At 69.2% G+C, this 55,890-nt stretch carries 52 protein-coding genes (2 of these 52 running past the window's edge); 25 read left to right on the top strand and 27 right to left on the bottom strand.

The genetic code is table 11. The features are described from left to right. The 4 genes from DBV35_RS14205 to DBV35_RS14190 form a co-directional block, all read left to right on the top strand. Positions 1-336, top strand: partial view of an SDR family NAD(P)-dependent oxidoreductase gene (locus tag DBV35_RS14205; RefSeq protein ID WP_205648682.1) — the 3' end only. The gene continues 459 nt to the left of window position 1, outside the view; only the last 336 of its 795 coding nucleotides appear in the window; its start codon lies off the left edge, out of view; the stop codon is at positions 334-336. Positions 337-905: 569 nt separating this feature from the next. After that, complete coding sequence (locus tag DBV35_RS14200; protein ID WP_157961744.1) at positions 906-1,466, top strand: TRAP transporter small permease; 561 nt, start codon at positions 906-908, stop codon at positions 1,464-1,466. Next, entirely contained in the window at positions 1,463-2,785 is a 1,323-nt protein-coding gene (locus tag DBV35_RS14195; RefSeq protein WP_108660978.1) for a TRAP transporter large permease, read from the top strand. The genes DBV35_RS14200 and DBV35_RS14195 overlap by 4 nt, the downstream gene beginning before the upstream one ends. Positions 2,786-2,816: 31 nt before the next feature. Then, entirely contained in the window at positions 2,817-3,809 is a 993-nt protein-coding gene (locus DBV35_RS14190) for a TRAP transporter substrate-binding protein (RefSeq protein ID WP_157961743.1), read from the top strand. A 57-nt stretch (positions 3,810-3,866) separates the two neighbouring features. Here DBV35_RS14190 and DBV35_RS14185 read toward each other — a convergent pair whose 3' ends face one another. Together DBV35_RS14185 and DBV35_RS14180 are read right to left on the bottom strand one after the other, a co-directional pair. Then, positions 3,867-4,736 (bottom strand): amidohydrolase family protein, encoded by an 870-nt coding sequence (locus tag DBV35_RS14185; protein WP_157961742.1) that lies wholly within the window; start codon positions 4,734-4,736, stop codon positions 3,867-3,869. 43 nt (positions 4,737-4,779) lie between these two features. Continuing rightward, positions 4,780-5,703: a GntR family transcriptional regulator gene (locus DBV35_RS14180; RefSeq protein ID WP_108660975.1), complete on the bottom strand. Its 924-nt coding sequence runs from the start codon at positions 5,701-5,703 to the stop codon at positions 4,780-4,782. 314 nt (positions 5,704-6,017) lie between these two features. On the opposite strand from DBV35_RS14180, the gene DBV35_RS14175 reads away from it, so the two are divergent. The 6 genes from DBV35_RS14175 to DBV35_RS14150 all read left to right on the top strand — a co-directional run bounded on the left by DBV35_RS14175 (position 6,018) and on the right by DBV35_RS14150 (position 13,959). Beyond that, complete coding sequence (locus DBV35_RS14175; RefSeq protein WP_108660974.1) at positions 6,018-7,007, top strand: tripartite tricarboxylate transporter substrate binding protein; 990 nt, start codon at positions 6,018-6,020, stop codon at positions 7,005-7,007. Between the two features lie 60 nt (positions 7,008-7,067). Next, the gene (locus DBV35_RS14170) at positions 7,068-7,499 is read left to right on the top strand and encodes a tripartite tricarboxylate transporter TctB family protein (protein ID WP_108660973.1); all 432 of its coding nucleotides are present in this window, start codon (positions 7,068-7,070) and stop codon (positions 7,497-7,499) included. A 12-nt stretch (positions 7,500-7,511) separates the two neighbouring features. Further along, positions 7,512-9,056, top strand: a complete 1,545-nt coding sequence (locus DBV35_RS14165) for a tripartite tricarboxylate transporter permease (RefSeq protein ID WP_108660972.1) — start codon at positions 7,512-7,514, stop codon at positions 9,054-9,056. A gap of 81 nt (positions 9,057-9,137) precedes the next feature. Next, positions 9,138-10,229, top strand: coding sequence for an isocitrate/isopropylmalate dehydrogenase family protein (locus DBV35_RS14160; protein WP_108660971.1), 1,092 nt, complete (start codon positions 9,138-9,140; stop codon positions 10,227-10,229). Between the two features lie 74 nt (positions 10,230-10,303). Continuing rightward, on the top strand, positions 10,304-12,901 hold the full coding sequence (gene acnA, locus DBV35_RS14155) for an aconitate hydratase AcnA (protein WP_108661947.1): 2,598 nt from the start codon (positions 10,304-10,306) through the stop codon (positions 12,899-12,901). Beyond that, entirely contained in the window at positions 12,898-13,959 is a 1,062-nt protein-coding gene (locus tag DBV35_RS14150; protein WP_108660970.1) for an Ldh family oxidoreductase, read from the top strand. Before acnA ends, DBV35_RS14150 begins: the two co-directional genes overlap by 4 nt. An 11-nt stretch (positions 13,960-13,970) precedes the next feature. Here the strand turns inward: DBV35_RS14150 and DBV35_RS14145 are convergent, their stop codons facing one another. Further along, the gene (locus DBV35_RS14145; RefSeq protein ID WP_108660969.1) at positions 13,971-14,702 is read right to left on the bottom strand and encodes a transporter substrate-binding domain-containing protein; all 732 of its coding nucleotides are present in this window, start codon (positions 14,700-14,702) and stop codon (positions 13,971-13,973) included. A 206-nt stretch (positions 14,703-14,908) separates the two neighbouring features. On the opposite strand from DBV35_RS14145, the gene DBV35_RS14140 reads away from it, so the two are divergent. Continuing rightward, entirely contained in the window at positions 14,909-15,313 is a 405-nt protein-coding gene (locus DBV35_RS14140; RefSeq protein WP_425428474.1) for an acyl-CoA thioesterase, read from the top strand. A gap of 114 nt (positions 15,314-15,427) precedes the next feature. Here the strand turns inward: DBV35_RS14140 and DBV35_RS14135 are convergent, their stop codons facing one another. The 6 genes from DBV35_RS14135 to DBV35_RS14110 all read right to left on the bottom strand — a co-directional run bounded on the left by DBV35_RS14135 (position 15,428) and on the right by DBV35_RS14110 (position 21,973). Further along, positions 15,428-16,318 carry an NAD-dependent epimerase/dehydratase family protein gene (locus tag DBV35_RS14135; RefSeq protein ID WP_108660968.1) on the bottom strand — a complete coding sequence of 297 codons (891 nt, stop codon included), beginning with the start codon at positions 16,316-16,318 and terminating at the stop codon, positions 15,428-15,430. Between the two features lie 213 nt (positions 16,319-16,531). Continuing rightward, the gene (locus tag DBV35_RS14130) at positions 16,532-18,007 is read right to left on the bottom strand and encodes an ABC transporter ATP-binding protein (RefSeq protein ID WP_108661945.1); all 1,476 of its coding nucleotides are present in this window, start codon (positions 18,005-18,007) and stop codon (positions 16,532-16,534) included. Positions 18,008-18,096: 89 nt separating this feature from the next. Continuing rightward, the gene (biuH, locus tag DBV35_RS14125) at positions 18,097-18,816 is read right to left on the bottom strand and encodes a biuret amidohydrolase (RefSeq protein WP_108660967.1); all 720 of its coding nucleotides are present in this window, start codon (positions 18,814-18,816) and stop codon (positions 18,097-18,099) included. Between the two features lie 11 nt (positions 18,817-18,827). Beyond that, on the bottom strand, positions 18,828-19,742 hold the full coding sequence (locus tag DBV35_RS14120; protein ID WP_108660966.1) for an ABC transporter permease: 915 nt from the start codon (positions 19,740-19,742) through the stop codon (positions 18,828-18,830). Further along, positions 19,739-20,845 (bottom strand): ABC transporter permease, encoded by a 1,107-nt coding sequence (locus tag DBV35_RS14115; RefSeq protein ID WP_108660965.1) that lies wholly within the window; start codon positions 20,843-20,845, stop codon positions 19,739-19,741. The genes DBV35_RS14120 and DBV35_RS14115 overlap by 4 nt, the downstream gene beginning before the upstream one ends. A 9-nt stretch (positions 20,846-20,854) precedes the next feature. Then, entirely contained in the window at positions 20,855-21,973 is a 1,119-nt protein-coding gene (locus tag DBV35_RS14110) for a BMP family ABC transporter substrate-binding protein (RefSeq protein ID WP_108660964.1), read from the bottom strand. A gap of 403 nt (positions 21,974-22,376) precedes the next feature. Here DBV35_RS14110 and DBV35_RS14105 point away from each other — a divergent pair, with 403 nt between their 5' ends. Together DBV35_RS14105 and DBV35_RS14100 are read left to right on the top strand one after the other, a co-directional pair. After that, entirely contained in the window at positions 22,377-23,168 is a 792-nt protein-coding gene (locus tag DBV35_RS14105) for a DUF2092 domain-containing protein (RefSeq protein ID WP_108660963.1), read from the top strand. Next, on the top strand, positions 23,168-23,392 hold the full coding sequence (locus DBV35_RS14100; RefSeq protein ID WP_108660962.1) for a hypothetical protein: 225 nt from the start codon (positions 23,168-23,170) through the stop codon (positions 23,390-23,392). Before DBV35_RS14105 ends, DBV35_RS14100 begins: the two co-directional genes overlap by 1 nt. Positions 23,393-23,436: 44 nt before the next feature. On the opposite strand, the gene DBV35_RS14095 is transcribed toward DBV35_RS14100, so the two are convergent. The 4 genes from DBV35_RS14095 to DBV35_RS14080 are packed head-to-tail and all read right to left on the bottom strand — an operon-like array spanning position 23,437 to position 26,465. Continuing rightward, the gene (locus DBV35_RS14095) at positions 23,437-23,937 is read right to left on the bottom strand and encodes a hypothetical protein (protein WP_157961741.1); all 501 of its coding nucleotides are present in this window, start codon (positions 23,935-23,937) and stop codon (positions 23,437-23,439) included. After that, positions 23,934-24,458, bottom strand: coding sequence for a permease (locus DBV35_RS14090; RefSeq protein ID WP_108660960.1), 525 nt, complete (start codon positions 24,456-24,458; stop codon positions 23,934-23,936). The genes DBV35_RS14095 and DBV35_RS14090 overlap by 4 nt, the downstream gene beginning before the upstream one ends. Positions 24,459-24,462: 4 nt before the next feature. Further along, positions 24,463-25,971 carry a tripartite tricarboxylate transporter permease gene (locus tag DBV35_RS14085; protein WP_108660959.1) on the bottom strand — a complete coding sequence of 503 codons (1,509 nt, stop codon included), beginning with the start codon at positions 25,969-25,971 and terminating at the stop codon, positions 24,463-24,465. Then, the gene (locus DBV35_RS14080) at positions 25,971-26,465 is read right to left on the bottom strand and encodes a tripartite tricarboxylate transporter TctB family protein (RefSeq protein ID WP_157961740.1); all 495 of its coding nucleotides are present in this window, start codon (positions 26,463-26,465) and stop codon (positions 25,971-25,973) included. The genes DBV35_RS14085 and DBV35_RS14080 overlap by 1 nt, the downstream gene beginning before the upstream one ends. A gap of 206 nt (positions 26,466-26,671) precedes the next feature. On the opposite strand from DBV35_RS14080, the gene DBV35_RS14075 reads away from it, so the two are divergent. Genes DBV35_RS14075 through DBV35_RS14065 form a run of 3 tightly spaced genes read left to right on the top strand, consistent with a single transcriptional unit; the run spans position 26,672 to position 29,211 of the window. Next, entirely contained in the window at positions 26,672-27,847 is a 1,176-nt protein-coding gene (locus tag DBV35_RS14075; protein ID WP_205648681.1) for a mandelate racemase/muconate lactonizing enzyme family protein, read from the top strand. Beyond that, a complete protein-coding gene (locus tag DBV35_RS14070; RefSeq protein WP_108660957.1) occupies positions 27,844-28,821 on the top strand; it encodes a substrate-binding domain-containing protein in 978 nt (325 codons plus the stop codon). The genes DBV35_RS14075 and DBV35_RS14070 overlap by 4 nt, the downstream gene beginning before the upstream one ends. An 18-nt stretch (positions 28,822-28,839) precedes the next feature. Then, complete coding sequence (locus tag DBV35_RS14065) at positions 28,840-29,211, top strand: cupin domain-containing protein (protein WP_108660956.1); 372 nt, start codon at positions 28,840-28,842, stop codon at positions 29,209-29,211. Positions 29,212-29,251: 40 nt separating this feature from the next. On the opposite strand, the gene DBV35_RS14060 is transcribed toward DBV35_RS14065, so the two are convergent. The 4 genes from DBV35_RS14060 to DBV35_RS14045 are packed head-to-tail and all read right to left on the bottom strand — an operon-like array spanning position 29,252 to position 33,269. Further along, positions 29,252-30,100, bottom strand: a complete 849-nt coding sequence (locus DBV35_RS14060; protein WP_108660955.1) for a fumarylacetoacetate hydrolase family protein — start codon at positions 30,098-30,100, stop codon at positions 29,252-29,254. Positions 30,101-30,105: 5 nt separating this feature from the next. After that, entirely contained in the window at positions 30,106-31,437 is a 1,332-nt protein-coding gene (locus tag DBV35_RS14055) for an MmgE/PrpD family protein (RefSeq protein WP_157961739.1), read from the bottom strand. A 2-nt stretch (positions 31,438-31,439) separates the two neighbouring features. Continuing rightward, positions 31,440-32,252 (bottom strand): SDR family NAD(P)-dependent oxidoreductase, encoded by an 813-nt coding sequence (locus DBV35_RS14050; protein WP_108660953.1) that lies wholly within the window; start codon positions 32,250-32,252, stop codon positions 31,440-31,442. Then, complete coding sequence (locus tag DBV35_RS14045) at positions 32,253-33,269, bottom strand: tripartite tricarboxylate transporter substrate binding protein (RefSeq protein WP_157961738.1); 1,017 nt, start codon at positions 33,267-33,269, stop codon at positions 32,253-32,255. 195 nt (positions 33,270-33,464) lie between these two features. On the opposite strand from DBV35_RS14045, the gene DBV35_RS14040 reads away from it, so the two are divergent. Next, the gene (locus DBV35_RS14040) at positions 33,465-34,211 is read left to right on the top strand and encodes a GntR family transcriptional regulator (protein ID WP_108660951.1); all 747 of its coding nucleotides are present in this window, start codon (positions 33,465-33,467) and stop codon (positions 34,209-34,211) included. A gap of 18 nt (positions 34,212-34,229) precedes the next feature. On the opposite strand, the gene DBV35_RS14035 is transcribed toward DBV35_RS14040, so the two are convergent. The 4 genes from DBV35_RS14035 to DBV35_RS14020 form a co-directional block, all read right to left on the bottom strand. Then, entirely contained in the window at positions 34,230-35,444 is a 1,215-nt protein-coding gene (locus tag DBV35_RS14035; protein ID WP_108660950.1) for a cytochrome P450, read from the bottom strand. 128 nt (positions 35,445-35,572) lie between these two features. Further along, entirely contained in the window at positions 35,573-37,396 is a 1,824-nt protein-coding gene (locus tag DBV35_RS14030; RefSeq protein ID WP_108661943.1) for a flavin-containing monooxygenase, read from the bottom strand. 81 nt (positions 37,397-37,477) lie between these two features. Beyond that, the gene (locus tag DBV35_RS14025; protein WP_211099984.1) at positions 37,478-38,278 is read right to left on the bottom strand and encodes a DUF2182 domain-containing protein; all 801 of its coding nucleotides are present in this window, start codon (positions 38,276-38,278) and stop codon (positions 37,478-37,480) included. Between the two features lie 23 nt (positions 38,279-38,301). After that, positions 38,302-38,943: a DUF1326 domain-containing protein gene (locus DBV35_RS14020; RefSeq protein WP_108660948.1), complete on the bottom strand. Its 642-nt coding sequence runs from the start codon at positions 38,941-38,943 to the stop codon at positions 38,302-38,304. Positions 38,944-39,358: 415 nt separating this feature from the next. Between DBV35_RS14020 and DBV35_RS14015 the strand changes: the two genes are divergently transcribed. Beyond that, positions 39,359-40,201 (top strand): PPC domain-containing DNA-binding protein, encoded by an 843-nt coding sequence (locus DBV35_RS14015; RefSeq protein ID WP_108660947.1) that lies wholly within the window; start codon positions 39,359-39,361, stop codon positions 40,199-40,201. 30 nt (positions 40,202-40,231) lie between these two features. Here DBV35_RS14015 and DBV35_RS14010 read toward each other — a convergent pair whose 3' ends face one another. Further along, positions 40,232-41,557, bottom strand: coding sequence for a hypothetical protein (locus DBV35_RS14010; protein WP_205648679.1), 1,326 nt, complete (start codon positions 41,555-41,557; stop codon positions 40,232-40,234). 425 nt (positions 41,558-41,982) lie between these two features. Between DBV35_RS14010 and DBV35_RS14005 the strand changes: the two genes are divergently transcribed. Then, the gene (locus DBV35_RS14005) at positions 41,983-43,173 is read left to right on the top strand and encodes a hypothetical protein (RefSeq protein ID WP_108660945.1); all 1,191 of its coding nucleotides are present in this window, start codon (positions 41,983-41,985) and stop codon (positions 43,171-43,173) included. 18 nt (positions 43,174-43,191) lie between these two features. Here DBV35_RS14005 and DBV35_RS14000 read toward each other — a convergent pair whose 3' ends face one another. After that, positions 43,192-44,388, bottom strand: coding sequence for a DUF3500 domain-containing protein (locus DBV35_RS14000; RefSeq protein ID WP_108660944.1), 1,197 nt, complete (start codon positions 44,386-44,388; stop codon positions 43,192-43,194). Positions 44,389-44,744: 356 nt separating this feature from the next. Here DBV35_RS14000 and DBV35_RS13995 point away from each other — a divergent pair, with 356 nt between their 5' ends. Continuing rightward, on the top strand, positions 44,745-47,354 hold the full coding sequence (locus tag DBV35_RS13995; protein ID WP_108660943.1) for a 5'-nucleotidase C-terminal domain-containing protein: 2,610 nt from the start codon (positions 44,745-44,747) through the stop codon (positions 47,352-47,354). Positions 47,355-47,405: 51 nt separating this feature from the next. On the opposite strand, the gene DBV35_RS13990 is transcribed toward DBV35_RS13995, so the two are convergent. The 4 genes from DBV35_RS13990 to DBV35_RS13975 are packed head-to-tail and all read right to left on the bottom strand — an operon-like array spanning position 47,406 to position 51,780. Further along, positions 47,406-48,404 carry an ABC transporter ATP-binding protein gene (locus DBV35_RS13990; protein WP_108660942.1) on the bottom strand — a complete coding sequence of 333 codons (999 nt, stop codon included), beginning with the start codon at positions 48,402-48,404 and terminating at the stop codon, positions 47,406-47,408. After that, on the bottom strand, positions 48,401-49,468 hold the full coding sequence (locus DBV35_RS13985) for an ABC transporter ATP-binding protein (RefSeq protein ID WP_108660941.1): 1,068 nt from the start codon (positions 49,466-49,468) through the stop codon (positions 48,401-48,403). Before DBV35_RS13985 ends, DBV35_RS13990 begins: the two co-directional genes overlap by 4 nt. Continuing rightward, positions 49,446-50,144: an RraA family protein gene (locus DBV35_RS13980; RefSeq protein ID WP_157961737.1), complete on the bottom strand. Its 699-nt coding sequence runs from the start codon at positions 50,142-50,144 to the stop codon at positions 49,446-49,448. The genes DBV35_RS13985 and DBV35_RS13980 overlap by 23 nt, the downstream gene beginning before the upstream one ends. Positions 50,145-50,196: 52 nt before the next feature. Next, complete coding sequence (locus tag DBV35_RS13975; RefSeq protein WP_108660939.1) at positions 50,197-51,780, bottom strand: ABC transporter substrate-binding protein; 1,584 nt, start codon at positions 51,778-51,780, stop codon at positions 50,197-50,199. 258 nt (positions 51,781-52,038) lie between these two features. On the opposite strand from DBV35_RS13975, the gene DBV35_RS13970 reads away from it, so the two are divergent. The 5 genes in view from DBV35_RS13970 to DBV35_RS13950 are tightly spaced (at most 46 nt apart) and all read left to right on the top strand, a layout consistent with a single transcriptional unit that may run on beyond the window. Next, positions 52,039-52,779 (top strand): FadR/GntR family transcriptional regulator, encoded by a 741-nt coding sequence (locus DBV35_RS13970; protein WP_108660938.1) that lies wholly within the window; start codon positions 52,039-52,041, stop codon positions 52,777-52,779. Next, positions 52,776-53,717 carry an ABC transporter permease gene (locus DBV35_RS13965; protein WP_108660937.1) on the top strand — a complete coding sequence of 314 codons (942 nt, stop codon included), beginning with the start codon at positions 52,776-52,778 and terminating at the stop codon, positions 53,715-53,717. The genes DBV35_RS13970 and DBV35_RS13965 overlap by 4 nt, the downstream gene beginning before the upstream one ends. Then, positions 53,714-54,604, top strand: a complete 891-nt coding sequence (locus tag DBV35_RS13960) for an ABC transporter permease (RefSeq protein WP_108660936.1) — start codon at positions 53,714-53,716, stop codon at positions 54,602-54,604. Before DBV35_RS13965 ends, DBV35_RS13960 begins: the two co-directional genes overlap by 4 nt. Next, the gene (locus DBV35_RS13955) at positions 54,594-55,367 is read left to right on the top strand and encodes an SDR family NAD(P)-dependent oxidoreductase (protein ID WP_108660935.1); all 774 of its coding nucleotides are present in this window, start codon (positions 54,594-54,596) and stop codon (positions 55,365-55,367) included. Before DBV35_RS13960 ends, DBV35_RS13955 begins: the two co-directional genes overlap by 11 nt. Before the next feature lie 46 nt (positions 55,368-55,413). Further along, positions 55,414-55,890: the 5' end (the start) of an enolase C-terminal domain-like protein gene (locus tag DBV35_RS13950; RefSeq protein ID WP_108660934.1), read on the top strand. The gene runs 714 nt beyond the window's last position; 477 of the gene's 1,191 nt are visible here — the first part of the coding sequence; its start codon is at positions 55,414-55,416; its stop codon lies off the right edge, out of view.

Genomic DNA, 55,890 nt, shown 5'->3' with positions numbered 1-55,890 from the left:
GGCTCCTCGAAGGCGGGGCTCGAGCTGCTCACCAAGGTCATGTCGGTCGAGCTCGCGGCGAAGGGGATCCTCGTCAACAACGTCGCGCCGGGCGCGATCGCGACGCAGATGGCGGTGGAGCAGCACGACGAGAAGACGCGCGAGGCCTACCATTATCTCATCCCGCAGCGCCGCTACGGGACGCCGGAGGAAGTCGCGAACATGGTCGCCTTCCTCGCCTCCGACGAGGCCTCACATGTCAGCGGGACGACGGTGAATGTCGACGGCGGCTTCCTCAGCGCCGGCCTGATGTTCCAGCGCGAGGGCACCGACACCCCGCCGCCCCCGCGCGTCTGACGCGCACCTCTTTCGGTCGGCGCGGGCGGCGCGGGGCGCCCTCCGCGCGGCCTCGCCAACCACACGCGCGGCGCGTCTTGATGGGCGCGCCCTGACGCCCCGCCGGCCACGCCGGTGATGGGGCCGGGCCGGCGCCGGGCGGCGGCCGCCCCCACGCAAAGCCTTCAGCACAAATCGAACGGCCCGAAGCGCGTCGGACGCCCGCCGCGCCGCGCGGGCGCGTCCGCGTTCGGGCGATGGCGTGACAGCGTTTCGTTCCATTGAACCCATAAAGTCAGAAAGCCAATCCGCGATGCGGGCGAAATCCGCCATGTCTTGTGCGCGTTGGTCTTGCGTCGCCCTCAAATTCTGGTCTTGATAGACGAGAAATCCAAAAAATGATTGCCGGGCATTGCACGTTCTGGTAAGCGGAGAAAAAAGAAGGCTGGGGGAAAGGGCATGAGCGCCGCAAAATGCGGGTGGGACTGCGTCTGCGCCGTCGGCCGGTCTTGCCGCGAAAAGCCGAACGCACCTTGTCGGGGCCCGCAAGCCTCACGCGCGAAGGCGCCGGCCCTCGCATGGCGCGCGGCGTGACGCCGAGGCCCCGGAGCGCGGGCGACCGCGTCGCGTCGGCGATCGACGCCGTGCTCGACTGGGCCGAGCGGATCGTCATCGGCGGCCTCGTCGTCACCGCCCTCGGGCTCGGCACGATGCAGGTCGTCCTGCGCTACGTCTTCAACACCGGGTTCGAGTGGAACGAGGCGATCTTCGTGCTCGTCACCGTCGCCGCCATGCTGATGGCGGGCGCGCGGGCCGTGCGCGAGAACGCCCATGTGCGCGTCGACATCGTCCACGTGATCGTCTCCGCGCGCACCTCGCGCATCCTCGACATCGTGGCCTATTCCGCCTCCCTCGCGCTCTGCCTCTTCTACGTCTGGTGCGGCTATCTCTTCGTCAGCTTCGCCAGGATGATGGGGACCGCGTCACCCGAGACCGGGATCCCCGACTGGATGATCTACGCGGTCATGCCCGTCGCGATGTCGCTCTTCTCGGTCCGCTTCATCCTGAAGATCCGCGCCATCGCCCTCGGGACGGAGCGGCACGAGGCGCACGCGGACATTTCCGCCTTCGATGCGGGGGACGCGCGATGACGGTCGTCCTCCTCGTCGTGGTCTTCTTCGCCCTCATCGTCATCGGGGCGCCGGTCGCGGTCTCGCTGGGGGGCGCGGTCGTGATCACCTCGCTCCTCCTCGACCCGATCCCCCTCGCCATCATCGGCCAGAAGATCTTCGCCAATCTCGACCACTACACGCTGATGGCGGTGCCGTTCTTCTTCTTCGCCTCGGCGCTGATGGAGACGGGCGGCCTCGTGCGCCGGTTGATCGACCTCGCGAACGCGATCGTCGGCCATTGGACGGGCGGGCTCGGGGTCACGACGGTGCTCTCGTGCGTCTTCTTCGCGGCGATCTCGGGGTCGAGCCCGGCGACGGTCGCCGGCATCGGCCGCATCATGTACCCGGCGCTGCGCGCCGAGGGCTACACGTCGCGCTATGCGCTCGGCGCGCTGGTGACGGCGGGCTCCATCGGCATCCTGATCCCGCCATCGATCCCCCTCATCATCTACGGCTTCGTCACCGAGACGTCGGTCACGCGCCTCTTCCTCGCGGGCGTCGTCCCCGGCCTCGTCTACGCGGCCGGCATGATGGTGATGGCGTGGGCTCTCGCCCGGCGCGCCGGGGTCGCGCGGCGGCCGCGCATGACGCTGCGCGAGCGGCGCGCGCCCATCGTCGCCGCGCTCCCCGCGCTCGCCCTGCCGGTGATGATCTTCATCGGCATCTATGGCCTCCCCGCCTTCTCCGTCGGCGCCTACACCTACGATGGCGGCGCGATCTTCACCCCGACCGAGGCGGCGGTGATGGCGACGCTCCTCGCGCTCCTCATTGGCCTCTTCATCTACCGCGAGACGACGCCGCTGCGCGCGCTCGACACGGTGATCCGGACCGCCCCGGCGGTGGGGATGATCTTCTTCATCACCACCAACGCGCTCCTCTTCGCCTTCTTCGTGACGAAGCTCGGCGTGCCGGCGGCGATGACGAATTTCGTCATGAGCCTCGGCCTGGAGCCCTGGCAGTTCCTGCTCCTCGTCAACCTGATGTTTCTCGTCATCGGCTTCTTCCTGGAGGGAGTGCCGACGGTGCTGATGTTCGTGCCGGTGCTCTATCCGGCCGCCGTCGCGATGGGGGTCGACCCGATCCATTTCGGGATCATCGTCATCGTGAATATCGAGCTCGGCCTCGTCACCCCGCCGGTGGGCCTCAACCTCTTCGTCGGCTCCGCCGTCTCGAAGGAGCCGGTGACCGAGGCGTTCTACGGCGCGTTGCCATGGATGGCCGTCACGGTCCTCGTCCTGCTCCTCGTGACGTTCGTGCCGGAGCTCTCGCTCGCGCTGCCGAACTGGGCGTTCGGCTGACCCAACGAAAAACAACCCAATGGAGGAAGCTATGCGGTTCAACTTCAAGGCGGCGTTGCTGGCATCCACGATGCTCCTCGCGGCGATCCCCGCCGCGAACGCGCTCGATGTCGTGATCTCGAACGACAATAACGGCGTCGGCGTGAAGGGGCAGACGTTCGATCTCCTCGCCGAGGAGATCCGCAAGCGTCTGCCGGACGCCGATGTCGAGGTCCACCATTCCGGTGCCCTCTTCGACCAGAAGACGCAGATCCAGGGTCTTCAGCTCGGCTCGGCGCACATCATCTCGCCGACATCGGGCATCTACGCACCGGTCGCCCCCGGCGTCGCGGCGCTGACGCTCCCCTTCCTTCTCGACAGCCCCGAGAAGATCGTGAAGGCGATGGAGGACGAGACCGTCCGCAGCGCGTTCGTCCCCGATCTGGAGGCGAAGAACATTGTGCCGATCGCCATCTGGGTGAACGGCCCGCGCGAGCTCGCCTATCGCGGCTCCAAGCCCATCCTGACCCCGGCGGACATGGCGGGCGTGAAGATCCGCGTGCAGAGCGTGCCGTCCGACATCGCCGCGATGAAGGCGGTCGGCGCCAATGTCGTCGCGATGTCCTGGTCCGAGGTGCCGACGGCGCTGGGGCAGGGGGTCATCGACGCGGTGGAGCCGGCGCCGAACGCGCTCTCGGGCGCGGGGCTGATCGAGCTCATCGACCAGGTCACCAACTTCCACTACCAGTATGCGTTCTACATCGTCGGCGCGAACAAGATGTGGTGGGACGGGCTGAGCGACGCGGAGCGCACCGCGATCCAGGAGGCGCTCGACGTCGCGACGGCATGGAACCTCGAGAACGCCGCCAAGGAGAATGCGGCGGCCTATGAGGAGCTCGCCGCGACCGGCAAGACCGTCCACGACCTCACGCCCGAGCAGCGCGCGGCCTGGTCCGACGCGATGACCCCGGTCTGGGCCGAGTTCGGCGACTCGCTCGTCGGCGAGGCGGTGATGACGCGGCTGAAGGAGATCGCGGCCGAATAGGGCGACCAACGGCCGCGCGTCGGCGCCTCCCCCCGACCGGGGGAGGCGTTTTCGCTTTCAGCCGAAGTCGTAGAGCCTGGCGGGATTGGTGACGAGGATCCGCTCGCGGTCGGCCGGGTCGGAGAACCAGCGCGCGATCGTCGCCAGCATGTCGGCCGGGTCGATGTCGCGATAGGGGCGCGGTTCGGGATCGGCCGTCGGCTTGTTCTCGTGATGGGGAGCATGCGGCCAGTCCGAGCCCCAGACGATGTTGTCGGGGTTGGTCGTGTAGAGGTCGCGCGCGAGGGTCGTGATCTCCTGCGTCGCCTCGGGATGGTCGAGCCGGTAGGTGCCGGAGATCTTCACCCACCCTTGCCCGCTCGCGAGGAGGTCGCGCACGGCACGCTCGGCCGCGCCGCCGCGCTCGCGCACGGGGAGCAGCCCGAAATGGTCGAAGACCACGGGGACCGGCAGGTCCGCGAATTCACCCGCCAGCGCCGCGATCACGTCGGGCGTCGTGAAGATCTGGAGGTGCCAGCCATTGCGGGCGCACTTGTCCGCCGCGAGGGCGAGCCGCTCGCGGGCGAGCGCCGGGTCGCTCACGCCGACCGTCCGCAGATTGGCGCGGATCCCACGCACGCCACTCGCATGCATCGCGTCGAGTTCGGCGTCGGTCGTTGCCTCGTCCACCTGCGCGACGCCGCGTGCGCGGTCGCCTAGCGCCTGGAGGCCGTCGATCACGCAGCGATTGTCGGTCCCGAAGACGCTCATCTGCACGAGGACGATCCGCTCCGTCCCGACACGGCGCATCATGGCGAGCATGTCGTCGGGCGTCGCGACGCTCGGCGTGTAGGAGCGCGGCGAGACCATCGGGTAGGTGGCAGGGTCGCCGACCACATGGGTGTGGCAGTCGGTCGACAAATGCGGGGGGAAGGCTGAACGGTCCAACGGAGTTGCCCTTGCGTTGTGCGCGGCGGCGTCTGCGGCGCGGTCAGGTCGCGTGCGGCGGGGCCGCGTTCGCCGCCTCCGACCAGTTGCGCGCGATCGGCGACTTGCGCCGCAGCGCGCCGCCGAGATGGCGCCGCATGAAATAGGAGGCCTCGACCACGTCCCCCTTCTCGAGGAGGCGGACCATTTCCAGATGCTCGCCGCATTGCTCCATCAGGCGCTCGCGGTTGATCTCCGCCCGGTATTCCATCAGCCTCCGCATCCGGTTGGCCCGCTGCAAGGCGCTGATGAAGAACGGGTTGTTCGACATCTTGATGATCTGCTCGTGGAAGTCGGCGCCGTTGTCGAGGAGGCGCTCGGGCGCCATCGTCTCGAGCCCGTTCTCGATCATGCGCGACTGCACGCGCTTCAATTCGTCGAGCACCTTCCGGTCGAGCTCGAAGGACGGCTCCAGCATCGCCGCCGGCTCGATCGCCATGCGGAAGCGGTAGATCTCGTCGAACGCGGCGGGGGTCTTGGCGACGGGCAGGAAGCGCCAGCCATAGCCCTCCTTGCGCTCGGCCCAGCCCTCGCGAACGGCGCGCATCAGGAGGTCGGTCACCTTCGCGCGCGTCAGGTCGTAGTGCTGGCGCAGGAACTGCTCGGTCACCTCCTCGGGCAGCCGGTCGGTCAACCAGTCGTCCGAGAGGCGCTGATAGTCATCGGGCTGGGCGCTGCGCTGCTCCTCCAGCCAGCGCGTGACCTGCTCGGGGATGCTGTCGGCGACGAAATAGCCCCGGTTCGCCTGGCGCTGGATGACCCCCTGCTGCTCCAGTTCGGTGAGCGCGTCGCGGACCGGCGTGCGCGACACGCCATACCGCTCGGCGATCTGCTGCGTCCTCAGATGCGCGCCGCCTGTCAGCGTCCCGGAGACGATGTCCTCCAGGAGGCGAACCGATATCCGCTGTGACAGGGCGCTCGAACTCATTCGCTCAGGATCCTCTTCGCTCGGGCCGGGCGGCACGGCCCGGCGGCCGCCGACACGCGACCCCGGACGCTGCACCGGCCGCAGATATTAGCCTTTGTGGGCGGCTTGGGTACATGGCTTTTGGTATCCGGATATCCCGATTGCGCAAAAGGTTAAGCTTCTCAGGGTCGGCAGTCAGCCTTGATCCACGCGGTAACAAAACCAGAGAAGGGGCCGCCTCGTCAATTTAGGATTGGCTTTTGTGGTTTTAAGGTGCAAAAAGAGGGAAGGGCTCCGCCGAGGGTCCGGCCAACAAAAGCAAAGGGAGGGCTTCCATGCTCGTCAGACTGTTCCGAGTTGGGGCGATCGCCGCCGCGTCAGCGCTCGCGCTCTCGTCCGCCGCATCCGCGCAGGGCTTCAAGCCCGAGAACACGGAGTGCATCGCGCCGTCCAATCCCGGCGGCGGCTGGGACTTCATCTGCCGCACGACCGCGAAATATCTGTTCGATCTCGGCCTCATCGACGGCACGATGCAGGTGACGAACATGACCGGCGGTGGCGGCGGGGTCGCCTTCGCGCACGTCACGCAGGAGCGCAACGAGGACAACAACCTCATCGTTGCGGCGTCGGTGTCGACCACCGCCCGCATCGCGCAGGGCATCTTTCCGGGCGCCTCGGCGGCCGACGTCCACTGGCTCGCGACGTTCGGCGCCGAATATGGCGCGATCGGCGTCGCCAAGGATTCCAAGTTTCAGACGCTCAACGACCTCATGGACGCCATCAAGGCCGACCCGCGTTCGGTCGGCATCTCGGGCGGCTCCTCGGTCGGCAGCTACGACCACATGAAGCCGATGCTCCTCGCCAAGGAAGCAGGCGTCGAGGACGTGCGGCAGCTCAAATATGTCGCCTACTCCGGCGGCGGCGAGGCGATGACCGGGCTCCTCTCCGGCGCGGTCGACGCGATCTCGGGTGACTTCTCGGAGATGCGCGGCTTCGTCGATTCGGGCGACGTGCGCATCCTCGCGATCCTCGCCCCCGAGCGCCTCAAGGCCTATCCCGACATCCCGACCGCGCGCGAGCAGGGCCTCGACGTGCTCGGCGCCAACTGGCGCGGCCTCTACATGCCCGCCGGTGCGTCCGACGAGGCGAAGGAGTGGTGGTCGAACGCGATCCAGACCATGGCCGAATCGGAGGAGTTCCAGGCCGCGCTGGAGGCGGCGACCATCGAGTCGTTCAACAATTTCGGCGAGGACATGCAGGTCTTCATCGACGGCGACATCGCCGACGTGACGGCGCTTTCGAAGGAAATCGGCATCCTGAAATGAGGCGCGCGGGCCGCCCTTTCGCGGGCGGCCCGTCCCCGCACCCATCGAAAGCGAGGCAATATGAGTGACCGCATCTTCGGCGTGGTCGGATTGGCGCTTGCCGGCTTCTATCTATGGGCCGCGTCGATCATCCCCGACAGCTTCATGGTCGACGTGATCGGACCGCGGACCTTCCCCTACATCGTCGGCGCGCTTCTCGGCGTGACCTCGCTGGTCTTCGTCCTGCGCCCCGACCCCGAGCCGCGGTGGCCGCTTCTGCGCGACCTCGTGGAACTCGGCTTCGCCGCGGCCGTCATGTTCCTCTATGCCTGGGCGCTGCCGGTGGTGGGGTTCGTATTCGCCACCATCCTCGCCACCGCCTACCTCACCTGGCGGCTCGGCACGAAGCCGCTCGGCGCGGTGGTGACCGGGGTCTGCACCTCGCTCGGCATCTACGTGATCTTCCATCTCGTCCTTGGCCTGTCGCTGGCCAGGGGCCCGCTCGGCTTCTGAGGGGCGGCCGGCATGGACACCCTCTCCAACCTCGCCGACGGCTTCGCGATCGCGCTCAGCCTCGAAAACCTCACCTTCGCGCTGCTCGGCTGCTTCCTCGGGACGATGATGGGCGCGCTGCCGGGCCTCGGCCCCGCCAACGGCGTCGCGATCCTCATCCCGATCGCCTTCTCGCTCGGGCTCGGGCCGACGCCCTCCCTCATCCTCCTCACCAGCGTCTATTATGGGGCAATGTATGGCGGGCGGATCTCCTCGATCCTCCTCAACATCCCCGGCGACGAACCGGCGATGATGACCTGCCTCGACGGTTACCCGATGGCGCGCGCCGGCCAGGCGGGGGAGGCGCTCTCCCTCTCCGGCATCGCCTCCTTCGTCGGGGCCTTCTTCGCCACGTGCGGGCTCGTCCTCCTCGCGCCGCAGCTCGTGAAGATCGCGCTGCTGTTCGGCCCGGCGGAGTATTTCGTGCTCTTCACGCTGGCGTTCGCGACGCTCGGCGGCATCTCCTCGACGAACCAGGCGAAGTCGCTGTTCGCGGCCGCCCTCGGCCTCGGCATTGCGATGATCGGATCGGACTCGCAGACCGGGTCGCAGCGCTTCACCTTCGGCCACATCCACCTCTTCGACGGCATCGACTTCCTGATCGCCATCGTCGGCCTCTTCGCCCTCTCCGAGGTGTTCATCTTCCTCGAACACCATCGCGGTGGCGCGGTGGGCGGCGGCGGGCCCGTCAAGATCGGCCGGCTGATGCCGGACGGCGCGATGATCCGGCGCTGCATCCCCACCATGGGGCGCTCGACCATCATCGGCTTCATCGCGGGCGTGCTGCCCGGCGCCGGCGCCTCGCTCGGCTCGTTCCTCTCCTACTCGCTGGAGAAGGCGGTGGTCGACCGCGAGGGGAAGACCTTCGGAAAGGGCGACCCGCGCGGCGTCGCGGCGCCGGAGGTCGGCAACAACGCCGCCTCGGGCGGGGCGCTGGTGCCGATGCTCGCGCTCGGCGTGCCGGGATCGGGCACGACGGCGGTGCTGCTCGCCGTGCTCCTCCAGCTCAACATCACGCCCGGCCCGCTGCTCTTCGAGCGCAACCCGGACGTCGTCTGGGGCCTCATCGCGGCCCTCTTCATCGGCAACTTCATGCTGCTGGCGCTGAACATCCCCCTCGTCGGGCTCTTCACCCGCGTGCTCCTGGTGCCGACGCGCATCCTGATGCCCGTCGTCGCCATGATCTCCTTCGTCGGCATCTACGCCATCACCGGCTCGACCTTCGACGTGATGCTGATGGTCGGGTTCGGGATGCTCGGCTGGGTGCTGCGGAAGCTGGAGGTACCCCTCGTCCCCGTCATCCTCGGCATCCTCCTCGGCAACGAGATGGAGGTGAACTTCCGCCGCGCGATGACGATCTCGGACGGCGACTGGTCGATCTTCGTCGGCAGCCCGCTCGCGATCGGGCTCTGGGCCGTCGCGATCACCGGCTTCCTGCTACCGATCGTCATCGGCCGCCGGATGAAGCGGCGGATCGAGGCGAACCGGCCGTCCGACGAGATCGCCGAAGGGGATTGATCCCGTGGCGCGCCCCGAACCGGCGCGCCGGAACGACACAGAGCGGCCTCCCGGCCGGCGCACCATTCAGGAGCCTATCGAATGCGCATCATGACCTTGCCCTGCGACGGTATCGGGCCGGAAATCATGGCCGCGACCCTCGACGTCGTCCGCGCGGCGGACGCCAGATACGGCCTCGGGCTCTCCTTCCAGGAGGAGGAGTCCGGGTTCACCTCGCTCAGGAAGCACGGCATCACGCTGCGCGAGGAGGTGCTCGACCGCGCCCGGACGGAGTTCGACGGCGTGATCCTCGGCACCCAGTCGCACATGGACTATCCGCCGGTCGCCGAGGGCGGGCGCAACGTGTCGGCCGGCTTCCGCATCGGGCTCGACCTCTACGCCAATGTGCGCCCAGCCCGCTCGCGCGCGTACCTCCCCAACAAGGCGCCGGGCATGGACCTCGTCATCATGCGCGAGGCGACGGAGGGCTTCTATCCGGACCGCAACATGCACCGCGGCGTCGGCGAGATGATGCCGGACCCGGACATGGCCCTGTCGGTCCGCAAGATCACGCGCCACAGCTCGATGCGGATCTGCCGCGAGGCGTTCAAGCTCGCGATGCAGCGCCGCAAGAAGGTGACGGCGATTCACAAGGCCAACTCCTTCCTGATGACGGACGGGCTGTTCCTGGAGTGCTTCCGCGCCGTCGCGAAGGAGTTCCCCGAGGTGGAGACGGAGGACAGGATCGTCGACGCCTTCGCCGCGCTCCTCGTGCGCCAGCCGGAGAAATATGACGTCGTCGTCGCCACCAATTTCTACGGCGACATCCTCTCCGACCTCGCCTCGGAGCTCTCCGGCTCGCTCGGCCTCGCGGGGTCGATCAACGCGAACGCCGAGACCGGCCTCGTCTGCGCGCAGGCCCAGCACGGCTCCGCGCCGGACATTGCGGGCCGCAATGTCGCGAACCCGACCTCGCTGATCCTGTCGGCGGCGATGATGCTGTCCTGGCTCGGCGAGCAGCGCGGCGAGGCGAAGCTTCTCGACGCGGGCGCGGCCATCGCGCGGGCGGTCGACGCCGTGCTCGAGGATCCCGCCAAGCGCACGCGCGATATCGGCGGCACGGTGAACACGGACGCGTTCGGCCGCCTCGTCGCGGACGCCGTCGCGGCCTCGCAATTCTCCCCGGTCGCCTAGGCGGCCCACCTGCAGGCCCCTTCGGGGGCCGCCCTTTCTTTCCGTGGAGGCACGCCATGGCCGGATCCGCCCACATGAGACCGGAGACCAGCGTCTCTCTCGGCGGCGACACCCTTCGGGTCACCGACCTTGCCGGCTTTCTCGGGCCGAGGCGGTGCCGCCTGCCGCACGTGCTGCGCCTCCTCGCCGAGAACCACCTGCGCGAGACCGGCGAGACCGAGGCGCTGTCGGCGGCGCTCGATGCCTGGCTCGCCGGCGCGCCGAGCCGTTTCGAGTTCCAGTTCCGCCCCAACCGCCTTCTGATGCACGACACGACCTGCACCCCCGCGCTCGCCGACATCGCGGGCCTGCGGGACGCGCTGGCCGAGGCGGGCGGCGACCCTGCCGCGCTGACCCCGTGCCTTCCGGTTGAGGTGTCGGTCGACCACTCGCTCGCCGTCGACCGCTACGCCGTCCCCGGCGCCGACCGGCACAATCTCGCCAACGAGATCGCCCGCAACGCCGAGCGCTACGGCTTCATGAAGTGGGCCTCCGCCAATCTCGACGGGGTCCACGTGAACCCGCCCGGCACCGGGATCATGCACACGATCAACCTCGAGCAGCTCGCGACCGTGGTGGAATTGCGGGCGGACGGGACGGCGCACCCCGACATGCTCCTCGGCACCGACAGCCACACGCCGATGATCAACGGCATCGGCGTTCTCGCCTGGGGGATCGGCGGGCTGGAGGCGGAGAGCGTGATGTTCGGCGAGGCCGCCTCGCTCGCGATGCCGGCGATCGTCGGCGTCGAGCTGACGGGCCGGCTGCCCGCCGGCACCCTCGCGACCGACCTCGCGCTCGAGGTGACGCACCTCCTGCGCGCGCTCGGCGTCACCGGCGAGTTCGTCGAGTTCTTCGGCCCCGGCGTCGCGACGCTGACGGCTGACGAGCGCGCGGTGATCGCGAACATGGCGCCCGAATATGGCGCGTCGAGCGGCTTCTTCCCGGCCGATATCGAGACGGTCGCCTACCTCACCCGCACCGGGCGTCCAGACGCGCTGGTGCGCGCCATCGAGCCCGTGATGCGCGCGATGGGGCTCTGGTTCGACCCGGACCAACGGCCTCATTTCGACCGCACGATCGCGATCGACCTCTCCACGCTCGGCCCCCGGATCGCCGGCCCGCGCCGGCCGCAGGACCGGATCGCGACGGCGGAGGCGGCCGCTGCGGTCGAGGCCGCGATCGGCCGGCCGCTGGAGCCGCCGGGGACCGGGGTGCCGGACGGGGCGGTCGGCGTCGCGGCGATCACGAGCTGCACGAACACGACCGACCCGCGCCTCCTCATCGCCGCGGGCCTCCTCGCCCGCAAGGCGAAGCGGGCCGGGCTCGCGTCGGCGCCGTGGGTGAAGACCTCGCTCGCGCCGGGCTCGCCCTCGGCCCGCGACCTCCTCGCACACACGGGCCTCGCGGAGGATCTCGCCGCCCTCGGCTTCGGCATCGTCGGCTTCGGCTGCACGACCTGCATCGGCAATTCCGGCCCGCTCCCGCCGGTGATCGAGGACGCGCTCGCCGCTGGAAAGGCAGTCGCGGCGATCCTCTCCGGCAACCGCAACTTCCCCGGCCGGGTGCACCCGGCGCTCGATCTCGGCTTCCTCGCCTCGCCGCCGCTCGTCATCGCCTACGCGATCCGCGGCACGATCGAGGGCGACATCCTGACCGACCCGCTGGGCCACGACGCCGACGGCCGGCCCGTGCGCCTCGCCGATCTGTGGCCGACGGGTGAGGAGATCGACGCGGCGATGGCCGCCGGCTACCGCCCCGCCGATGTCCGGTCCGCCTTCCTCGCCGCGTCCGCCAACCCGGCCTGGCAGGCGATCCCCGTCCACCGCACGGCGCGCTTCCCCTGGGATCCGGCCTCGCGCAACCTGCGCCGTCCGAAATTCGCCCATCGCGCACCGACCCGGCTCGGCCGCTTCGAGGCGCAGGCCCTCATGGTGCTCGGCGACGACATGACGACCGACCACATCTCCCCCGCCGGCTGGATCGACCCGACGAGCCGGGCCGGAGCGTGGCTCCTGGAGCGCGGCGGCGATCCCGCCGACCTCAACGTCTACGCCGCCTATCGCGGCAACTGGGAGGTCATGCTGCGCGGCCTCTTCACCAATCGCCTCGCGAAGAACCACCTCGCCGACGACCTGCCGCCCTCCTTCACCCTCCTCGAGGACGGGAGCCGCCTGCCGCACTTCGAGGCGGCGGAGCGCCTCGCGGCAGAGGGCCGGTCCGTCGTGATCCTCGCCGGGGAGCGCTACGGCATGGGGTCGAGCCGCGACTGGGCCGCGAAGGGCGTCGCGCTCCTCGGCGCGCGCGCGGTCATCGCGCGCAGCTTCGAGCGCATCCACCGCACCAACCTCATCGGCATGGGCGTCCTCCCCATCGAGATCCTGTCGGAGTTCCGGCCGGAGAACGCCGGGATCGGCCCGGCCGACCGCTTCGCCGTCGACGCGACGCCCGAGGCGCTGGCGCCGCTGATGCCGATGGTCGTGGAGCGCACGCGCGCCGATGGCAGCCGTGAGGCGATCACCTGCCGCGCCGCGATCGAGACGCAGCGCGAGGTCGAAATTCTGGGGCGAGGGGGCGTGCTGTCGGCAATCCTGTCGGACACGCTCGCCGCCGAGAGGAGGAGGACAGGATGAGCAGCGCTTCCTACGATGCCGACACGCTGGAGGCCTACGCCGCCGCCGTGTTCGCGCACGCCGGGCTTCCCGAGGCGGACGCCGCGACCATCGCCCGCGGCCTGATCAAGGCCAATCTGCGCGGGCTCGATTCGCACGGCGTGTCGCGGATGCCGATGTACATAGAGCGGCTGCGGCGCGGGCTCGTCAATCCGCGCCCGGAGATCCGCGTGGAGGAGGTCGCCGGCGCGGTCGCCTCGGTCGACGGCGACAACGCGTTCGGCTTCCTCGCCGCGCACCGGGCGATGGACGAGGCGATGCGCCTCGCCGAGAGCGCCGGGATCGGCCTCGCGGGCGTGCGCAACTCGACCCATTTCGGGATGAGCGCGCTCTACGTGATGCAGGCGCTGGAGCGCGGCTTCGTGTCGATGGTGTTCACCAACTCCTCGCCCGCCTTCCCGGTCCATGGCGGGCGGACCGCGTTCCTCGGCGCCGCGCCGATCGCCGCCGGCATTCCGGGCGGCAAGAGCGGCGTGCCGTTCCTGATGGACATGTCGATGACCATCCTCGCGCGGGGCAAGATCCGCCTCGCGGCGATGCGTGGCGATCCGATCCCCGAGGGGCTCGCCCTCGATGCCGAGGGGCGGCCGACCACCGACGCGCAGAAGGCGTTCGAGGGCGTGATCCTCCCCTTCGGCGGCATGAAGGGGTCGATCCTGTCGATGCTGATGGATCTGATGGCCGGCGCGCTGACCGGCGCGAACTATGGCGGCGACGTGAAGGGCCTCTATTACGACCACACCGGCCCGCAGAATGTCGGGCACCTGATGTTCGCGATCCGCCCGGACCTCTTCATCCCCCGCGCCGAGCTGGAGGCGCGGATGGACACGTTCGTGGAGCGGGTGCGGGCCCTGCCGCGCGCGGCGGGGGTCGACGAGATCCTGATGCCGGGCGAGCCGGAGGTGCGCACCGAGGCGAAGCGGCGCGCCGGAGGCATCCCGATCACGGACAATATCGTGCGCGACCTCACCATCCTCGGCGAGAGCGAGGGCGTCGCCTTCCCCGCGCCCCGCGCCTGAGGCGCCTCCGCTCAGTCCGGCATGATGGCGCAGTCGCGCGCGACGCCGTGGCGCTCCAGGATGTCGGCGACGAGGCCGCTGCGCGCGGCGTCCGCGAGCCATGCGGCGAGTACCTCGGACGCGACGGGGCGGCCCTCGGGCATCGCCATCGCCTGGCGGATCTCCATGAAGGGCGGCATCAGCACCCGGCTTCCCGGTCGGTGTTCGGCCTCATCCTCCATCGCCTGGCGGATGCCCGCGATCGCGTCGACCGCGCCGGTATCGAGCGCGGCGAGCGCGTCGGAATATTCCTCGTGCATGACGAGGTTCTCCGCCCCGGGCTTGCGCAGGAGGGTGAGCGTGTAGGCGCTGCCGGTCACGGTCCCGACCTTGGCGCCGGACCGGACGAGGCCGGGCGCATCCGCCGCCGTCGCGCGCGGGCCGGCGAGATAGCACCCCTCGATGCGGACATAGGGTGCGGTGAAGCGGATCGTCCTCGCCCGCTCCGGATCGACGGCGAGGAAGCAGACGTCCCACGCATCCTCGCCCGCGCTCGCCGAGACATCGACGGCGCGCTCATAGTCCACGAAGGCGAGGTCGAGGCCGAGATGGCGCGCGAGGGCGCGGGCGAGGTCGACGCTGATGCCGGCCGGCGTCCCGTCCGCCTCGCGCCGCACGAGCACGCGGTTGCCGTGATTGAGGGCGACCCGCATCACCCCCTTCGGCGCGAATTGGCGGGCGATATCGTTGCTGATCTCAGCCATCGTTCAGGCCCGCCGCGCGCCGGTGATGTCCGGCCCGGCGATATCGTTCGGCGCGAGCATGGGCGCTCTCCCTCTTTCGCAGCGTTTCAGATTGGTCTTTAGCGCATCAAAATGCTGATGGCCATCCGGCGGTGCCGCGGGGCTGGCGATCGCGGGCATTGTTGCCATACTGGCGGCCGCCCTCGCCCTCCCGACATGGACCCGACGTGAGCACGAAGCCGCCGCCGAAAGACCCCGCGATCCGCACCATCGCGATGCCCGCCGACACCAACCCCGCCGGCGATATCTTCGGCGGCTGGCTGATGAGCCAGATGGACCTCGCGGCGGGCAACATCGCCGCGCTGACCTCGCGCGGGCGCAGCGCGACGATCGCGGTGGAGGCGATGAAGTTCCACCGTCCGGTGAAGGTCGGCGACGAGGTCTCGCTCTTCGCCGAGCTTCTGTCGGTGGGGCGGACCTCGATGAAGATCCACGTCGAGGCGTGGCGCCGAAGCCGCGACAGCGAGGACAGCGAGCAGGTCACCGAGGCGACCTTCACCTTCGTCGCCCTCGATTTCGAAGGCCGCCCGCGCCCCGTCTACAACATGCCGTCCGGGAGCGGCCCCGTCTGACGCGCCGTGCCTGCGAGCGCCTGTCATTTCCTCACGGAATCGCCAAGCGCTCGCAGTTTGTCTGGCGAGCGCGTTGGTTCATCCCGCCATGTGTCCATGACGGAATGACGCGATCTACGCCTTCAAATATTTGCGCCAGTCATGGTTCTCCTTGAAGCCCAGAACGTCGCGGATCTTCTTGTTGGAGAAAAACGTCTCGTGCGTGCCCATGTCGGCCTTCTTCGGCACGTCCGCGTAATATTGCGCGATGAGATCGGCCGTCGTCTCGTTCACCGAGTGGGTGTCGTTCGAGGCGTTGAAGACCTGGTAGCCGAGCCCGTCCTTCTTCATGCACAGATCGACGATCTGGCCGAGATCGCGCGCGTCGATATAGGAGAAGAAGTTCACGCGCCGCTGTTCCGGGTTCTTCATGAAGTCGGGGAAGAGCGTCTCGTACTCGTGCGGCTCGATGACGTTGTTGATCCGCAGCGCGTAGATGTCGAGGCCTGAACGCTTCTGGAAGCTCTGGCCCGTCAGCTCGTTGACGACCTTCGACATCGCGTAGCTGTCTTCCGGGAGCGTCGGGTGCGCCTCGTCGACCGGGATATATTCGGGCTTTCTCACACCCTGGGCGAAGCACACGCCGTAGGTGGTCTCCGAGGAGGCGAAGATGATCTTCTTGATCCCGAGCTTCACCGCCGTCTCGATCACGTTGTAGGTCGAGATCGTGTTGATGCGGAAGGTTTCGTTGTCCGGCTTGATCTGGATGCGCGGGACCGCGGCGAAGTGAACCACGGCGTCGAAATGGGCCGGGCCCGTCGCGCCGCGCACATCGTCGATGTTGAGATGGCTCGTCATCGCGCCGAAGACCGCGCCGCTGTCCGTCACGTCGGCGATCAGATTGTTGACGCCCGGATGATCGAGCGGCGTCAGGTCGACATTGAGCACGTCATGGCCCTGGTCGATGAGGTAGGGGATGACGTGCCGGCCCGCCTTGCCGCTGCCGCCGGTGAAAAACACGCGCATGGAAGTCTCCTTGGATCTCTGCCCCGTCGGCGCGAGCCTGTTGTCCCGGCTCTTGCACGGCCGACCGGCCGCGCGCCAACGGGCGACAAACTCTCAGAATCCGCAGCCCGCGTCACCACGCGCGTGGCCGGAGACGATCAATATCGCGGCAAAAATTTCGGGGGTGGGGTCGAGGAGGAGGCGATCATGGACCGCCTCTCGCCAGGCCTCCGCTCAGGCGTGGCCGCCCATGTGGCGGCCGATCGTCGGAATGTCGGCCTTCTCGGCCGCGACCTCGTAGACGAGGCGGCCCTCCGACATGACGAGGACGCGGTCCGCGAGCTCCAGGATTTCGTCGAGATCCTCGCTCATCAGAAGCACCGCCGCGCCGCCATTGCGCGCCGACATGATGCGCGCGCGGATCTCGGCGACGGCCGTGAAGTCGAGCCCGAAGCAGGGGTTCGCGACGATGAGGAGATCCACCTCCCCGTCGAGCTCGCGCGCCAGCACCGCGCGCTGCACGTTGCCGCCCGACAGCGAGGAGATCGGGCTTTCGGGCGAGGCCGCCTTCACCTTGAAGGACTGGATGAGCGCGCGCCCGCGACGGCGCAGCCCCCGCATCGCGAGCCAGAAGCGCGGCGTCTCCCCCTCCGCGTCGAAGCTGCGGAAGCCGATATTCTCGACCACCGTCATCCGCGGCGCGCACGCATTGTGGAGCGGCTCCTCGGGGAGGTAGCGCACTTTGTGGGCGCGGCTCTCGGTGCGGCTCGCCCGGTAGGGCGCACCGTGGACGCGGATCGACCCGGCGCTCGTCGGGCGCTGGCCGGTGAGGATCTCCATCAGTTCCATCTGGCCGTTGCCGGAGATGCCGGCGATGCCCACGATCTCGCCGCCCCGCACGGCGAGCCCGTCGATGGCGACCTCCTTGAGGCCGGATCGGTCGCGCGCCCGCACGCCCGCGAGCTCCAGCACCGTCGCCCCCTCCGTCACGGCGCGGGCGGCGGGCGCGGCGGGCTTCGCCTCGCCCATCATCATGGCCGCCATGTCGGCATGGGTGAGGTCCTTCACCTTGCCGGAGCCGACGAGCCGGCCGCGCCGCAGCACCGACACCTCGTCGGCGAAGGCGGTGACCTCGCGGAATTTGTGGGTGATCATCACGACGCTGATCTCCCCCGCCTCGCACAGCCCGCGCACGTGGGAGAGGACCTCGTCGGCCTCGTCCGGCGTCAGCACCGATGTCGGCTCGTCGAGGATCAGGAAGCCGCGGCCGAGATAGAGCTGCTTCAGGATCTCCAGCTTCTGCTTCTCGCCTGCGGCGAGGCGCGAGACGGGCTGCTCCAGCGGCACCTTGAAGGGCATGCGCGACATGAAGGCTTCGAGGTCGCGCCGCTCGGCCGCCCAGTCGATCACCTGCGGCACCGCGGCGCGCGAGATGACGAGATTTTCCGCCGCCGTCAGCGCGGGCACCAGCGTGAAGTGCTGGTAGACCATGCCGAGGCCGAGCTTGTGGGCGTCGCGCGGGTCGGTGATCCGCTCCTCGCGCCCGTTCACGAGCATCTGCCCCGCCGTCGCGTGGTAGAAGCCCATGATGCACTTCACCAGCGTCGACTTGCCGGCGCCGTTCTCGCCGAGGAGCGCGTGGAAGCTGCCGGGCGTCACCTTGATCGACACGTCGTCGAGCGCCGTGAACGACCCGAAGCGCATCGTCATGCCGATCGTCTCGATGCTGACGGCACCCGCCGCGCCCGCCGGATGGCGCGCCTCGACGGCCTCGATGAAGTCGATCGCCTCGGACGCGCTCACGGGAGGACCGCGAGAAGGTCGGCCGAGCGCGCCGTCGCGCCGAAGACGCCGCCCTGCATGTGGATCATGTTGATGGCGGCGGCGTGGTTGGCCGGGTCGGTCGCGGCGCAGCAGTCGGTCAGCATCAGGCATTCGAAGCCGCGATCGTTGGCCTCGCGCATGGTGGTGTGGACGCACACGTCCGTGGTGATGCCGGTGAGGACGATGTTGCGGATCCCCCTGAGGCGCAGGATCATCTCGAGGTCGGTCGCGCAGAAGCTGCCTTTGCCCGGCTTGTCGATGATGACCTCGCCCGCGATCGGCGCCAGCTCGTCGATGATCTCCCACCCCGGCTCGCCGCGCGTCAGGATCTTGCCGCAGGGGCCAGGGTCGCCGATGCCCGCCCCGATCTGGCGCGAGCGCCAGCGCTTGTTGTCAGGCAGGTCGGCAAGGTCCGGCCGGTGCCCCTCGCGCGTGTGGATCACCATGTAGCCGCCGTCGCGGAAGGCGGCGAGGAGGCGCTTGATCGGCTCGATCGGCGCGCGGGTGAGGGCGATGTCGTAGCCCATAGAATCGACATAGCCGCCGACGCCGCAGAAGTCGGTCTGCATGTCGATGATGATGAGCGCCGTGTTCTCGGGGCGCAGATCTCCATCGAAGGGCCAGGCGTAGGGCGTGGACGCCACGGTCGTCCCCGCTTCGGTGCCGGGCTTGGTCAGCGTGTCGGTGACGGTCATCCTGGCAGGTCCTACTTGGTGATGGAGAGTTCGCGCGGCGCGCCGCTCATGGCGCCGGTCTTGGACGAGGACGCGATGAGGACGCCGAGCGTGAGGACGTAGGGCGCGGCGAACCACAGATAATAGCCGGAGGTGATGCCGACCGACTGGAGGGCGGGCCCCAGCGCGCCGGCCCCGCCGAAGAGGAGCGCCGCGCCGAGGCACTTCATCGGCTGCCAGCGCGCGAAGATGACGAGCGCCACCGCGATGAGGCCCTGGCCGGACGAGATGCCCTCGTTCCAGCTCCCCGGATAGTAGAGCGAGAGGTAGGCCCCGCCGATCCCGGCGAGCGCGCCGCCGGTGGCCGTCGCCGCGACGCGGACCCGGTTCGGGCGGATGCCGAGCGCGCGCGCCGCGTCGTTGCTGTCGCCGACGACGCGGATGATGAGGCCCGCGCGCGTGGTGCGGAACGCCCACCACAGCGCGGGGGCGAGGATCACGCCGATGACGAAGAGCGCGTTGACGCGCAGCGCCGCCTGGAGCTGCGGCACGTCCGACCACCAGCCGAGATTGATGGAGGGCAGGTCCGGCGCGACCGGCTGGATGTAGGCCTTGCCGAAGAAGTAGGCGAGGCCGGTGCCGAGCAGCATCATGGCGATGCCGATGGCGATGTCGTTCACCTTGGCGAGCGAGCAGACGAGGCCGTGGACGAGCCCGAACACGGCGCCCGCGCACGCCGCCGCGAGGACGCCGACCCACGGATTGCCGGTGTTCACCGCCACCGCGTAGCCCGACATCGCGCCGAAGACGAGCGTGCCTTCGAGGCCGAGATTGATCCGCCCCGACTTCTCCGTGATCAGCTCGCCGAGCGAGACGAAGAGGAAGGGCGTCGAGACGCGGATCGCGCCGCCGAGGACGGCGATGAGGACGGCGGTGGTCTCGTTCATGACCGTCCCCCGCGGTTGAAGAGCGCGGCGAAGTTCAGCCGGCCCGTGAAGGTGTCGGAGATCAGGATCGCCATGAAGACGAAGCCTTCGAGCACCAGCATGGTCGCGTCCGGGAGCTGCATTCGGCGCTGGACGAGGCCCGAGGAGGCCTCGATGCCGGCGAGCAGGATCGCGACCGGGATGATGGCGAGCGGGTTCTGCCGGGCGAGGAAGGCGATGAGGATGCCGGTATAGCCGTAGCCCGCCGCGAGCGAGGCGTTCGCGGTGCCGTGGACGGCCGCGACCTCGAAATAACCGGCGAGCCCGGCGAAGGCGCCGCCGAGCGCCGTGAACCCGATGATGAGCCGGCCGACCGGCAGGCCCTGCACCTCCGCCGCCCGGATGTTGCCGCCGGCGATGCGCGCGGCGAAGCCCCAGGTGGTCTTCTCGATCAGCACCCAGGCGAGGATGCAGCCGACGATCGCGACGGCAAGGCCCCAATGGACGTTCCAGCCCGGCAGCGTGCCGACGCGCAGCGCGTCGACCAGCGGCGCGGTCGATGGCTTGTTGAGCGAGGTCGGGTCGCGCAGCACGCCCTCGACGAGGTGGTTCATCAGCGCGATCGCGATGTAGGCCATCAGGAGCGAGGAGATCGTCTCGTTGACGCCGCGCACGTGCCGGAGCCAGCCGACGATGCCGATCCAGAAGCCGCCCACCACCGCTGCGGCGATGGCGAGAAGCGGCATCGCGATCCCCGCCGGCCAGCCCGCGAGATAGACCGCGAGGCCGCCGGTGGCGACGCCGCCGAGCACGATCGCCCCTTCGCCGCCGATCACCACGAGTCCGAGCCGCGCCGGGATCGCGACGCACAGCGCTGCGAAGAGGAGGGGCGCTGCCCGGCTCAGCGTGTTCTGCCAGGAGAAGGACGTGCCGAAGCCGGCCATGTAGACCAGCTCGTAGAACTGCACCGGGTCCTTGCCCAGAATCAGCAGGAAGACGGCGAAGGCCAGAAACCCGACGAGCAGCGCCATGAGGGGCAGAAGAATCCCCTCCAGCCGCCGCGCCCAGGGTATGAGCCGCGCCCAGAGAGGCTCGGCCAGCGACGTGCTATCGGCAGCGGACATGGACGGCCTTTAGGAGGTGGAGCCGATGACGCCGTCGACGAGATAGTCCATCGATTCGAGCGCCACGTCGGTTTCCAGGAAATTCTGTCCCTCGGCGGCGACGGTGTTGCCCTTGTTGTCGGTCAGCGGGCCGCGGATGACGGCGAAGTCGCCGGCCATGATCTCGGCCTTCGTGGCCTCGAACTGGGCGCGCGCGGCGTCGGAATTGGCCGGGCCGAGCGGCGACATCTTGATAAAATTCTGCGCCAGGCCCCCGCGGACGAAGTTCGGGATCGCCTCGCCGGCGAGCGTCTTGTTGACCATGTCGGTGTAGACGGTCGCCCAGTTCCACTCCGCGCCCGTGAGGTAGAGGTCGGGGGCGAGCTCGGACTGGTTGGCGTGGTAGCCGCACACGTTGGCGCCGCGCGAGGCGGCGGTCTGGATCACCACCTTCGGCCCGTCGACGTGGCAGGTGATGACGTCCGCGCCGGCATCGGCGAGCGCGTTGGTGGCCTCCGCCTCCTTCACCGCCATCGACCACTCGCCGGTGAAGATCACCTGGCAGGTGATGGTCGGGTCGACCGCCCGCGCGCCGAGCAGGAAGGAGTTGATGTTGAGGAGCACCTGCGGGATCGGCTTGGCGGCGACGAAGCCGATCTTCTTCGACTTCGTGGCGTGCCCGGCGGTGATGCCGTTCAGATACTGGCCCATCCCGATATAGCCGAAATAGCTGCCGATATTGGACGGCATCGTGTCGTTCCAGAGCCCGCCCGCGTGTTCGAAGCGGACGTCCGGATATTTCGGCGCGACGGTCAGGATGTGCGGGTTGAAGTAGCCGAACGAGGTGGGGAAGAGCAGCGTGGCGCCGTCGAAATTGATCATCGACTCCATCGTCTGCTGGACGTCCTGCGTCTCGGCGACGTTTTCTTCTTCGATGACCGTCACGCCGTCGATCGCCTTCACGGCGGCCGCACCCTCGGCATGGGCTTGGTTGTAGCCGAAATCGTCCCGCGGACCCACGTAGATGAAGCCGACGGTGAGGGGGGACTGGCTGAAGGCCGGGCGCACGAAGCCGGACATGGCCGGGGCGAGCGCGACGCCGGCGCTCGTCATCAGAAAGCGGCGGCGGGAGAAGGCTGAACGGGGCATCGCTGAGGAACCTCGAGGGATAAATCGGCGAGTCGCGGTCGCCGATGAGGGACGGCACGGCACGAGCTTATCCATCGAAGAATTTCCGTCTGCTGCTAGCTTCACACCGCAGTGATGCAAAGGACGCAGCGCTGTCCGGAGACGCTCGATGTCGCCGTTTCCGCAAGCAAGTCCGGTTCCAGTCGCACCCGCCCTCCGAACTTTCCGCAAGCCGTGCCGGAGACCTCGTGCGCGCCGATGCTAAGACAGGGCGCGCGAATATTTGCGAGAAGACGTAAAATGAAAAGACAGGGCCGGGCCAGTCGCTATTGGACGACTGTCGGGCGAGAAAACCCGGCGCTGACAAGCAGTCGACTCCTCAATCGGTCCAACGAGCCGGAGGCCCATGATGCGATCCGTTGAAATGCCGAAAGCGACCAAACCGGCGAAGATCGCCGGCGCTCTTGTGGCGACCCTCTTCGTCGTCGCGGCAGCTCGGCCTGCAATCGCCGACGAAGCCGCCGCCAAGACCATCCTGAAATCGATGTCGGATTACCTGGCGTCGCAATCGTCCTTCGCCTTCTCCTACGATTCCTCGTTCGATGTGGTGACCGAGGATGGCCAGGCGCTCGGAATCGCGAGCTCCGGCAAGGTCGTCCTGGAACGACCCGACCATGTGATGGCCACCCGCGAGGGCGGCTACACCAACCTCGAGATCCTGTTCGACGGGAAGACGGTCACGCTCGTCGGCAAGAACGCCAACGCCTATGTCGAGACCGAAGCGCCGGACAGCGTCGACGCGCTGATCGACGCGCTGCACGCCGAGCTCGGCTTCCCGATGCCGGGCGCGGACCTCTTGGTGTCCGGCGCGGCGGACTCGATGCTCGACGGCGTCACCGACATCAAGGATCTCGGCGCCGGCGTGATCCGCGGCGTGATGTGCGACCACCTCGCCTTCCGCACCGACGAGGTGGACTGGCAGATCTTCATCGCCCAGGGCGATGCGCCGCTGCCGTGCCGCTACGTCATCGTCTCGAAGGAGATCGAGGGCTTCCCCCGCTACGAGATCGATTTCAGCGACTGGGCGACGGGCGATGACGTCCCCGAGACGTCCTTCACCTTCGACAACACCACCGGCGCGAAGGCGATGAGCGTCGCGGACTTGCGCGCCGCCGCCGGAGACCTCCCGCCCCAGTTCAAGCTCGGAGCCAAGTGATGACTCTCAGGAAACGCATCCTCCTGTCGATCTTCTCGTGCCTCATCATCATCGGCACGCTGGAGCTCGGCGCGGCCTTCTCCGTGCCCGGCATCCACGGCGTCGTGCGCCAGGCGCACGCGGTCATCGGCCGCCCGCTGACCCCGGTCAGCGTCGCCGGCGTCGCGCGCCGCACCACGCGGCGCACCGTCCGCCGCTGCGCGGCCGGCGTCTATTATTGCTGAGCCCGACGTGTTGATGGCGAGGCCCGGCTGACCGGGCCCCGCCATCACCATGGCCCGGTGAACGCGACGATGGCTCCGGCGACGAGCCCCACCGCGACCGGGAAGACGGCCGAGACCGCGATCCGCCGCACGGCGAAGGGGACGCCCAGAAGCGGGATCTCCCACGCGATGAGGCGGTGCATCGCGATCACCGACCACGCGGTGAGGAGGCTGATGAGCTGCGGCTCCCCCGCGCCCGCCCGCGCCAGCGTGATCACGATCGGGAAGGCGATCATCGGCCCGCCCGGCAGCGCCGCGCCCGCCAGCGAGGCGACGACGATCCCCGCCACGCCCGATTGCGGCCCGATGTGCGCGGCGACGAGCGCCGTCGGCAGGAGGACGCCGATGAAGCCCGACGCGACGATCGCGAGGGCGACCACGGCGAGCGTGATGGGCGCCCGCCGCACCGTGTGCCGCCACGCGTCCGGCAGGCGGGACGGATCGCGCACGAGGAGCAGCGCGAGGAGGGCGAGCGCGATGGCCCACAGGATGACCGTCCCCATCATGCCGGCGGCACGCCCTTGATGCGGACCGGCGCCCGCTCCTCGACCCACCGCGCGAGGAGGCCGGCGAGGATCGGCACCGCCAGCGAGACCGCGAGGCGCAGCGTCACGAAGTCCGAGCCGAGGATCGGCAGCTCCCAGACGACGATGCGGCTGAGGCCGAGGAGGGACCACCCTGTCAGGAAGGCGATCACCGCGCCGATATCGGCGCCCGAAACGGCGAGCACGGCGACGATCGGGAAGGACGTCATCGGCCCGCCGAAGGTGAGCGCGCCGAGGACCGTCGCGAGGAGGAGCCCGCGCAGCCCGGAGGCCCGGCCGAGCCGCCGGGCGACGGCGTCGCGCGGCAGGAGCACCTGGACGAGGCCGAGGATGATCAGCGCGGCGGCGATCCGGGGCAGGATCTCGAGGAGGAGGGCGGCGTTCGCGAAGGCGGCGTCCGCGAACACCGCCGGCCCCTTGATGAGATAGCAGGCAAGGCCGCTCGCGAGCGTCAGCGCGCCGACGAAGAGGAGCGCCCCCACCCCGCTATGCGGCCGCCCGTCGGGCGGAGAGGCGGCTGCGGATCAGCGCCCCCGCGCTCGGCAGGAAGATGGACAGGACGGTCAGCGCGATGAGCGTGATGCAGATCGTGCTCGACACGAAGATCGACAGGTCCCCCCGCGAGATGGTCATCGCCTGGCGGAAAGACTGTTCCATCATCGACCCGAGGATAACGCCGAGGATCAGCGGCGCGGTCGGGATGCCGAGCTTGCGGAAGGCGTAGCCGATCACCCCGAAGGCGGCGACGGTGTAGAGGTCCACGACCGAGCCGTTGATGGCGTAGACGCCGGTGAGGGCGATCGCGAGGATGATCGGCATCAGGATTCCGGGCGGCATGTAGAGGAGGCGCGCGAAGACGCCGATCAGGGGCAGGTTCAGGATCAGCAGGAAGATGTTGCCGAGATACATGGAATCGACAAGCCCCCAGACGAGCTCCGGCCGCTCGGTGAGAAGCTGCGGCCCCGGCTGGATCCCGAACATGATGAACGCGCCGAGGAGCACCGCCGTCGGCCCCGAGCCGGGGATGCCGAGCGTGAGGAGCGGCACGAACGCGCCGCACGAGGCCGCGTTGTTCGCCGCCTCCGGCGCCGCGACGCCCTCGACCGCGCCCTTGCCGAAGCGCTCCGGCGTCTTGGAGATCCGCTTCTCGGTCGCGTAGGCGATGATCGTCGCCATCACGCCGCCGGCGCCCGGCAGCACGCCGATGAAGAAGCCGAGGAGGCCGCCCCGCGTGATCGGGCCGACGGAGCGCCGCCACTCGTCGCGCGTCAGCCAGAGCTTGCCCTTGATGGGGATCGGCTTCAGCTCGCCGCGAAACCACTTCTCCACCTGCACGAGCACCTCGGTGACGGCGAAGAAGCCGACGATGACCACGAGGAGCGGGATGCCGTCCTGGAACCAGACGATCCCGAGGGTGAAGCGCTCCTGCGCGCTCTGAAGGTCGATGCCGACGGTGGCGATGGCGAGCCCGATGAGGGCGGAGAGCATCCCCTTGCCGACCGAGTCGCCGGCGAGGACGCCGACGGCCGTCATCGCGAAGACGAGGAGGACGAAATATTCGGCCGGCCCGAAGCCGAGCGCGAAGGAGGCCAGCGGAATCGCGAAGAGGGTGAGGAACACGATGCCGATGGTGCCGGCGATGAAGGAGGCGATCGCCGAGATGGCGAGGGCGGCGCCCGCGCGGCCGGCCTGGGCCATCGGAAAGCCGTCGAGCGTCGTCATGACGGCGGTGCCGGAGCCCGGCGTGTTGATGAGGACCGCCGAGCCCGTGTTGCCGTACATCGCCCCATAATAGATGCCGGCGAGCATGATGAGCGAGCCGGTCGGGTCGAGCCCGTAGGTGATCGGCAGGAGGAGCGCGATGCCGGCCGTCGCCCCGATGCCGGGGAGGATGCCGAACACCGTGCCGAGGATCGTGCCGATCAGCAAGAAGAGGAGGTTCGAGGGTTCGAACGCGACCGAGAAGCCGCCGAGGACATAGCCGAGCGTTTCCATCAGCCGGCCATCACGCCGAGGGGCAGGCGCACGCCCAGGAAGTCGTTGAAGACGAAATAGACGCCGACGCCGAACCCGACCGCGACGAGGAGGTTCGCGAGATGGCCGCCGCGGTTGAAGAAGCTCGCGATGGCGAAGATGAAGATCGGCGTCAGGATGAGGTAGCCGACGGGCTCGAGCAGCGTGATGTAGAGCACCGTGAAGGCGACGAGCGCGGCGATCGTGAGGGGCCGCTTCAGCGCGTGGGGGTCGTGCTCGACCGGCGGGGGCAGCACCGCCTCGCCCTCGGTCGCGCCGACGCCGTCACCCGCGCGCCCCTTGGCCCAGGCTTCCCACGCGATCAGCGCGGCGCTCACCAGGATGCCGACGCCGATGATGGCCGGGAACACCTTCGGCCCCACCACCTCTTCGATCCTGAGTTCAGGCAGATTGTACGTGGCGGCGAGATAGAGCGCGCCGAAGGCCGCGGCGCCGAGCGCGATGACATACTGCAATTCGTTCCTCCCGACGACACCGTCGGCCAGGGAACGTGCCGTCTCGGCCCGGTATCGCTCTCATTTGGCGTCTGCCCCGACGGGGTCGGATTCGGACGCCTTTCGGAATCGGGTATCAGCGGGGTTCCCCACGGTCAATTATAAATTTATAAAGGATTAGAAATTTGGATGCGCCGGCCCTGGAGGTCGGGAAGCGAGAGCGACTTATGATGACAGCCGACGAGGCGTTGCCCGCGCAGGAGAGGGATCGTCAGAGTCCCGCGCGCGGCGCCGGCGCTGGCGAGCGCATCGCCCGCGTCGAGGCGAGCCTGCACGAGGTCGCCGTCCCCGTTCCGCTCCTCGACGGGCGCACCACGTCCTGGCGCTTCGTGCTGTGCCGTGTGGAAGCGGAGGACGGGCTCGTCGGCCACGGGCTGACCGGGCGCATCCTCGCCCCGTCGATCGTCGCCGCCATCCGCAGCGGCATCGCGCCCCTCGTCATCGGCCTCGACCCGTTCCGCTTCGAGGCGATCCACACCCTCCTCGGCAAGCGTCTCAACGCGCGCGCCTACACGGGCGTCATCTCCAACGCGCTCGCCGCGTTCGACATCGCGCTGCACGACCTCGTCGGGCGGCGGCTCGGGCGGCCGGTCGCGCACCTCCTCGGCGGGGCGCGGGACAGCGTGCCCGCCTACGCGACCTTCGGCCTCGACCTCTACGATCGCGACGAGCTCTGCGCCGCCGCCCGGCATTTCGCTTCGATGGGCTTTCGCGGCCTCAAGATGGTGGTCGGGCGCTCCAAGGGAGGATGGCGCGAGGACGTCGCGCGGGTCCGCGCCGTGCGCGCGGCGATCGGCGAGGAGATGCCCCTGATGATCGACGCGAATTACGGCTTCCCCGGCGTCGAGGCGCGGCACCTCGCGAACGCGGTGGAGGATTGCGGGATCGCCTTCTTCGAAGAGCCGGTCCACCAGAACGACGCGCGCACCCTCGCGGACCTGCGGCGGGCAACGACGATCCCCATCGCCGCCGGCCAGATGGAGGGCCACCGCTGGCGCCATCGCGAGTTGGTCGAGCGGGAGGCGATCGACATCCTCCAGCCGAACTGCTGCTACAATGGCGGCTACACCGAGACGCGGAAGATCGCGCACCTCGCCCAGGCCTACAATCTGCCGCTCGACAATGGCGGCGGCTGGCCGGCCTTCAACCTCCACACCATGGCCGGGCTCGCGAACGGCGGATCGGTCGAATATCACGCCGTCACCGCCGCGGTGACGGAGGTCGCGTTCCCGGACGCCCCGCGTCCCGCAGGCGGTGCGATGAAGGTCCCGGACGCGCCGGGCCTCGGCTTCTCGCCCGACGAGGCCGTGCTGCGCGACACGCGCGTGGAAGCCGACGCGTGACGACGCTCACCTTCGCCGTCACCGACACCGACCGGTCGCGCCCGCTCATCGACGGGACGGTCCGGCCGGAGGGCTTCACGCTTGCGCCGATCGTGCTGCCGCCCTCGGAGATCTTCCCCCGCGCCGCGAAGGACGCCCCGTTCGAGGTGTGCGAATTCTCCGCGAGCACGCACGCGATCCAGGTCGCGCGCGGCGAGGCGAACTATGTGGCGATCCCGGTCTTCCTGTCGCGCGCCTTCCGCCTCAACGCGATCTATGTGCGGACCGATCGCGGGATCGACGGACCGAAGGACCTCGAGGGCCGGTGCGTCGGCGTGCCCGAATATCAGATGACGCTCGCCGTCTGGCTCCGCGGCATCCTCGCCGACCATTTCGGCGTGGACCTCTCCACCATGCGCACCCGCACCGGCGGGATCGACACGCCGGGGCGCGTGGAGCGCATCGCGCTGGCGCTGCCGCCGGAGATCGACTGCGCGCCCATTCCGGAGGGCGCGACCCTCTCCGCGATGCTCGCCGACGGGTCGCTCGACGCGGTGATGTCGCCGCGCCCGCCCCAATGCTTCCGTGACGGGCACCCGGACGTGCGCCGCCTCTTCCCGCGGCCCGCCCTGGAGGAGGAGCGCTATTATGGCGCGACCGGCATGTTCCCGATCATGCACCTCGTCGGGATCCGCCGCGACGTCGCCGCCCGCCACCCGAACCTCGCCCCCGCCCTCTTCGCCGCCTTCGAGGCGGCGCGGCGGACGGCGCACGCCGCGCTCGCCGCGATGGTGGCCTCGCCCGTCCTGCCGCTCAGCCTGCCCTTCCTGTCCGACCATCTCGACGAGACGCGGCGGATCATGGGGCGGGACTTCTGGCCCTACGGGTTCGAGCGCAACGCCGCCGAGCTCCAAGCCCTCTGCCGCTACCTCCTGGAACAGCACCTCATCCCGCGCCCCATCACCGCCGAAGAGCTGTTCGTCGACACCCTTTGAAAAAAACTGGAGAAGACCATGAAGTATTTCTACGACTTCGATTCCATGGAAAAGTTCAAGTTCGGGCCGGACGTGACGTCGTCCTTCGGATCCAAGGTGCATGGGAAGAAGATGGTCTTCGGCATGGCGGAGAAGAAGCCGGGGACCGGGTCGAAGCCGCACCGGCACAACGCCGAGCAGTTCAACTACATGATGAAGGGGCGGGCGCGCGCGGTGGTCGGCGGCGAGGAGAAGATCATCGGCCCGGGCGAGGTCGTCTACATCCCCGCCGACGTGGTGCACAGCATCGTCGCGCTCGACGAGGACGTGGTGTTCCTCACCGTCAAGGAAGTGCCCGAGGCGTTCGAGGTCGTCGTCGAAGGCGAGATCGAGACGACCGACCGCGCCTGAGGGGCGAAGGGCCGGCGGTGCGCCACCGGCCCTTCCGGCGCTATTGCGCCTCGGCGACGACCGGATGGCGGAGCGTCCCCGCCTTGCCGAGGACGACCTCCACGACATCGCCGTCCTTCATGAAGAGCGGCGGGTCGCGGCGCTCGCCGACGCCGCCCGGCGTCCCCGTCGCGATCACGTCCCCCGGCGCGAGCGGCGTCCATGCGGAGACGTAGGCGATCACCTGCGGGATCGAGAAGATGAGATGGGAGAGGGTCGAGGACTGCACGACCTCCCCGTTCAGCCGCGTCTCGATCGGGAGGGCCGAGACGTCGCCGATCTCGTCGGGCGTCACCATCGCGGGGCCGAACCCGCCGGTGCCGGGGAAGTTCTTGCCCGGCGTGAACTGGGACGTGTGGCGCTGATAGTCGCGCACCGAGCCGTCCATGAACGGCGCGTAGCCCGCGATATGGTCCATCGCGGCGGATTCGGGGATGTTGCGCCCGCCCCGGCCGATGATGATCGCGAGCTCGCCCTCGAAGTCGAAGCGGTCCGACAGGGTCGGCTTGATGAGCGGGGCGCCGTGGGCGATCAGCGTGTCGGCGAAGCGGGTGAAGATCGTCGGGTGATCGACCTCCGGCCGCTTCGTCTCGGTGCGGTGGGTCTCGTAGTTGACGCCGACGCACAGCACCTTGCCGGGGTCGGGGATCACGGGCAGCAGCGTCACGTCGGACAGCGCGAACTCCGCGGCGCGTCCTTCGACGATGGGCGCGACGAGCTCCAGAAGGTCGGCGGCGAGCGCATCGCGCAGCGTGCCGACACCGAGGTGGCTGGCGAGGTCGATGATGCCGCCGGACGTGCGCACGCCGAAGCCCGGCCGTCCCTGGCGGACATAGCTGACAAATTGCATGAGGCTTAGCCTTTCTCGTGTGGGGCCGCCGCCTCGAGGAGCGCGGACACGTCGTCGAGCGCATCGACGCTGCGGCAAAGGGTGAGGAGCCGGGCCGCTTGTGCGGCGCCGAGCACGGGCTCCGCGAGGCCGGTGAACTTCTCGTCGAGCGCCGCGTCGTCCATCGGATTGTCGAGGCTGCCGAGGGCGCTCTCCACCCGCTCGGTATAGGCCGCGCCGGAGAGCGTCTCGATCGTCACCGCGGCGGCGTTCTTGGCGAAGGCTTCGTTCACCATCGTCTCGATATGGGGCCTGAGGGCGAGGAGGGCGGGGTCGTCTACCGCGGCGATGCCCCGGGCGGTCACCGCACCGCGGGTGAGGGCGAGCGCGGCGAGATGCACCGTGCTGAACTTCGCTTCGAGCTCCGTCGCCGGGTTCGTCTTGCCCGCGAGCTTCTCGGCGAGCGGGGAGACGGTGATGTGGACGCGCGTGATGTCACCGGGCGCGAGGCCGTGCCGGTGTTTGAGCCGCAGGCACCCGTCGATCGCCGCATGGGTGACGATCGCGCACGGGAAGGGCTTGTAGGTGTTGAGGAGGATCTCGTGCCGCACGCCGAGCCCCTCGGTGATCGCGGCCACGTCTGTCCGCCCCGTGAGGACGCGCGCGAAACCCGTCCGCCCCTCGATCGGGTGCTCGGCTCCGTCGAACCCCGCCTCGGCGAGGAGGGCGGCGGTGAGCCCGTTCTGCGCCGTCCGCCCCGGCGTGAAGCTCTTGCACATGGTGCCGTACATTTCACGCAGGCCCGCCGCCTGGGTCGCGGCGATCGAGAAGGCGTGGACCATCCGGTCCGCATCGAGGCCGAGGAGCCGACCGGCCGCCGCCGCCGCCCCGAACCCGCCCGCGACGCCCGTCACGTGCCAGCCGGGATTGTCGCGGTCGAAGAGGCCGTTCGCCACGCGGCAGGCGACCTCGACGCCGACGATGGTGGCGGCGAGCGCGTCCCGCCCGGTGACGGGGCGCATCCCGGCGACGGCGAGCACGGCGGGGACGACGGGGCCGCTCGGGTGGATGTTGGTGAATTTCGCCTGCGTCGCGTCGAAATCGAGGACGGCGGAGCTCATCCCGTTCACGAGCGCGGCGTGGAAGGGGTCGAGCCGCTCCCGCCGTCCGAGCAGGCGATGGGGGCCGGGAACGTGCGGCCCCAGCGCGCGCAACGCGATCTCCACCGTCGCGTGCGGCGCGCCGCCGACGGCGCAGCCCACGAAATTGACGAGCGAGCGCTTCGCCTCGGCGATCACGTCGCCGGGGATCGACGCGACATCATGGTCGACGGCGAACGCCGCGAGAGTCCGGCTCACGCTCACGGCAGGTAGTGCCCGCCATTGAGGTGGATCGACTGGCCGGTGACGTAGCGCCCGGCGGGGCCGGCGAGGTGGCGCACCATCGCCGCCACCTCCCAAGGCGCGCCGCGGCGGCCGACCGGCGGCATCCGCTTCGCCTTGAAGGTGGAGCCGGGGTGGCGGACCATGTGGCTGTCCGCCGTGTCCATCGCGCCGGGGACGACCGTGTTGACGGTGATGGCGCGGTCCGCGAATTCCAGCGCGAGCGCCTTCGTGAAGCCGGCGAGCCCCGCCTTCGCGGCGACCACATGGGCCCGCTCGCGCGCCCCGCTGTGGCCGGTCTCGCCGCCAATATTGACGATCGCGCCGCCACCGGCCGCGAGCATGTGCGGGATCACCGCCTGACTCACGTGAAACGCGCCGTCGAGAATGGGGTCGAGGATGGCGCGCCAGTCGGCGAAGCTCAGCGTCTCGAACGGCCACTCCTGCCGGATCGAGGCGTTGTTGACGAGGATCGTCGGCGGCCCGAAGGCGGCGGCCGCGGCCTCCACCATGCGGTCCACCGCGGCCCGGTCGGTCACGTCGGCCGCGATGGCGAGGGCGCGCCCGCCGCGCGCCTCGATGGCGCGGACTGTGTCGGCGGCCCGGTCCCCGGCGTCCTTGTAGTTGACGACGACGCTCGCACCGCCTGCGGCGAGGGCTTCGGCGATCGCCCGGCCGATATTGCGGGAGGCGCCGGTGACGATGGCGGTCCGGCCCGCAAGCTCCGGGCCGGAGGACGGGGTGGGGGCGAGGCGATCGGCCGCCGCCTCGCCGGTGTCGGTCGCGCTCACTCAGTTGGTCGCGAGAAGGCCGAGTTCGTCGAGAAGGCCGCGGATCGCTTCCTCCTCCTTCGCCATATAGTCGGCGAACTCCTTGTGGCCGAGGAACTCGCCGTCCTGGTAGGCGGCGTCGAGCGATTGCTGCCACTCCTCGGTCTCGACCGTCTTGCGCATCACGTCTTCCCAGTAGGCGATCTGCTCATCGGTCATGCCCTTCGGGCCGATGATGCCGCGCCAGTTGGAGACGGAGATCGGGAAGCCGAGCTCGGTCCAGGTCGGCACGTCCGCCATCGGGCCCTTGAGGCGGCGGGGCGATGCGACGGCGAGCGCGCGCAGCTTGCCGCCTTCCATCTGCTTGACCATGCTGCCGACGCTCGTCGGAACGGCGTCGATATGGCCGCCCATCACGGCGGTCCGCGCCTCGCCGCCCGACTGGAAGATGACCGTGTTGAGGTCGCGCGGGCGGACGCCGGCTTCCTTGGCGGGAAGCGCGATGCCCTGGTGGTTGGAATTGCCCTTCGAGGTGGCGACGCCGATGGAGACGGCACCGGGGTCGGCCTTCAGGGCGTCGAGCAGATCCTGCGCGGTCTTGAAGTCCGAATCAGGGTTCACCGTCACGACGATATATTCGCTGATGAGGTGGGCGAGCGGCGTGAGGTCGTGCCAGCCGATGTCGGACCGGCCGGTGAGATTGTTGGAGATCATGCTGGCGCCGCCGACCGCGATCGCGTGGCCGTCGCCCTCGAACTGGCGGTTGAAGTAGGCCCAGCCGACGGCCCCGCCGCCGCCGGGCTTGTTCACCACGGCAACGTCCACCGGAACGATATCGTACTTCTTCCAGATGCCCTGGATGAGGCGGGCGAGCTGGTCCGGTCCGCTGCCGGCCCCGGTGGTGACGAGGATCTCGACATCGCGGGTCGGCTGCCACTCGGCCATGGCCGGCGCCGCACCGACGAGTCCGATCGCGGTCGCCGTCGCTGCCGCGACGACGGTGCTGCGCAGCCCGCGCAGGCTTCTCCAGTTCGTCATCATTTCCTCCTGGCGTGTCCTCTGGCGGTATTCTCTCCGCTTGCCGGACAACGTGCAGAGGATGGTTCAAAATGTCAAATTTATAGAAATTTATATATTTGACGATTCCGGACGGCCGGATCACAGACACGTTGCGCCCGGCGGTTGTCGCACGATAAGAGCACGAGGACGCGCTGGAGCGGCAGGGACAATCGGATGGCAGGTCTCACCAGAGAATCGCTGAAGCATGGCGAGGACACCCCGCTCTACCTGCGGGTGCGCCAATTGCTGCGCGATGAGATCGCGAAGGGCGCGTGGAAGCCCGGTGAGATGCTGCCCACCGAAACCGAACTCGGCCGCCAGCTCGGGGTGAGCCCCGGCACGGTCCGCCAGGCCGTGCTCAGCCTCGTGCGCGAAGGGCTGATCACGCGCCGGCCCGGAAAGGGCACCTTCGTCGCGCGCATGGACAATTCGCGCAGCTTCGCGCGCTTCTTCCGCTTCCGCGAGGGCGGCACCGGCGAACGGTTCGACCGCAAGATCACCGTCGATTCCGTGGCGGTCACGACCGACATTCCGCGCGCGGTGACGCAGCATCTCGGCGTGCGGGCGGGCTCGCGGGTCCTCAAGGTGCGCCGCGTCGTCCACATGGCGGACCGGCCGGTGTGTATCTACACCTCCTACCTGCCCTACCGCCTCGTCCAGGGCCTCGAGAAGCGGGACCTCTCCGCCGAGCGCCTCTACCAGATCATCGAGGAGCATTGCGGCGTCCACGTCCTGCGCGCCGAGGAGCTTCTGCGCGCGACGGCCGCGACGGAGGCGGACGCGCGGCTCCTCAACCTCCCCGTCGGCTCGCCGGTGATCCTGATCGAGCGGACCGCCTTCACCCACAACGACACCGTGATCGAATGGCGGCAGACGATCGGGCGGAGCGACGACTTCACCTACAAGATCCGCATGCCCTGAGGCGGGCGGCTCACGCCCTCACGGCAGCCGCACCGCCATCGGCGTGATCCGCCGGATGCCGCCGAAGCCCAGCATCCGCGGCGCGACCTCCATCTCGATGCCCGGCGCGGCGTCGAGGAGGGCGGCGAGACTCTCCTCCATCTCGATCCGGGACAGCATCTCGCCGAGGCACCGGTGCGGGCCGTGGCCGAACACCGGATGGTGCTGCGGGTGGTCGGTGCGGCGGATGTCGAACCGGTCGGGGTCGCTGTAGAGGTCGGGATCGCGCATCGCCGACATGGTGCTGAGGCGCAGGATCGACCCGGCCGGCATCGCGACGCCGCCGATCGCCAAGGGCTCGGTCAGGACGCGCGGGATGGTGCCGACCGACGGCTCGAAGCGGAGCGCCTCGCTGACCGCGCCGGCGACGAGCGCGCGGTCCGAAAGCAGCGCCTCCCACTGGCCGCGATCGGCGAGGAGGAGGGCCGTCAGCATGGCGAAGGCCGCGCGCGTCGTGTCGCTGCCACCGATGATGATGCCCATCACCTGGAATGTGAGCGACTCGAAATCGATGACCGGATCGTCCTTCCAGTCGCGCACCAGCGCGGAGAGGAAGTCCTCGCGCGGCGCGGCGAGCCGGGCATTGAGATGGCCGGCGACATAGTCGAAGAGCTGCCCCGTCGCCGCCTCGATCGCCTCGTGATGCTCGTGCGGATAGACCGGCGAGATCGCGAGCGCGACCTCATAGACCCAACGCGTGAACCGGTCGGTCTCCTCGGCGGGGAGCCCCAGGATGCCGGCGATCATCTCGGCCGGGACACGTGCGGCGACGCGGTCGACGAAATCGAAGGTCTCGCCGCGGGGAAGGTCGGCGACGATCCGCCGGGCGATCGTGCCCGCGATCGCGCGCGAGTCCTGCATCACCCGGTGCGCGAAGCGGCGGGCGAAGAGCCCGCGGCGAGCCCGGTGCGCGTCCCCGTCGTGAAACAGGAAGAAGTCGACCTGGAAGCGCCGCGTGATCCCGTCCGGCATCCGGTTGAGGGACGCATACTCGTCGCCATTCACCTGCCGCGTCCTGGCGTCGGTGAGGAGGAAGAGAACGTCGCGGGCGCGCAGGACGAGATAGTGGCCTTGTCCGAAGGTGACGACCGGATGGTCCACCCGAAGCCGGGCAAAGCTCTCGTGCGGCGCGGCGGCGAGCGCCTCGGGCTGGACCATGAGCGGCCCCGGTCCGGGGGAGGAGGCGAGACTCATGGCGTGCCCTCGATGGCGCGGCCTGTCCAAGCGCACCGCACCGCTGGGGCGCAATATGGGGCAAACGGAGCCGCGACGCGATGGAGGCGCGCGTGTGCGTTGCGCGGATCCTCACTTTGCGGAGGACGTCAGCCGGCCGTCGACACCGCCACCTTCGGCGCGATGGCGGGCGCGGGATCCGCGCGGGGCATCTCCGGCATCAGCCCCACTTCACAGGCCTTGATCTGGAGGGCGAGATATTTGGAGTAGATCCGGCACTGGGCGAGGCTGCCGGCGATGAACCAGAGCCCCTCCTGCGGGGTCCGGGTGAACATGTTGCGCAGCTCCAGCCCCTCGCCGAAGCCCCAGATCGGGCCGACGCGCGCGGCGACCGCGTCGCCGAAGAGCCGCGCCACCAGATGCTCCTGCCCCTTGTAGCCGGTGCTGAGCACCACGAGATCGGCCGCGACGATGCGGCCGTCCTTCAGCCGCGCACCCTCGGGGACGAACCCGTCGAGCGCGTCATATTGGAGGAGGTCGATCGTCCCCTCGGCGATGAGGTCCGAGCAGCCGACATTGAAATAGTAGCCGCCGCCGCGGGTCAGGAACTTGAACTGCCATCCGGTGTCGTCCTCGCCGAAATCGAGGCGGAAGCCGCGCGTCTCGAGGGCGTCGAGCAACGGCTTGTCGAGCGCGCGCGAGCGCTCGGTGAAGACGACGTGCGCCTTTCGCACGAGCGGTACGGGCATCGACACGGCGATGAGGTCGCACTGATCGGTGGTTGGGCCGTCGCTGTAGAAGGCGTAGGGGAGCTGGGCACTCGGCTCGATGTTCACGACGAGGGTCGGGTTGCGCTGAACGATCGTCACCGCCGCGCCGCTCGAATGGAGGTCCTGCGCGATGTCGTGACCGCTGTTGCCCGTCCCGAACACGATCGCGCGCTTTCCGGCCCAATCCTCCCCGTCGCGATAGTCGCTCGAATGGAGAACTTCGCCGGCGAAGGAATCGAGGCCGGGGAGGGCGGCACGGTTTGCAATGCCGCTGACGCCGGTCGCGAGCACGATGTGGCGGGGGCGGATCGTCCGCGTCGTCCCGTCCGGGCGGCGGAGCGTGACGGACCACGGCCCGTCCGGCCCGTCGCGGGCCGCGCCGTCGAACGCCGTCCCGGTCCAGATGTTGAGCTCCATCGCCTCGGCATAGGCTTCGAGCCAGCCGGCGAGCTTGTCCTTCGGGATGTAGGTCGGCCAGCTCTCCGGAAACGGCATGTAGGGCAGGTGATTGACCTGCACCTGGTTGTGGAGGGTCAGCGCATGATAGCGGTGGCGCCAGTTGTCGCCGACGCGCGCGTGGCGCTCGACCACCAGCGTGTCGACGCCGAGGACGGTGAGCCGTGCCGCCACCGCGAGCCCGGCCTGTCCCGCGCCGACGACCAGCACCGCAGGATCGCGATCGGCGTAGCGCACCGCCGCCTCGCGCTTGTCGAGCCAGTTCGGCCCGCGAAAATCGCGCGAGTTCGACTGGCCCGTCGGCCGCCGGCTGCCGACCCGCGCCTCGTGGCCCTTCAGCTCGTGAAGCTCGGTCATGAGCGTCCACGCCCGCAGCCCCTCCTCGCCGGCCGGACGGCAGAGCCTGACGATGCCGCGCGCCCGCGCGAGGCGCGTCTCGAACCGGAAGAAGGCTTCGATACAATCCCTGTCGACCCGCCTCACCTCCCGCGGCGGCGGCCCCGATTCATCGATGACGAACCCGGATGCCTGTTCGGCGCGCAGCGCCGGCCCGAGCGTCTCGACGATGCGGGCCCTGTTTTCAAGTGTTTGGAGCCTCCAGGATAACGCAACGACATCGCGCCAATAGCATTCGTCCAGAAAGAGATTGGAAAGCTGTTGGTTGTCTCTGGCCGCGATCGAGCATTCCAGCCGGTTCAGCCAGTCATCGACAAGTCTGATGATGGATCCACTCTCGACGCCGAGCATCGTCATGCGCCTCCGGGTGCTTCGAATATTTACGCCTTCCAGCGCCGTTTGGCCAGGACGGGGTGGCGCGCGCCGCGCTCCTCAGACGAAGCCGAGGATGATGGCCGCGCCCCAGGCGATGAGTCCTGCGCCCGCGATCCGCGCGGCGAGGGCGCCGAACGGCGTCAGCTTCTCCAGCGCGACGAAGGCGGTGAGGCCGACGATCCAGTAGAGGTTCATCACGCCGCCGACGAAGAGCAGCGCCATCAGGAACCAGCAGCACCCGACGCAATAGGTGCCATGGACGAGGCCCATGCGCAGCGCGCCCCCGATGCCGGGGCGATAGTGGGACGCCAGGAATTGAGCCGGGGCGCGGCAGTGGCGCAGGCACGCCCCCTTGAGCGGCGTGAACTGGAAGACCCCCGCCGCGATGAGGACGAGCGCGCCGGGGAGCGTGTCGATCAGCGTCATCATCGTCGCCGAGACGATGCCGGCGGCCTCCAGCGCCCACTGGCTCGCCGCCGCCGCCACGCTGAACCCCGCCCAGGCGAGGAGATAGCCCGCGAGGAAGGCCCCCGCGAGGAGGCTCGCCCGCGACCCCTCCCGCGTCCGGCGGGCGAGGGCGGAGAAGAGGAGGACGTTGGGGGCGACCGAGGGGAGCATCATCGCCACCATCATCACCCACCACATCAGGAAGACGAGGAGGGCGTGGCCCGCGCTCCACGCGCCGGGGACGGCCATGCCGGGCATGTCGCGCATGTTCGACATCGCCGTCATCTTCAGCGCCGACATGTTCATGCCGACGCCGTGGACGGTGTAGAGGGCCGCGAGCGTGAAGAGCAGCGCGAGCGCCCCGACGAGGATCGCCTTCTCCCGCCGGAGCGTCGTCTCGAGGACCGACACGGTGGGCCGACCGGTCGCCCCGCTCAGGCGGCGGCGCGGATGATGCCGCTATTGCCGAGGTGGATCTCGGCGAACTGGGCGTAGGTGGCCTTGTTCTGCGTCAGCGGGATGACGCCCTCTGTCGTCGTCGTGCCGCTGCCGACCTCGGCGACCGAATATTCGAAGCCGTGCGGCAGGTCGATGCGCGCCCGGTGCTCGGCCCCGGTGACCGGGTTCTTGATCGGCACCGCCTCGGTCTCGAACACGCCCGGCACGGAGATGCGGCCGGTCCGCCCGTCAATGTCGATCTTCGTCGTGATCGGCAGCGACAGGGTCGGATGCTTGTTCGGCGCCATCGCCGAGAAGATCCACCACATGGTGGCCATGTCGTTGGTGTCCCCGCCGGTCATGATCGTCTCCAGCGCCTCGCGCTGAGCGGGGGTCGCGCGCTCGTCGATGATGAGCTGCATCTGGCCGTTGCCCTCGTGGACGGGGCCGGGCCACTTGTAGACGGCCGCTGTGCGCAGCCCGTCGAGCGAGACGTCGCCATAGTGGCCGCGATCGATCTCGAACGCGACGGCCGCCTCGCACGTCCCGTGCGTAGGCAGCGCGTTGAACTGGCACGGACACCCGTACGCGCAGTTGCAGTTCGCCAGCTCGCGGCCGTGGATTTCCCAGCCAATCATATCCAGCCTCCCGTCTGCGAAACGATGAGCAATTTATACGAAATAAACTGCAATATAAACCAAGTGAACGTCTGGTTGGTTTTCGCTGGGCGAAAGAAATCGCCAAAAAAGCTGTCCCATCAATGCGAAAGCCGAATAGCGTCGCCGGGCACAACGTGGCCGGGAGGGCGCCCTTTCGGCCGCCGATGCCGCAAAATCGGGGTGCGGGACCACTCTTGATGCGCGCCGGTGCACGCCGGGAGGCCCCTACCGGAGCCCTCGCGGACATGTATATTTGCGAGGGCGCGACCATCTCCACGCGCCGCCGAGGAACCGCCTTGCCCTGCCCCGCTTCCATCGAGGCCGCGTCGACCGCCCCCGTCCGGGCGGCGGCGGCCCGCGCCGAGCCCAATCATTCCATCACGAGGGGCCGCGCATGAGCCGCGCGGACGATATCCGCCATCCCGGCCCGCGCGGCGCGGTGCGCCAGCATGTGGTGCCGGGGGTGGCGCGGCGGATTACGCTGCGGCTCCCGGCCGGGCGCATCCTGATGGACGCCGTGGCCGAGGCGATGGACCGGCTCGGGTGCCACTCGGCGATGCTCGTCCTCGACGGGCTCGTCCTCGGGCCGCACAATTATGTCATGCCCCTCGCCGGGTCGCCGGACGGCAAGCGCGTCGCCTGGTACAGCGAAACCCACACCGGGACGGCCGCAATCCTGGAGCACGCCGTCGCCTCCGTCGGCCGGCGGAAGGGGGAGTGGTTCCTCCACTGCCACGCCGTGTGGGACAGCGCGGACGGCCAGCGCGCCGGCCACCTTCTGCCTGGCGAAGTGACGATCGGCGCGGACAGCGACGTCACCTGCTTCGCCTTCGAGGGCGGCCAATTCGACGTGGTGGACGACGCCGAGACCGGCTTCTCCATCTTCCGTGCCCTGCCATTGGGCTCCCCGCCCGGCGCGCCCAATGCCGCGATCGCGACGCTCGCCCCGTTCGAGGACCTCGTCGGCACGATGCCGGGACTCGCAGCGCGCGCGATCGGCCGGCTCGACGCGCAATTCTACGGCCTCGGCAGCCTCATCGGCGCGGACTTCGAGGACGGCGCGCCCTCCATGGAGTCGCGCTTTTCCGAGGTTCTCACCCTGCCGGGCGCGCGGACGGACCGGATCCCCGTCCACTGCGTCGACCCGGCCGGCGGCATGTTCCGCGGAACACTTCTCCCAGGCGCCGCGCCGACGCTCATCACCTTCGAGTTGATGGTGGTCTCGCCCGACCTCTGAAGGGAGCCCCGCGCGGCCGGGCGCGCCGGGTCAGTCGATCCCCGCCTTCTCGAAGCAGCCCTTCCACCCCGCGGCGTCGAAGGTCGCCGCGTCGCACCAGGCCGCGAGCGGGTAGTAGTCGCCCATCACCTCCCGCGTGCATTGCCCCGCCTCGGTCAGGGCGGCGTTGCTCGGGGGCGTCGGGAACTGCCACTCCGCGCCGCAGCCGCGGCTGACGGCCTGCTGGATGGAGTGGGGGAAGTCCGGCGAGGGGAGGAGATAGCGCATGAAGATGGTCTTCGGGACCATCTGCCCGTCGCCATAGGGCAGCCAGACGATATTCGGGTCGAGCGAGGGCGGCCGCACCACGTCGCTTGTGATGACGAGCGTCGCGAACCCGTCATCGTCGAGCGGCGTTGCGGCGTCCACGGTGCAACTCGTCAGCGGCAGCGGCGAGACGACCTCGCCGACGCACATCGTCCAGTAGCGCAGCTCGATTGCGTCGAAGCCGGGTGCGGGCTGGGAGACGGGCGCGCCCTTCAGCGTGTCGGGAAAGCCCGGCATCCTGGCGCGGATGACGATGACGCGATCCGGCCGGTCCTCCGACATGAAGAACGAGACCATGTATTTGTTGTCGGGGTTCGGCAGGAGCCGCACCGGCGGGTTCTTGAGCGGGCCGAACCAGATTCGATCCGGCACCGGCGGCGTGCGCGGCGGCGTCTCGAAGACGTCCGGCACGATGGCCGACTGCACGGCGAGGATCTCCGAGCGGCGGTTGACATAGTCGCAGACAGGCAGGGCCGCGCGCTCGCCGTTCGTCCGGGTGACGCTGATCTGCGGCAGCGGCACGGCGCCCATGCCGCCCGCGCCGGTGTTCGGGAGATAGATGCGGTAGAGGAGCCAGCCGGTGTCGGCGTGGAGGTGGAGCAGGTTCTCTCCGGCCTCGTCCCCGCGCGTGATCGTGACGGTGTAGGTCTGCGGTCCGCCCGCCGCCGGCGGGGCCGACGCGAAGGGATTGCCCGCGCCGGGGTCCGGTGTGATCTCCGCGTCATAGAGGTGATCGGCCAAGCCGGTCGCGACTGGCGCGTTGTCATAGAGGGCGAGGGAGAAGAAGCGGGCCTTCGGGTAGGTCCCGTTGAGCGTGACGGTGCGCCAGTCCCGGTCGATGGGGATGTACCAGAGCCGATAGGCCGTGTCGGGGAAGATCCAGTTGCCGAGGCCGACCGGCGTCCACAACAGGGGCCACGCACAGGTCGGCGTCGGAAGATCCTGCGCCGCGGCGGGAGCGGGCGCGGCGGCGAGGCCGATGCCGGCGAGGAGGAGCGCCGCCGGCAGCAGTCCGGATCGGGCCCTTCGCATTCCGTGACGCGTTCTCATGTCATACTCCGTTCGAGTGGTCCTCATCGGAGAGCGCCCCGCGCCAACCCACGCGCCGCGGAGCGCCGCCGCCCGCCGATGAAGCCACGGCGGCCGACGGGCAATTTGCGGATCGTCAAGCAGTGGGCCGCACGGGCAGCGGGTCTGGCGACGTTGCGGGAACCAAGGCGATCACCGGCACGGGCCGCTTCATGGAGGCTGCCGGGGTGCCACCATTGCGGCGCGATTTACGGCGTGCGGTTCATCACCAGCACGGCGGCCGGAAGGCTTCTCGGCCGCATCCCCACCGGCCGGATTGCCGTATTGTCGCCGCCGCGCCGATGGACGAGATTGGGCGCACGCTGCTACGGCGACGCAAGGGGCGGGGGTGGCTGCGCCGGTGGGACGAGACGAATGGCTTCGACGTGAGCGGCGATCAGCGGACCTTGTACCTGCACGTTGGGCACGCCAAGACCGGCTCCAGCTTCATCCAGAGCGTCTTTGCGCGGAACATCGATGCCCTCGCCGCGGCCGGGATCCACTATCCGCCGCTCGGCGACCCGGAGGAGATCGCGCAGGGGCGCATCTCGAGCGGCAACGGCAAATTGCTGCTGGACGATATCGCCGCGCTCGCGCCGATGCCGGCGGGCTGCCGCGGCGTCCTCTTCAGCCGCGAGCAATTCTTCCACGAGCTGACCGAGGCCCCGCTCCGGCACAATGTCGCCGCGGCGGCCCGCTTCTACGGCTGCGACCGCGTCGAGATCCTCCTCTTCATCCGCGATCCGATCGGCTCGATGATCTCCACCTACCAGCAAGGTGTGAAGCGCGGCGGGATGACCGCGTCGCTCAGCGAGTTCGCGGCGGGGTTCAACACGCCGATGGCCGTCTTCGAGCGGCTGAAGTCGCTGCTTGCCGAGCCCGCCTACACCGTCACCGTGCGCAACTATTCGCGCTGCAAGGACAGGCTCGCGGACGTCGCGATGGCCTGGCTCGGCCTTCCCGACCTGCCGTTCGTCCTGCCGGACAACACGCAGGTGAACCGCAGCCTCACCGCGGGGGAGCTTGCCTTCCAGCGCGCCCTCAACCGCGTCCTCGGCACGAGCGGCGGCCTCGTCGCGGATCCCCTGTGCGAAGAGCTGCCGCAGATCCCGACGCCGCCGCTCGCGCTCACGGAGGCGGAGCAGAGCGCCGTCCTCGACCGCCTCGCGCCGAGCCTTGCGGCGGCGAACGCGTTGATCGCGCCGGAGCACCACTACCGCGCCGACCCGGTCCCGCCGCAGGACGACACGGACGACCTGACGCTGAGCCGGGCGCAGATCGACATCATCGCGCGCAGCATGGGGGAGGAGATCCAGCGCCTGCGTCAGTCGAATGACGGCCTCAGGAGCGTCGTCTCGCTGCTCCACGCCCGTCGCCATATCGCGAGCGAGGATCTCGACGAGGCGGAGGCGCATCTGCGCCGATCGGTCGGCTTCAACGGCCGCAACATGGACGCGGTCCTGACGCTCGCCGACGTGCTGATGCAGAAGGGCGGCGACCGCGACGAGATCGACGCGCTCCTCAAGACGGGGCGCGGCATCGATTCCGGCAACCGCCGCCTGGAGAGGTTGACGCGCCGGTTCGCCAAGACGGGCTGAGCCGTCTCCGATTGCGCCTCAGTTCGTGCCGTTGGTGAGGTGGTCGCCGTCCGGCCCGTGCGCATGGGTCGCGAGATGCTCGGCGAGGAGGTTGCGGCCATAATCGTTGCCGTTCGGGGTGCGCACGACGGTGTGGATATGGCGCCGGCTGGGTCCCGCCGGGCCGGGCAGCGCGATCAGCCCCTGATGGTCGAACTCGATGAACACGACCGGGCTGTGCAGGCGATAGTAGAAGACGCTGTCGTCCGCGGTGCCGCCCTTCCAGGCGAAGTGCGTGTCGTCGAGGTGGGCGGCGATCTCCTCCATACGGAGCGCCGCGTGGTCCTGCGGCATGTTGGCGATGTAGAGGCCGGCGAGGGCGAGGAGCGCGGCACGCTTGTCCGGATCGAGTTCGCCCGCGCGGATTCCCTCATAGGGGACGACGATATTGTCCTTGAAGAGCTCGCCGAGGGCTTCGGCCCGGCCCTCCTTCGGGCCGATCCGCGCCGCCGCCTGCTCGGCCTCAGACAGCGATCGCATGAAGGCGAGCCCCTCGTCCTGCACGTCCTGCAGGACGACGGTGCCGGCATGGTCGCCCGTCTCGGCCCGCACAGGCTCCGAGCCCATGAAGGTCGGCGTCATCACGAGCTGATCGCCGACCAGGATGGCGTTGATGATGAGGTGATGGCCCTCGAACTGGAAGCCGAAGGGCGCGTCCCCGGCGGGATCGCCGAAGAGGGTCAGCCAGTATTTGAACTCGCCATATTCGCGGAAATTGCCGACGAGCTCGCCGAGATGGTGGTTGAGCCGCATGATGTCGCGCGAGGTCTGGTAGCCCGCGGCGCTGAGCGCGGCGCGCAGGAGGGCGAACACGGCCTCGCGCTCGCCCTCGCCCATGTCTTCCAGGGAGAGGCCGTTGCGGCGGGGGAAGGCGTGGAAGTTCGCCCAGTGGCGCCAATCCTCGCTGTCGATCGGGAACGTGATCGCCTCCTGCTCGTCCGGCGAGAGGGTGGCGAGGAGGGCGACCGCCGCGGCCTTCAGCGGGGCGACGTCGATCCCGGTGCGTTCGATCGCGAAGAGGCCCGGCTCGGGCGTCCCGTCGGTGGTGAGGCCGACGAAGGGCTCCGCCATCGCCTCGCGCGCCATGCGCTCGCCGAAGCCCTGCGCGTGCGTGGCGCCGGCCCCTGCGAGGAGGGCGACGGCGGCGGCGATCGATCGGGATACGCGAACATTCATACGAACTCTCCGGTCGGACGGGGCGTCACGGCTTTCGAGCTTACGGGCCTCCGCCGAGGCCGCCAGCGCCCGTTTGTCGGCAAACGTAACGGGGGCGGGCGCTGGGACAGATCGATACAATTTCCCGGTCTCTTCCGCCGGTATCCGAGCAGAATCGGCTGCGGCATGAATTCTTTCCAGCCTAAACAATTGTTCCGTTCGAATTTCGCGCTCACGATACGATTTTCGTTGAATTCAAGCTCCGCGAGAAATGTAGAAATTTAAAATTTCACGGCATCATCATCTGAACGTCGCGGAACTGAATTGTTCGCTCGTTAACGCCCCGGTCGATCAAGACCAGAACCGGGAGCGATGCGGTGAACGAATATTCCGATCTTGGCCAACTTCTCAGAATCATCCGGCTCAGCAATGCCGAGCTGGCGGCGGAGATGTCCGCGAGCTTCGGAGACGACACGATCAAGGTCCGCACCGAAGAGGCCGCCCGCTTCTACGGGCTCGAAGGCGACGACACCGCCATCGGCGGCGCGGGTGACGACCAGTTCGGCGGCGGCGATGGCGACGACCGCCTCTCCGGCCGCGACGGCGACGACCTCGTCCTCGGCGGGCGCGGCAACGACACCCTGCTGGGCGGCGAAGGCAACGACACGCTGATCGGCAACGAAGGCGACGACAAGCTCGTCGGCGGCGCGGGCCGCGACTTCATCCAGGGCGAGGAAGGCGACGACCGCATCAACGGCGGCGCGGGCAATGACCGTCTCTCCGCCGGCGAGGGCCACAATGTCGTCAATGGCGGCGCTGGCAACGATGCGCTCGTCCTCGACGGGATGCTGGCGGACTATCGCTTCTCGGAACTCTCCGGCGGGCGCACGCTCGTCGTCGCGAAGGACGGCTCCTCGCGCACGGTGGTCTCCGAGGTCGAGATCTTCCGCGCCGGGAGCGAGAAGGTCGAGGTCGGCCACACGACCACCCTTCAGCTTCTCCACGCCTCCGACCTCGAAGGCAACGCGAGCGCCGTCGCCAACGCGCCGAATTTCGCGACCGTGATCGAGGCGCTCGAGGCCGAATTCGAGACGACGCTGATCATCTCCTCCGGCGACAACTACATCCCGAGCCCGTTCTCCAACGGTGCCGGGACGAGCGATCCGGCGATCCAGGAGAACCTCAACGCGGTCCTCAACGACGTGATGTCCCGCGTCACCGGCGAGACCTATGAGAGCCTGACGAGCGAGCCCGGCCGCTTCGACATCGCGATCATGAACGCGATCGGCTTCGACGCCTCGGCCGTCGGCAACCACGAGTTCGATTTCGGCCAGCAGCAGGTGTTCGACATCGTCGCCGCCGACACGAACGGCACGGCGCGGACTGAGGACGATGCCTGGACCGGCGCGCTCTTCCCGTACCTCTCCGCGAACCTCACCTTCGAGGACGAGAGCGTGCTCGCCCCGATCGTCGACGCCGACGGTGTCGGTGCGGGCGAGGACGGCGCCGGCGTGATCGCGCCCTTCGCCATCCTCGAGGAGAATGGTGAGCTGTTCGGCGTGATCGGCGCGACGACGCCGCTCCTCGAGACGATCTCGTCCACCTTCGGCGACCCGAACAATCCGAACGACGAAGTCCACGCCGAGCCGGGCTTCAACGACATGGCCGCGCTCGCCGCGATCATCCAGCCGATCATCGACGCGATGCAGGCCGAGGGGATCAACAAGATCATCCTCACCTCGCACCTCCAGCAGATCGCGCTGGAGCAGGAGCTCGCCGGGCTCCTCGACGGCGTCGACATCATCATCGCAGGCGGCTCCGACACGCGCCTTGCCGACGGGACGGACCGCCTGCGCGAAGGCGACGAGGCGCAGGGCAACTATCCGCTCCTCACCAAGGATGCGGGCGGCAACGACGTCGCGATCGTCTCCACCGACGGCCAGTACAGCTATGTCGGCCGCCTGGTGGCCGAGTTCGACGCGGGCGGCAATCTCCTCCCCGAATCGATCGACGCGGCCGTGTCGGGCGCCTACGCGACCGATGAGCAGGGTGTGCTCGACGTGACCGGCGCGCCGGATCTCGAGACCGCCATCGCCAACTCGGTGAAGGGCTCGCAGGTGCGCGACCTCGTCAACGTGGTGGAGGCCACCGCGCTCGAAGTGTCGGGCAAGAACTTCTTCGCCGACCAGGCCGTCGACCTCAATGGCGAGCGTGAGCCGGGCGTGCGCACCGAGGAGACCAATCTCGGCAACCTCACCGCCGACGCGAACCTCGACTATGCGAACGACCTCGTCGACGAGCCGGTCTATGTCTCGCTGAAGAATGGCGGCGGCATCCGCGCTTCCATCCCGCTCGGCGACGGCATGATCTCCGAGCTCGAGATCCAGGAGGTCCTCGCCTTCAACAACACGCTGAGCCTCATCACCCTCACCCCGGCCCAGCTCCTCGAGGTGCTGAACTACGGCGTCGAGGCGAGCGAGTATGATGAGAACGGCAACCCGCTGAACGCCGAAGGGCGCTTCCCGCAGGTCTCCGGCGTGCGCTTCTCGTTCGATCCGGCCGCGGACGGCGGTGCGCGGGTGCAGGACGTGTGGGTCGAAGGCATCGGCGCCGGCGGCACGGACGTGAAGATCGTCGAGGACGGCGTGCTGACCGACGCGGCGGACGCGCTCTCCGGCGGCATCCGCGTCGTGACGCTGAGCTTCCTCGTCGCCGGCGGTGACGGCTACCCCTACCAGTCCTTCGTCGACGCCGATCCGGACTTTGCGAACGTCGTCGACCTCTTCCAGCCGGACGTCATCGCGGACGGGTTCGCCCAGTTCACCAATGTCGGCACCGAGCAGGACGCGCTCGCGGAATATCTCGCCGCCAATTTCGGCGTCGACAGCGACCCGAGCAACGATTTCGCGGATGTCGACACGCTGCCGGCGCTCGACCTGCGGATCATGAACCTCGCGGTTCCGGGCGTCACCGACTTCGACATGTAAGCCGGGAACGAGGCCACCGGCGCGGGCGCGATCCCGTGCCGGTGGCGTCCCTCAGATATCGTCGCGCAGGCACGCCTTCTGGTGACGGCCGCCGACATCGCGAAGCACCGGCTCCTCCTCCGCGCAGCGCGGCAGCGCGAACGGGCAGCGGGTGCGGAAGCGGCACCCCGAGGGCGGGTTGAGCGGGCTCGGCATGTCCCCTTCGAGGATCACGCGCTGGCGCCGCCGCTCCGGCTCCGCCGATGGGATCGCCGACAGGAGGGCCCGCGTGTAGGGGTGCGCCGGCGCGGCGTAGACCGCCTCGGTCGGGCCGATCTCCACGATGGTGCCGAGATACATGACCGCCACGCGGCGGGCGAGATATTGAACCACGGCGAGGTCGTGCGCGACGAGCAGCATCGCGAGCCCGAGCTGTCCCTGAAGGCGCTCGATCAGCGCGAGGATCTGCGCCTGGATCGACACGTCGAGGGCGGAGACGAGCTCGTCGGCGACGACGAAGTCCGGTTCCGTCGCGAGCGCGCGGGCGATGCCGATGCGCTGGCGCTGGCCGCCGGAAAATTCGTGCGGATAGCGCTTGGCGTGATCGGGATGGAGGCCGACGAGGGCGAGAAGCTCGGCGACGCGCTCGCGCCGTTCGGCGCGGCTGTCGGCGAGGTGGTGGATCTCCAGCGGCTCGGCGATCGTGTCGTAGATGCGCATGCGCGGATTGAGCGAGGCGAACGGGTCCTGGAAAACCATCTGCATCCGCCGGCGCAGCGCCCGCATCTCGGCCGCGCCCGCGGCGGTGACGTCGACCCCGTCGAACGTCACGCGCCCGGCGCTCGGCTCGATGAGGCGCAGGACGCTCTGGCCGACCGTCGTCTTGCCCGAGCCGGACTCGCCGACGAGGCCGAGCACCTCGCCCCGCCCGATCGTGAAGGAGACGCCCGCGACCGCCTTCACCGTCCCCGCGCCGGGCGCGAAGAGGCCGCCGGGGGAGGGGAAGGATTTCGTCAACGTGTCGACGGCGAGGAGGGCCGGCTCCACGGGGTTGGGATCGATGGCGTTCATGGACGGGACTCCGGCCGCGCGGGCGGCAGCTCGCGCCAGCGCAGGCAGCGCACGGGGTGGTCGTCGACCCGTTCGAGCGGCGGATCCTCGATGTCGCAGAGCCCCGCGCGGGCCGAGCCGCAGCGCGGGTGGAAGGCGCACCCTGTCGGGCGGCGCCTGAGGTCGGGCGGCTGGCCGGGGATCGGGTGGACGCGCCGGCGCGGCTCGCCCGCCCGCCGCAGCACGGGGACGGAGGCGATCAGCCCGCGCGTGTAGGGATGGCGTGGCGCGGCGAGGACGGCCCCGGTCTCGCCGGATTCGACAACCTGTCCGGCGTACATGACGACGGTGCGCGCCGCGAGCTCGGCGACGACACCGAGATCGTGGGTGATGAAGAGGACGGAGAGGCCGATATCGGCCTGCAGGCGGCGGATGAGGTCGAGGATCTGCGCCTGGATCGTGACGTCGAGCGCGGTGGTCGGCTCGTCGGCGATGAGGAGGCTCGGCCGGCAGGCGAGCGCGATCGCGATCATCACGCGCTGGCGCATCCCTCCCGACATCTCGTGCGGATAGGCCTTCAGCCGGCGGTCGGGGTCGGGGATGCCGACGAGGTTCAGCATCTCGCGCGCCCGGTCGAGCGCGGCGCGGCGGCCGAGCTTCTCGTGCAGCCGCACCCCTTCGGCGATCTGCTCGCCGACGGTGAAGACGGGGTTCAGCGAGGTCATCGGCTCCTGGAAGATCATCGCGATCTCGGGCCCGCGCGCCGCCCGTGCCGCGGCCGGGCTGGTGAGGTCCACCGCCGTGCCGTCGCGGCGGTGGAAGCGGATGGCGCCCTCGACCTTCGGCGCGCCGGCGAGGAGGCCGAGCGTCGCAAGGCTCGTCACCGACTTGCCCGAGCCCGACTCGCCGACGAGGGCGACGATCTCGCCCCGGTCGATCGAGAAGGAGACGTCGTCCACGGCCCGCACCGGGTGCTTGCCGCGGAAGGTGACGGAAAGACCCGAGATGTCGAGCACCGGCGCGCCGCGTTCGGGCGCGGCGGCGGGGGCGGGCGACAATCGCTCAGAGCTTTCGATAACGGGCATACACCTCTTCCACGTCGTTCGCGGGGTCGGCGAACTCCACGCGCGCGCGGCCTTCGACGGCGGCGTGCTCCTCGGCGCGCCGCAGCACCTCGACGATGTGCTCCTTCGGGATGACGACGACGCCGTCGATGTCGCCGAACATGAAGTCGCCCGGATGGACCGTCACCGTCGCCGTCAGCGCGCCGCGCAGCGCGACGGGCTGCTGCCAGCGATAATAGGACCAGCGGTTCAGCGCCTCGACGGGGGAGTGGAAGCGGCGGAAGACGGGGAAGCCCATCTTGATGAGGAGCGAGGAGTCGCGCAGCCCCCCGTCGATCACCGCGCCGACGACGCCCTTCGCGCGGCCGAGCACGGCGTTCATCTCGCCATAGTGGGCGACGCGGGTGTCGAAGCCGGCGTCGCGCACGTCGACGCAGGGGTGGCGCATCTCGCTGAACATCCGGATGCGCCGCTCACGCAGCCCCGGATCGCCGACGGGGTCGTTGATGCCCTGCATGGTGAAGGCGGGGCCGGCGATGATCATGTCGTCGCGGAGCGGCCGGATGTCGGTGGCGAGGGCCTGATGGGGCAGCCCCATCTCGTCCATGATGTCGTAGACGAGGCCGGTATAGAGGGTCCGGTAGCGTTCGATGACATCGAGCATGTCCGGCACGCCGGCGATCACGGTGGCGACCATTTGTGTCTCCGTTGTGGGAAGGGAGCGGCCCCGCCCGGGGCCGCCGGTCGTGTCAGGCCTGCGGCGCGAGCCAGGCCTCGCCGAGCTGCCAGGCGCCGCCGGAATCGACGACGATGTTCTGCAATTCGACCCGCGCGACGTGCCGCGACTCGCGGAAGAAGAGCCACGCATAGTAGGCGTTCTCGATGAGCTGCTCCTGCGCGACGCGGTAGAGCTCCTTGCGCCGGGTGCGGTCGGTTTCGCGCCGCGCGTCGGCGATCACGTCGAACAGCGCCTCGTCGTCGATGCCGGACCAGTTCTGCGCCGCGCCGCGCCCGAAGAAGGGGCCGAACACGTGGTCGGGGTCGGCGCGCGGGACGTTGACGCGGCCCATCGCGGCCTCGTGCTGGTGGCCGAGCACCTTCGGCACCCAGGCCTGCCGCTCCAGGATCTCGATCTCGAGGTTGATCTTCGACTGGACGAGCTGGGCCTGGATCATCTGCGCGATCTGCGTGTCGGGATCGCGCTGGATGATCGAGAGCTTCGCGGAGAAGCCGTTCGGGTGGCCGGCCTCGGCGAGGAGCTTCGCGACGAGGGCGGGGTCGAACCCCGGCGAGGGGATGCTTGCGTCGAAGGCCCAGTCGGTCGGCGGCACCCAGGTGGGCGTCACCGCGCCGTAGCCGCGCGTCACCGCCTTCATGAGGAAGTTGCGGTCGATGGCCGCGTTCACCGCCTGGCGCAGCTTGATGTTGTCGAAGGGCGGCTTCTGGACGTTGAAGGTCATCCACTGGGCGATGCCGGGCGGGACGGCGACGAGGCGCAGCTGCGGATTGCCCTCCACCTCGGCGAAGTCGCGCGGGGTGACGCCGTCGGCGATATGGATGCCGCCGGCCATCAGCTCGACCATCTTCACCGCGGTCGTCGGGATGATGCGCAGCGTGACGCCGTCCGCGTAGGGGAGTTGCTGCCCGTCGGCCCCGGCGCGCCAATATTTCTCGTTGCGGGTCAGCTTGATGTGGCTGCCGCCGACCCATTCGACGAAGCGGTATGGGCCGGTGCCGACCGGGTTGCGGCCATAGTCCTGTCCGGAGGATTCCATCGCGGCGGGGGAGCACATCATGCCCGCCTCGACCGCGAGGGAGGCGAGGGCGGCGCCGGACGGCTGCTTGAGGTCGATGCGCACCGTCATCGGGTCGAGCGCCTCGGCGCCGGAAATGTCGGCAAGGTCCTGCGAGCGGGGGGCGGTGGAGGCCGGGTCCACGACGCGGCTGATATTGGCGACGACGACGCCGGCATCGAACGGCGTCCCGTCATGGAAGACGACGCCTTCGCGCAGGGTGAAGACGATGGACTGCGCGTCCGGCGCGAACTCCCAACTTGTCGCGAGGGAGGGCTGGAGTTCGCCATTCACGTCGAACCGGACGAGACCCTCGTAGATCTGCGTGAGCGCGTAGCGGTCGGACGTCGGCGCGTCGCCCATGATCGGGTCGAGGCTCTTCGGTTGAAGGTCCATCGACGCGATGATGGTGCCGCCGCGGACCGGCTTGGCGTCCTGCGCGATGGCGGCGTGGAAGGGGACGCCGAGCCCGGCGGCGAGCGCCAGCCCCGATCCGCCCTGCAGAAATCCGCGCCGCGAGAGGGAAGCGATCCGATTCATGCTGTTTCCTCCGGTGAAGCCTTTGGTTGGCTCTCGATTTTGGAATCACCTATCAGATAAGTTGACGCGAGGGAACCCCGGAGTCGAGTCATTTGCGCAAAGCGCGATTCCCGGCAGATATGGCGGTGATTGCGCAAATTGTGCCGGAAATATTGCGCATTGCAGCATGAGCTGAGGAGGAGCGGGGTCGCGTTTCGTCGCGAGAAGCATTTCAGATCACCGCGTTGACACGGTAAGCTTATAAGGTATCATAAGAGTATGAGCCCAGTGACTTCCGTTCCCGAACGCCAGCGCCTGACGGATCTCGTGATCCAGCACGTGCTCGACCGCGTCAGTGCCGGCGCCTTCCGGGCCGGCGACTCGCTGCCGTCCGAGGCCGAGCTCGCGCGTCAGCTCAATGTGTCGAAGCCCGTGGTGCGGGAGGCGATCAGCCGCCTCGCCGCGCTCGGCCTCGTGCAGACCCAGCAGGGCAAGGCGACCACGATCCAGGGTCTCACCTCCGCCCCGCTGGAGGCCTTCTTCCGCCTCGCCGTGCGGGCGACCGATTCCGGCCTGCGGGAGGCGATCGAGCTGCGCCGCGGTCTCGAGACGGAGATCGCCGCCCTCGCCGCCACCCGCGCCAACCGCTTCAACATCGAGCAGATGGCCACCTCCATCGACCGGATGCGGGACAACATCGACGGCAATTTCGACAAGTGGCTCCAGGGCGACATGGGCTTCCACCTCGCCCTCGCGCGCGGCTCCGGAAACGCCCTCTTCGAGCATCTGATCGAGGCGCTGTCCGACATCATGCGCTTCACGATGACCGCGCTCGGCACCCAGCGCGATCTGCGCGACCCGGCGGCCACCGTGCGCCGGCACGAGGCCGTGCTCGAGGCGGTGAAGGCCGGCGATCCGGCCCGCGCCCGCGTCGCGATGATCGAACATTTCGCGGTGACCGAGAACGTGATCGAGGAGATCAGCCGCGATCACCGCCGCATGGAGCGCCTGCCCCGATGACCCGCTATCTCCTTCGGAAGCTGGCGCAGATGCTGCCGGTCGCGTTCTTCGTGACCATCATCGTGTTCGCGCTGACGAACCTCCTGCCGGGCGATCCCACCATCACGATCCTCGGCGAGCAGGCGACACCCGAGCAGCGCGCCGCCGTGCGCGTCGAGTACGGGCTCGATCAGCCCGCCCCGGTCCGTTACGTCACCTGGTTCGCCCGCGTGGCGCAGGGCGATTTCGGCCGCTCGCTGCGCACGCGCGAGCCGGTGGTGGACATGCTGGCCGCGAAGATCCCCGTCACCCTCCAGCTCACCGCCTTCTCGATCCTCATCGCCGTCGCGATCGGCATTCCCGCCGGCATCCTCGCCGCGCGCTTCCGCGGCACATGGATCGACGTGGTGGCGAGCTTCGCGGCCATGTCCTCGATGGCGGTCCCCTATTTCTGGATGGGCGTGCTCCTCATCATGCTCTTCTCGCTGCGGCTCGGATGGCTGCCGCCGTCGGGTTACGTGCCCTTCACCGAGGACCCGGTCCTCAACATGAAGCTGATGCTGCTCCCCTCGCTCACCGTCGGGACGGCGTTCGCGGCCCTCGTCATGCGCCAGACCCGCGCCTCGATGCTCCAGGTCCTCTCGCTCGACTATGTGCGCACGGCCCGCTCCAAGGGGCTCAGCGAGCGCTCGGTCGTCCTCAAGCACGCGCTGCGGAACGCGGTGATCCCGGTGATCACGGTGATCGGCCTGCAGATCGGCGCCCTCCTCGGTGGAGCGGTGGTGACGGAGACGGTGTTCGCGCTGCCCGGCCTCGGGCGGATGCTCGTCGACGGGATCTTCCAGCGCGACTTCCCGGTCATCCAGGGCGCGATCCTCTTCATCGTCGTCGCGGTGCTGACGGTGAATTTCGCGACCGACCTCGTCTATCGCCTCTTCGATCCGAGGGTGAAGGTATGACCCTCGCCGTCGACGCGGGTCTTGAGGACGCGCGCAAGCCGCGCTCGCCCACCGCGATCTTCATCCGCCGCGTCCTCTCCTCCTGGCAGGGCGTGTTCGGCGTCACCTTCATCAGCCTCGTCATCTTCATCGGCATCTTCGCGCCCTGGCTCGCGCCCTATTCGCCGATCGAGATGGACTATGACGCGATCATGGCCCCGCCGAGCGCGGCCCACTGGCTCGGCACCGACGAGATCGGCCGCGACCTCCTCTCGCGCGTGATGTCGGGGGCGACCGTCTCGCTCCAGGTCGTCGTCTTCGCGGTCGGCGTCGCGCTCCTCATCGGGTCGACGCTCGGTCTGATCGCCGGGTGGCTCGGCGGCGCGTGGGACGCCTTCATCATGCGCGTGATGGACGCCTTCCTCGCCTTCCCGCTCCTCGTGCTCGCCCTCTCGATCGTCGCCGTCCTCGGCCCGGACCTCATGAACGCGATGCTCGCGATCGCCGTCACCAAGGCGCCGGGCTTCGCGCGGCTCGTGCGCAGCGAGGTGCTGTCGCTGCGCACCGTCGATTATGTGAAGGCGGCGCGCGCGGCCGGCGCCAGCGACCGGCGCATCCTCGTGCGCCACATCTGGCCGAACGTCTCGGGCAATGTGATCGTCTACGGCTCGCTCGCCGCCTCGCAGGCGCTGATCACCGAGAGCGCTCTCTCCTTTCTCGGCCTCGGCGTGCAGCCGCCGACCCCCTCCTGGGGCTACATGGTCGCGACCGGCATCCAGTTCTGGCAGGCCTGGTGGATGAGCTTCTTTCCGGGGCTCGCGATCTTCCTCACGGTCCTCTCATTCAACTTCCTCGGCGATGCGGTCCGCGACGCCCTCGACACCCGCCTCGGCACCCATGACGACTGAGGCGCGGCACGCGGACGCCTTCGCCCGCTTCGCCCTCGACGGCCGCCGCGCGCTCGTCACCGGGGCGGGGCGCGGCATCGGCCGGGCGATCGCCACTGGCCTCGCCGCCGCCGGCGCCCTCGTCGCCTTCCACGACCTCGCCGATGACGGCGCCCTCGCGGCGGCGGCCGCGGCCGCGGGCGGGCTCGCGATCCACGCCGACCTCGCCGCGCCCGACGCCGCCGTTCACCTCGCGGCCGAAGCGGCGGAGCGTCTCGGCGGGGTCGACATCCTCGTCCTCAACGCCTCCGTCCAGGCGCGGGAGAGGTGGGCGGAGGTCAGCGACGCGGCCGCCGCGCACCAGCTCGCCGTCAATCTGGAGACCGGCCGCCGCCTCCTTCAGGCCCTCGTGCCCGCGATGGCCGAGCGGGGCTGGGGCCGCGTCCTCGCCATCGGCAGCATCCAGGAGCGGCGCGAGCATCCGGACATGCTCGTCTACGCCGCGACCAAGGCGGCGCAGACGAGCATGATCCGCAACCTCGCCCGCCAGCTCGCCGCCTCTGGCGTCACGCTGAACAATCTGGCGCCGGGGGTGGTGCTCACCGAGCGCAACGCCGAGGCGCTCGCCGACCCCGTCTACCGCGCGAAGGTGATGGCGCAGATCCCCGCCGGCCACGCCGCCGAGGCGCAGGATTGTGTCGGCCCGGCGCTGCTCCTGTGCTCGGAGGCGGGCCGATACATCACCGGCACGACCCTCTTCGTGGACGGCGGGATGCACTTGTAGCGGCGGCACAGACCGCCGGACGAACTCCAGGGAAGGATTGGGACGCGTGAAGATCGTCGATATGCGGGTGCGGTGTGTCGCCATCCCGCTGAACGCGCAGCTGAGGCACAACACCGGGGTCCATCCCGGCTACCTCCTGCGCACGGTTCTCGAGCTCATCACCGACGAGGGGATCGTCGGGCTCGGCGAGGTCGGCGGCGGCGACCAGCGCGGCGCGCTCCTCAAGCTGAAGCCGCGCATCATCGGCATGGACCCGTTCCACCTCGAGACCATCAAGCTGAAGACGCTGCGGGCGATCTACTACCTCTCCAACGCGCGCCTCTACGCCGCGATCGAGATGGCCTGCCTCGACATCCAGGGGAAGATGCTCGGCCGACCGGTGTCCGACCTCCTCGGCGGCGCGGTGCGCGAGAGCGTGCCGTTCATCGCCTATCTCTTCTGGCGCTACGACCGGCCCGGTGGCGGCCACGACGCGCACGCCGAGGACATGGCGGATCTGTGTGAAGAGCTCGCCGAGACGCTG

The sequence above is a fragment of the Acuticoccus kandeliae genome (assembly GCF_003073115.1).
This window is presented reverse-complemented; position numbering and strand designations above follow the sequence as displayed.

Excerpts from the sequence above, each read along its gene's own strand:
- DBV35_RS14195 (WP_108660978.1), top strand. The coding sequence starts at position 1,463 with ATGACGGTCGTCCTCCTCGTCGTGGTCTTCTTCGCCCTCATCGTCATC.
- DBV35_RS14190 (WP_157961743.1), top strand. The coding sequence starts at position 2,817 with ATGCGGTTCAACTTCAAGGCGGCGTTGCTGGCATCCACGATGCTCCTC.
- DBV35_RS14180 (WP_108660975.1), bottom strand. The coding sequence starts at position 5,703 with ATGAGTTCGAGCGCCCTGTCACAGCGGATATCGGTTCGCCTCCTGGAG.
- DBV35_RS14175 (WP_108660974.1), top strand. The coding sequence starts at position 6,018 with ATGCTCGTCAGACTGTTCCGAGTTGGGGCGATCGCCGCCGCGTCAGCG.
- DBV35_RS14170 (WP_108660973.1), top strand. The coding sequence starts at position 7,068 with ATGAGTGACCGCATCTTCGGCGTGGTCGGATTGGCGCTTGCCGGCTTC.
- DBV35_RS14165 (WP_108660972.1), top strand. The coding sequence starts at position 7,512 with ATGGACACCCTCTCCAACCTCGCCGACGGCTTCGCGATCGCGCTCAGC.
- DBV35_RS14160 (WP_108660971.1), top strand. The coding sequence starts at position 9,138 with ATGCGCATCATGACCTTGCCCTGCGACGGTATCGGGCCGGAAATCATG.
- acnA (WP_108661947.1), top strand. The coding sequence starts at position 10,304 with ATGAGACCGGAGACCAGCGTCTCTCTCGGCGGCGACACCCTTCGGGTC.
- DBV35_RS14150 (WP_108660970.1), top strand. The coding sequence starts at position 12,898 with ATGAGCAGCGCTTCCTACGATGCCGACACGCTGGAGGCCTACGCCGCC.
- DBV35_RS14145 (WP_108660969.1), bottom strand. The coding sequence starts at position 14,702 with ATGGCTGAGATCAGCAACGATATCGCCCGCCAATTCGCGCCGAAGGGG.
- DBV35_RS14135 (WP_108660968.1), bottom strand. The coding sequence starts at position 16,318 with ATGCGCGTGTTTTTCACCGGCGGCAGCGGCAAGGCGGGCCGGCACGTC.
- DBV35_RS14130 (WP_108661945.1), bottom strand. The coding sequence starts at position 18,007 with ATGACGATGCGCTTCGGGTCGTTCACGGCGCTCGACGACGTGTCGATC.
- biuH (WP_108660967.1), bottom strand. The coding sequence starts at position 18,816 with ATGACCGTCACCGACACGCTGACCAAGCCCGGCACCGAAGCGGGGACG.
- DBV35_RS14120 (WP_108660966.1), bottom strand. The coding sequence starts at position 19,742 with ATGAACGAGACCACCGCCGTCCTCATCGCCGTCCTCGGCGGCGCGATC.
- DBV35_RS14115 (WP_108660965.1), bottom strand. The coding sequence starts at position 20,845 with ATGTCCGCTGCCGATAGCACGTCGCTGGCCGAGCCTCTCTGGGCGCGG.
- DBV35_RS14110 (WP_108660964.1), bottom strand. The coding sequence starts at position 21,973 with ATGCCCCGTTCAGCCTTCTCCCGCCGCCGCTTTCTGATGACGAGCGCC.
- DBV35_RS14105 (WP_108660963.1), top strand. The coding sequence starts at position 22,377 with ATGCCGAAAGCGACCAAACCGGCGAAGATCGCCGGCGCTCTTGTGGCG.
- DBV35_RS14100 (WP_108660962.1), top strand. The coding sequence starts at position 23,168 with ATGACTCTCAGGAAACGCATCCTCCTGTCGATCTTCTCGTGCCTCATC.
- DBV35_RS14095 (WP_157961741.1), bottom strand. The coding sequence starts at position 23,937 with ATGATGGGGACGGTCATCCTGTGGGCCATCGCGCTCGCCCTCCTCGCG.
- DBV35_RS14085 (WP_108660959.1), bottom strand. The coding sequence starts at position 25,971 with ATGGAAACGCTCGGCTATGTCCTCGGCGGCTTCTCGGTCGCGTTCGAA.
- DBV35_RS14075 (WP_205648681.1), top strand. The coding sequence starts at position 26,672 with ATGATGACAGCCGACGAGGCGTTGCCCGCGCAGGAGAGGGATCGTCAG.
- DBV35_RS14065 (WP_108660956.1), top strand. The coding sequence starts at position 28,840 with ATGAAGTATTTCTACGACTTCGATTCCATGGAAAAGTTCAAGTTCGGG.
- DBV35_RS14060 (WP_108660955.1), bottom strand. The coding sequence starts at position 30,100 with ATGCAATTTGTCAGCTATGTCCGCCAGGGACGGCCGGGCTTCGGCGTG.
- DBV35_RS14045 (WP_157961738.1), bottom strand. The coding sequence starts at position 33,269 with ATGACGAACTGGAGAAGCCTGCGCGGGCTGCGCAGCACCGTCGTCGCG.
- DBV35_RS14040 (WP_108660951.1), top strand. The coding sequence starts at position 33,465 with ATGGCAGGTCTCACCAGAGAATCGCTGAAGCATGGCGAGGACACCCCG.
- DBV35_RS14035 (WP_108660950.1), bottom strand. The coding sequence starts at position 35,444 with ATGAGTCTCGCCTCCTCCCCCGGACCGGGGCCGCTCATGGTCCAGCCC.
- DBV35_RS14030 (WP_108661943.1), bottom strand. The coding sequence starts at position 37,396 with ATGCTCGGCGTCGAGAGTGGATCCATCATCAGACTTGTCGATGACTGG.
- DBV35_RS14020 (WP_108660948.1), bottom strand. The coding sequence starts at position 38,943 with ATGATTGGCTGGGAAATCCACGGCCGCGAGCTGGCGAACTGCAACTGC.
- DBV35_RS14015 (WP_108660947.1), top strand. The coding sequence starts at position 39,359 with ATGAGCCGCGCGGACGATATCCGCCATCCCGGCCCGCGCGGCGCGGTG.
- DBV35_RS14010 (WP_205648679.1), bottom strand. The coding sequence starts at position 41,557 with ATGAGAACGCGTCACGGAATGCGAAGGGCCCGATCCGGACTGCTGCCG.
- DBV35_RS14000 (WP_108660944.1), bottom strand. The coding sequence starts at position 44,388 with ATGAATGTTCGCGTATCCCGATCGATCGCCGCCGCCGTCGCCCTCCTC.
- DBV35_RS13990 (WP_108660942.1), bottom strand. The coding sequence starts at position 48,404 with ATGAACGCCATCGATCCCAACCCCGTGGAGCCGGCCCTCCTCGCCGTC.
- DBV35_RS13985 (WP_108660941.1), bottom strand. The coding sequence starts at position 49,468 with ATGCCCGTTATCGAAAGCTCTGAGCGATTGTCGCCCGCCCCCGCCGCC.
- DBV35_RS13980 (WP_157961737.1), bottom strand. The coding sequence starts at position 50,144 with ATGGTCGCCACCGTGATCGCCGGCGTGCCGGACATGCTCGATGTCATC.
- DBV35_RS13975 (WP_108660939.1), bottom strand. The coding sequence starts at position 51,780 with ATGAATCGGATCGCTTCCCTCTCGCGGCGCGGATTTCTGCAGGGCGGA.
- DBV35_RS13970 (WP_108660938.1), top strand. The coding sequence starts at position 52,039 with ATGAGCCCAGTGACTTCCGTTCCCGAACGCCAGCGCCTGACGGATCTC.
- DBV35_RS13965 (WP_108660937.1), top strand. The coding sequence starts at position 52,776 with ATGACCCGCTATCTCCTTCGGAAGCTGGCGCAGATGCTGCCGGTCGCG.
- DBV35_RS13960 (WP_108660936.1), top strand. The coding sequence starts at position 53,714 with ATGACCCTCGCCGTCGACGCGGGTCTTGAGGACGCGCGCAAGCCGCGC.
- DBV35_RS13955 (WP_108660935.1), top strand. The coding sequence starts at position 54,594 with ATGACGACTGAGGCGCGGCACGCGGACGCCTTCGCCCGCTTCGCCCTC.